Source organism: Streptomyces sp. NPDC019443, assembly GCF_044389785.1.
Classification (GTDB): domain Bacteria; phylum Actinomycetota; class Actinomycetes; order Streptomycetales; family Streptomycetaceae; genus Streptomyces.
In genome coordinates, this window is record NZ_JBIRYJ010000008.1 from 1 (window position 1) to 57,671 (window position 57,671).

At 70.1% G+C, this 57,671-nt stretch carries 47 protein-coding genes, 1 rRNA gene and 1 other RNA gene (1 of these 49 running past the window's edge); 30 read left to right on the forward strand and 19 right to left on the reverse strand.

The annotated features are described in order from the left end of the window. Positions 1–91: ribosomal RNA gene (rrf, locus tag ACH492_RS24130) — 5S ribosomal RNA — on the forward strand; the annotation flags it as partial. Positions 92–188: 97 nt separating this feature from the next. On the opposite strand, the gene ACH492_RS24135 is transcribed toward rrf, so the two are convergent. Genes ACH492_RS24135 through ACH492_RS24155 form a run of 5 tightly spaced genes read right to left on the reverse strand, consistent with a single transcriptional unit; the run spans position 189 to position 5,616 of the window. Then, positions 189–1,499 (reverse strand): DUF58 domain-containing protein, encoded by a 1,311-nt coding sequence (locus tag ACH492_RS24135; protein WP_398989762.1) that lies wholly within the window; start codon positions 1,497–1,499, stop codon positions 189–191. Between the two features lie 11 nt (positions 1,500–1,510). Beyond that, the gene (locus tag ACH492_RS24140; RefSeq protein WP_398989763.1) at positions 1,511–2,494 is read right to left on the reverse strand and encodes an AAA family ATPase; all 984 of its coding nucleotides are present in this window, start codon (positions 2,492–2,494) and stop codon (positions 1,511–1,513) included. Further along, entirely contained in the window at positions 2,491–3,690 is a 1,200-nt protein-coding gene (locus tag ACH492_RS24145; protein ID WP_398989764.1) for a DUF4350 domain-containing protein, read from the reverse strand. The genes ACH492_RS24140 and ACH492_RS24145 overlap by 4 nt, the downstream gene beginning before the upstream one ends. Then, a complete protein-coding gene (locus ACH492_RS24150; protein ID WP_398989765.1) occupies positions 3,687–4,376 on the reverse strand; it encodes a DUF4129 domain-containing protein in 690 nt (229 codons plus the stop codon). Before ACH492_RS24150 ends, ACH492_RS24145 begins: the two co-directional genes overlap by 4 nt. A 4-nt stretch (positions 4,377–4,380) precedes the next feature. Further along, positions 4,381–5,616, reverse strand: a complete 1,236-nt coding sequence (locus tag ACH492_RS24155) for a hypothetical protein (protein ID WP_398989766.1) — start codon at positions 5,614–5,616, stop codon at positions 4,381–4,383. Between the two features lie 182 nt (positions 5,617–5,798). Between ACH492_RS24155 and mtnA the strand changes: the two genes are divergently transcribed. The 7 genes from mtnA (at position 5,799) to ACH492_RS24190 (ending at position 14,300) form a co-directional block, all read left to right on the forward strand. Beyond that, a complete protein-coding gene (gene mtnA / locus ACH492_RS24160) occupies positions 5,799–6,947 on the forward strand; it encodes an S-methyl-5-thioribose-1-phosphate isomerase (RefSeq protein ID WP_398989767.1) in 1,149 nt (382 codons plus the stop codon). 4 nt (positions 6,948–6,951) lie between these two features. Then, a complete protein-coding gene (gene mtrA / locus ACH492_RS24165) occupies positions 6,952–7,641 on the forward strand; it encodes an MtrAB system response regulator MtrA (RefSeq protein ID WP_205375139.1) in 690 nt (229 codons plus the stop codon). 1 nt (position 7,642) lies between these two features. Next, positions 7,643–9,670, forward strand: coding sequence for an MtrAB system histidine kinase MtrB (gene mtrB / locus ACH492_RS24170; protein ID WP_398989768.1), 2,028 nt, complete (start codon positions 7,643–7,645; stop codon positions 9,668–9,670). Next, positions 9,660–11,510 carry an LpqB family beta-propeller domain-containing protein gene (locus tag ACH492_RS24175; RefSeq protein ID WP_398989769.1) on the forward strand — a complete coding sequence of 617 codons (1,851 nt, stop codon included), beginning with the start codon at positions 9,660–9,662 and terminating at the stop codon, positions 11,508–11,510. The genes mtrB and ACH492_RS24175 overlap by 11 nt, the downstream gene beginning before the upstream one ends. A gap of 80 nt (positions 11,511–11,590) precedes the next feature. Continuing rightward, on the forward strand, positions 11,591–12,316 hold the full coding sequence (locus ACH492_RS24180; protein WP_398989770.1) for a ComF family protein: 726 nt from the start codon (positions 11,591–11,593) through the stop codon (positions 12,314–12,316). A 341-nt stretch (positions 12,317–12,657) separates the two neighbouring features. Then, positions 12,658–13,347 carry a ribosome hibernation-promoting factor, HPF/YfiA family gene (gene hpf / locus ACH492_RS24185; RefSeq protein ID WP_307663078.1) on the forward strand — a complete coding sequence of 230 codons (690 nt, stop codon included), beginning with the start codon at positions 12,658–12,660 and terminating at the stop codon, positions 13,345–13,347. 197 nt (positions 13,348–13,544) lie between these two features. Further along, positions 13,545–14,300 carry a response regulator gene (locus ACH492_RS24190; RefSeq protein WP_398989771.1) on the forward strand — a complete coding sequence of 252 codons (756 nt, stop codon included), beginning with the start codon at positions 13,545–13,547 and terminating at the stop codon, positions 14,298–14,300. A gap of 20 nt (positions 14,301–14,320) precedes the next feature. Here ACH492_RS24190 and ACH492_RS24195 read toward each other — a convergent pair whose 3' ends face one another. Both ACH492_RS24195 and ACH492_RS24200 read right to left on the reverse strand, forming a co-directional pair. Next, on the reverse strand, positions 14,321–15,484 hold the full coding sequence (locus tag ACH492_RS24195; protein ID WP_398989772.1) for a winged helix-turn-helix domain-containing protein: 1,164 nt from the start codon (positions 15,482–15,484) through the stop codon (positions 14,321–14,323). Positions 15,485–15,636: 152 nt separating this feature from the next. Beyond that, entirely contained in the window at positions 15,637–16,212 is a 576-nt protein-coding gene (locus ACH492_RS24200; RefSeq protein WP_398989773.1) for a GNAT family N-acetyltransferase, read from the reverse strand. Between the two features lie 240 nt (positions 16,213–16,452). On the opposite strand from ACH492_RS24200, the gene secA reads away from it, so the two are divergent. Continuing rightward, positions 16,453–19,272 (forward strand): preprotein translocase subunit SecA, encoded by a 2,820-nt coding sequence (gene secA / locus ACH492_RS24205; RefSeq protein ID WP_398989774.1) that lies wholly within the window; start codon positions 16,453–16,455, stop codon positions 19,270–19,272. A gap of 101 nt (positions 19,273–19,373) precedes the next feature. Here the strand turns inward: secA and ACH492_RS24210 are convergent, their stop codons facing one another. After that, the gene (locus ACH492_RS24210; RefSeq protein WP_398989775.1) at positions 19,374–19,889 is read right to left on the reverse strand and encodes an SgcJ/EcaC family oxidoreductase; all 516 of its coding nucleotides are present in this window, start codon (positions 19,887–19,889) and stop codon (positions 19,374–19,376) included. A gap of 62 nt (positions 19,890–19,951) precedes the next feature. On the opposite strand from ACH492_RS24210, the gene ACH492_RS24215 reads away from it, so the two are divergent. Beyond that, positions 19,952–20,407 (forward strand): MarR family winged helix-turn-helix transcriptional regulator, encoded by a 456-nt coding sequence (locus tag ACH492_RS24215; protein ID WP_398989776.1) that lies wholly within the window; start codon positions 19,952–19,954, stop codon positions 20,405–20,407. Between the two features lie 80 nt (positions 20,408–20,487). On the opposite strand, the gene ACH492_RS24220 is transcribed toward ACH492_RS24215, so the two are convergent. Then, entirely contained in the window at positions 20,488–20,916 is a 429-nt protein-coding gene (locus ACH492_RS24220) for an Rv3235 family protein (protein WP_398989777.1), read from the reverse strand. 275 nt (positions 20,917–21,191) lie between these two features. Between ACH492_RS24220 and ACH492_RS24225 the strand changes: the two genes are divergently transcribed. Both ACH492_RS24225 and ACH492_RS24230 read left to right on the forward strand, forming a co-directional pair. Continuing rightward, positions 21,192–21,698, forward strand: coding sequence for a DUF6912 family protein (locus ACH492_RS24225; RefSeq protein ID WP_398989778.1), 507 nt, complete (start codon positions 21,192–21,194; stop codon positions 21,696–21,698). A gap of 80 nt (positions 21,699–21,778) precedes the next feature. Further along, positions 21,779–22,444 carry an HAD family hydrolase gene (locus ACH492_RS24230; RefSeq protein WP_398989779.1) on the forward strand — a complete coding sequence of 222 codons (666 nt, stop codon included), beginning with the start codon at positions 21,779–21,781 and terminating at the stop codon, positions 22,442–22,444. Positions 22,445–22,610: 166 nt separating this feature from the next. On the opposite strand, the gene ACH492_RS24235 is transcribed toward ACH492_RS24230, so the two are convergent. After that, positions 22,611–23,177: a DJ-1/PfpI family protein gene (locus tag ACH492_RS24235; RefSeq protein WP_398989780.1), complete on the reverse strand. Its 567-nt coding sequence runs from the start codon at positions 23,175–23,177 to the stop codon at positions 22,611–22,613. Positions 23,178–23,634: 457 nt separating this feature from the next. On the opposite strand from ACH492_RS24235, the gene ACH492_RS24240 reads away from it, so the two are divergent. Further along, positions 23,635–28,587, forward strand: coding sequence for an NAD-glutamate dehydrogenase (locus ACH492_RS24240; protein ID WP_398989781.1), 4,953 nt, complete (start codon positions 23,635–23,637; stop codon positions 28,585–28,587). A gap of 105 nt (positions 28,588–28,692) precedes the next feature. Here ACH492_RS24240 and ACH492_RS24245 read toward each other — a convergent pair whose 3' ends face one another. From ACH492_RS24245 to ACH492_RS24255, 3 genes are all read right to left on the reverse strand, one after another. Next, entirely contained in the window at positions 28,693–29,949 is a 1,257-nt protein-coding gene (locus tag ACH492_RS24245; protein ID WP_398989782.1) for a glycosyltransferase 87 family protein, read from the reverse strand. A 97-nt stretch (positions 29,950–30,046) separates the two neighbouring features. Further along, positions 30,047–30,832, reverse strand: a complete 786-nt coding sequence (locus ACH492_RS24250; protein ID WP_398989783.1) for an ABC transporter ATP-binding protein — start codon at positions 30,830–30,832, stop codon at positions 30,047–30,049. Beyond that, positions 30,825–31,742: an ABC transporter permease gene (locus ACH492_RS24255; RefSeq protein ID WP_398989784.1), complete on the reverse strand. Its 918-nt coding sequence runs from the start codon at positions 31,740–31,742 to the stop codon at positions 30,825–30,827. The genes ACH492_RS24250 and ACH492_RS24255 overlap by 8 nt, the downstream gene beginning before the upstream one ends. Before the next feature lie 126 nt (positions 31,743–31,868). Between ACH492_RS24255 and ACH492_RS24260 the strand changes: the two genes are divergently transcribed. Continuing rightward, entirely contained in the window at positions 31,869–32,474 is a 606-nt protein-coding gene (locus tag ACH492_RS24260; RefSeq protein ID WP_398989785.1) for a TetR/AcrR family transcriptional regulator, read from the forward strand. A 534-nt stretch (positions 32,475–33,008) separates the two neighbouring features. On the opposite strand, the gene ACH492_RS24265 is transcribed toward ACH492_RS24260, so the two are convergent. From ACH492_RS24265 to ACH492_RS24280, 4 genes are all read right to left on the reverse strand, one after another. Then, a complete protein-coding gene (locus ACH492_RS24265) occupies positions 33,009–33,890 on the reverse strand; it encodes a carbohydrate ABC transporter permease (protein WP_398989786.1) in 882 nt (293 codons plus the stop codon). Further along, the gene (locus ACH492_RS24270) at positions 33,887–35,236 is read right to left on the reverse strand and encodes a carbohydrate ABC transporter permease (protein WP_398989787.1); all 1,350 of its coding nucleotides are present in this window, start codon (positions 35,234–35,236) and stop codon (positions 33,887–33,889) included. Before ACH492_RS24270 ends, ACH492_RS24265 begins: the two co-directional genes overlap by 4 nt. 5 nt (positions 35,237–35,241) lie before the next feature. After that, positions 35,242–36,606, reverse strand: coding sequence for an ABC transporter substrate-binding protein (locus tag ACH492_RS24275; protein WP_398989788.1), 1,365 nt, complete (start codon positions 36,604–36,606; stop codon positions 35,242–35,244). Between the two features lie 161 nt (positions 36,607–36,767). Then, positions 36,768–40,184 (reverse strand): FHA domain-containing protein, encoded by a 3,417-nt coding sequence (locus ACH492_RS24280; RefSeq protein WP_398989789.1) that lies wholly within the window; start codon positions 40,182–40,184, stop codon positions 36,768–36,770. Between the two features lie 473 nt (positions 40,185–40,657). On the opposite strand from ACH492_RS24280, the gene ACH492_RS24285 reads away from it, so the two are divergent. From ACH492_RS24285 to ACH492_RS24300, 4 genes are all read left to right on the forward strand, one after another. Next, a complete protein-coding gene (locus tag ACH492_RS24285; protein WP_398989790.1) occupies positions 40,658–42,292 on the forward strand; it encodes a serine/threonine-protein kinase in 1,635 nt (544 codons plus the stop codon). Positions 42,293–42,514: 222 nt separating this feature from the next. Further along, positions 42,515–43,795: a serine/threonine-protein kinase gene (locus tag ACH492_RS24290; RefSeq protein WP_398989791.1), complete on the forward strand. Its 1,281-nt coding sequence runs from the start codon at positions 42,515–42,517 to the stop codon at positions 43,793–43,795. A 38-nt stretch (positions 43,796–43,833) separates the two neighbouring features. Next, positions 43,834–44,940, forward strand: coding sequence for a peptide chain release factor 2 (gene prfB / locus ACH492_RS24295; protein ID WP_307663099.1), 1,107 nt, complete (start codon positions 43,834–43,836; stop codon positions 44,938–44,940). A 268-nt stretch (positions 44,941–45,208) separates the two neighbouring features. Further along, positions 45,209–45,901 carry a PT domain-containing protein gene (locus ACH492_RS24300; protein WP_398989792.1) on the forward strand — a complete coding sequence of 231 codons (693 nt, stop codon included), beginning with the start codon at positions 45,209–45,211 and terminating at the stop codon, positions 45,899–45,901. 86 nt (positions 45,902–45,987) lie between these two features. On the opposite strand, the gene ACH492_RS24305 is transcribed toward ACH492_RS24300, so the two are convergent. Further along, a complete protein-coding gene (locus ACH492_RS24305) occupies positions 45,988–46,182 on the reverse strand; it encodes a hypothetical protein (RefSeq protein WP_307663101.1) in 195 nt (64 codons plus the stop codon). Positions 46,183–46,431: 249 nt separating this feature from the next. On the opposite strand from ACH492_RS24305, the gene ftsE reads away from it, so the two are divergent. The 5 genes from ftsE (at position 46,432) to ssrA (ending at position 50,278) form a co-directional block, all read left to right on the forward strand. Beyond that, complete coding sequence (gene ftsE / locus ACH492_RS24310; protein WP_266475950.1) at positions 46,432–47,121, forward strand: cell division ATP-binding protein FtsE; 690 nt, start codon at positions 46,432–46,434, stop codon at positions 47,119–47,121. 40 nt (positions 47,122–47,161) lie between these two features. Continuing rightward, the gene (gene ftsX / locus ACH492_RS24315; RefSeq protein WP_398989793.1) at positions 47,162–48,079 is read left to right on the forward strand and encodes a permease-like cell division protein FtsX; all 918 of its coding nucleotides are present in this window, start codon (positions 47,162–47,164) and stop codon (positions 48,077–48,079) included. Between the two features lie 67 nt (positions 48,080–48,146). Then, complete coding sequence (locus tag ACH492_RS24320) at positions 48,147–49,298, forward strand: S41 family peptidase (protein WP_398989794.1); 1,152 nt, start codon at positions 48,147–48,149, stop codon at positions 49,296–49,298. Positions 49,299–49,316: 18 nt separating this feature from the next. Continuing rightward, positions 49,317–49,796: an SsrA-binding protein SmpB gene (gene smpB / locus ACH492_RS24325; RefSeq protein ID WP_398989795.1), complete on the forward strand. Its 480-nt coding sequence runs from the start codon at positions 49,317–49,319 to the stop codon at positions 49,794–49,796. A 97-nt stretch (positions 49,797–49,893) separates the two neighbouring features. Continuing rightward, positions 49,894–50,278: a transfer-messenger RNA gene (ssrA, locus tag ACH492_RS24330) on the forward strand. A gap of 27 nt (positions 50,279–50,305) precedes the next feature. Here ssrA and ACH492_RS24335 read toward each other — a convergent pair. After that, positions 50,306–51,556 (reverse strand): MFS transporter, encoded by a 1,251-nt coding sequence (locus ACH492_RS24335; protein ID WP_398989796.1) that lies wholly within the window; start codon positions 51,554–51,556, stop codon positions 50,306–50,308. Positions 51,557–51,641: 85 nt separating this feature from the next. Here ACH492_RS24335 and ACH492_RS24340 point away from each other — a divergent pair, with 85 nt between their 5' ends. The 7 genes from ACH492_RS24340 to ACH492_RS24370 all read left to right on the forward strand — a co-directional run. Further along, positions 51,642–52,655 carry a LysR family transcriptional regulator gene (locus ACH492_RS24340; RefSeq protein WP_398989797.1) on the forward strand — a complete coding sequence of 338 codons (1,014 nt, stop codon included), beginning with the start codon at positions 51,642–51,644 and terminating at the stop codon, positions 52,653–52,655. A gap of 94 nt (positions 52,656–52,749) precedes the next feature. Further along, entirely contained in the window at positions 52,750–54,090 is a 1,341-nt protein-coding gene (locus tag ACH492_RS24345) for a nitrate/nitrite transporter (protein WP_398989798.1), read from the forward strand. A gap of 84 nt (positions 54,091–54,174) precedes the next feature. Further along, positions 54,175–55,317 (forward strand): uroporphyrinogen-III synthase, encoded by a 1,143-nt coding sequence (locus ACH492_RS24350; protein WP_398989799.1) that lies wholly within the window; start codon positions 54,175–54,177, stop codon positions 55,315–55,317. A gap of 51 nt (positions 55,318–55,368) precedes the next feature. Next, on the forward strand, positions 55,369–55,905 hold the full coding sequence (locus tag ACH492_RS24355) for a GNAT family N-acetyltransferase (RefSeq protein ID WP_398989800.1): 537 nt from the start codon (positions 55,369–55,371) through the stop codon (positions 55,903–55,905). A gap of 295 nt (positions 55,906–56,200) precedes the next feature. Next, a complete protein-coding gene (locus ACH492_RS24360) occupies positions 56,201–56,803 on the forward strand; it encodes a CGNR zinc finger domain-containing protein (RefSeq protein WP_398989801.1) in 603 nt (200 codons plus the stop codon). Between the two features lie 131 nt (positions 56,804–56,934). Next, positions 56,935–57,522 carry a sigma-70 family RNA polymerase sigma factor gene (locus ACH492_RS24365; protein ID WP_142217417.1) on the forward strand — a complete coding sequence of 196 codons (588 nt, stop codon included), beginning with the start codon at positions 56,935–56,937 and terminating at the stop codon, positions 57,520–57,522. Further along, positions 57,519–57,671: the 5' end (the start) of an anti-sigma factor family protein gene (locus ACH492_RS24370; protein ID WP_398989802.1), read on the forward strand. The gene runs 678 nt beyond the window's last position; the window shows 153 of its 831 coding nt (coding positions 1–153); the start codon lies at positions 57,519–57,521; its stop codon lies beyond the right edge, outside the window. Before ACH492_RS24365 ends, ACH492_RS24370 begins: the two co-directional genes overlap by 4 nt.

The window sequence follows — 57,671 nt, forward strand, 5'->3', positions numbered from 1 at the left end:
GCCCGGTTACATTCCGAACCCGGAAGCTAAGCCTTTCAGCGCCGATGGTACTGCAGGGGGGACCCTGTGGGAGAGTAGGACGCCGCCGAACAATCATTGTGGGAAAGCCCCGCACCATTTTGGTGCGGGGCTTTTCTGCGTTTAGGGGCCATACAACCGCCTCCCTCAGAGCAGTACCATCGCCTCCCTCAGAGGCGGCCGGCAGCCTTTAGCGCGAGGTAAGCGTCTGCAAGGGCAGGCGCAAGGTTGTCAGGAGTCGCATCGACGACGGTGACACCGTGGCGTTGGAGTTGCTCTGCTGTGCGGCGGCGCTGAGCCTGGGCCTGGGTGCCGGCAGCGGCGTCGTAAACATCCTCGATGGTGCCTCGGGCGGTGGACATCTGCTGGACGTGGGGGTCGGCCACCGATGCCACAAGCACCGTGTGGCCCTTGGTGAGCAGGGGGAGAACGGGGAGCAGTCCCTCTTCGATGGGCGCGGCGTCGAGGCTGGTGAGCAGCACGATCAGGGACCGGCGTGGGGCACTGTTCAGCGCTGCGGCGCTGAGGCCGCGGGCATCGGTTTCGACGAGTTCCGGTTCGAGGGGAGCGAGCGCGTTGACCAGGGCAGGCAGGAGGTCGCCCGCTGATCGGCCTTGAACCTGGGCGCGGATGCGGCGGTCGTAGGCCAGCAGGTCCACACGATCGCCGGCGCGTGAGGCCAGCGCGGTAAGGAGCAGTGCTGCGTCCATGGCCGCGTCGAGGCGCGGGATATCCCCGACTCGGCCGGCTGAGGTGCGGCCGGTGTCGAGTACGACGAGGATGTGGCGGTCGCGTTCAGGGCGCCAGGTCCGTACGGCGACGGTGGTCTGGCGGGCTGTGGCGCGCCAGTCGATGGAGCGGGTGTCGTCGCCGGGGACGTAGTCGCGGAGGCTGTCGAACTCGGTGCCCTGGCCGCGGATGAGGACGCTGGTGCGGCCGTCGAGCTCGCGCAGCCGGGCCAGTCTGGATGGCAGGTGCTTGCGGCTGGTGAAGGGCGGCAGGACGCGGACGGTCCAATGGACCTTGTGGTTGCCCTGGCGGGCGGCGAGGCCCAGAGGTCCGTACGAGCGGACGGTGACGCGGTCGGCCTGGCGGTCGCCGCGGCGTGTGGGGCGCAGGACGGTGGTGACGCGTCGGCGTTCGCCTGCGGGGACGGTGAGTTTGTGTCTGGACGCGGCTTGTCCGGCGCCAGTGAGCCAGCTGCTCGGGGGCCAGGCGTCCCGGAGGTGGGCGCGCAGGCGGCGGTTGGAGGGGTTGGTGACAGTCAGCTGGACTTCGGCGGCGTCACCCAGTCGAACTGATGTGTCACCGCTTCGGGTGAATCGGAGCGTTCGCACTGGCGCCGCGAGAGCGTAGTCGCACAGGATTGCTAGTGACAGAGGCGCATTCACAGCGAGCATCCCGGTCCAGCTCGGAGCCAGGATGCCCACGGGGAGAGAGCCGAGGGCGGCGAGGAGTGCGGTTCTGCCGGTGAGGGCCATGGGTCAGTGCCTCATCGGGGGACGGGGACGTGGCTGAGGATCGCGGTGATGACGGAGTCGGCGGTGACTCCCTCCATCTCCGCTTCGGGCCGGAGCTGGATCCGGTGGCGCAGGGTAGGCAGGGCCAGGGCTTTCACATCGTCGGGGATGACGTAGTCGCGGCCGGTGAGCCAGGCCCAGGCACGGGCGGTGGAGAGCAGGGCTGTGGCGCCTCGGGGAGACACACCGAGGGTGAGTGAGGGGGATTCACGCGTGGCACGGCAGATATCGACGACATAGCCCGCGATCTCGGCGGAGACCGAGGTCTTGGAGACGGCGGCGCGGGCCGCTTCCAGGTCGGCGGGGCCTGCGACGGGGCGCACGCCCGCAGCCTGGAGGTCGCGGGGGTTGAAGCCCTCGGCATGCCGGGTCAGGACGTTGATCTCGTCCTCGCGGGACGGTAGAGGGACCGTCAGTTTGAGGAGGAACCGGTCCAGTTGGGCTTCGGGAAGGGGGTAGGTGCCCTCGTACTCGACCGGGTTCTGGGTCGCGGCGACCAGGAAGGGGTCCGGCAGCGGGCGGGGGGTGCCGTCGACCGTGACCTGACGCTCCTCCATTGCTTCGAGGAGCGAGGACTGGGTCTTGGGCGGAGTGCGGTTGATCTCGTCGGCGAGAAGGAGATTGGTGAAGACAGGACCGGGCTGGAAGGAGAACTCGGCGGTGCGGGCGTCGTAGACGAGAGAGCCGGTGACGTCGCTGGGCATGAGGTCGGGGGTGAACTGGACGCGCTTGGTGTCGAGTTCGAGGGAGGCCGCGAGGGTGCGGACCAGGAGCGTCTTGGCGACGCCCGGTACTCCTTCGAGGAGGACATGGCCGCGGCAGAGCAGGGCCACGACGAGTCCGGTGACAGCGGGATCCTGGCCGACCACGGCCTTGGCGATCTCGGTGCGCAGGGCCTCCAGGGAGGTGCGGGCGCGGTCCGAGTTCTCAGCTGTCTCGGGGGTCGGGGCGCTCATGAAGTGCGTACCTCTCTTTCGAGGGCGTCGAGTTGGTCTGCCAGATGGACGAGAGCGATGTCGTTGGCCGGAGCCGGGCCGAAGAGCAGGGCCTTGAGATCCCGGTCGCCGGTGGCGAGATGGGCCGAGACGGCCGGGAGCAGGGCCGCGGCGGAGTGCGCGTCGGCCGGGGGGACACCGAGGAGCGGGGCAAGGCGGGTGCGGGTGGCGGAGCGCAGGGCCGATGCCGCGCGGTCGCGGGCGTTCACCTTGCGGTAGAGGCGGGCGCGGCCCTCGGTGGACTCGGAGGCGCGGATGGCTACGGGAAGCCGTTCGGTGACGAGGGGGCCCAGCCGGCGGGCGCGCCAGATGGCTGCCAGGACGGCGGCGAGGGTGAGTTGGAGTGTCCCCCAGAGCCAGCCGGAGGGGACGAGATCGAGGAACGTGCTGTCGGTGCCGCCGTCGGTGCTGTCTTCGGCGGCGGAGCTGTCGCTGAGCGAGGGGAGGTACCAGACCAGATGAGTGCGGGAGCCGAGGAGTTGCAGGGCGAGGGAGGCGTTGCCGTGGTTGTCCAGACGATCGTTGTACAGGATGTCGGGGGAGCCGAGCAGGACGGTGTCGCCATTGCCGGGATCGTCGATCCTGAGGAGAGTGGACAGGCCGTCGCTCGGGTAGCAACTGTCGGCGCCGGGCGTGTCGGTGGAGTACCGCTCACCGCCGAGGTCGGCGTTGCCGGCGCTACGGGCTGCGGGGAGGGAGCACTGAGGGGTGCGTGCCGAGACGGGGGCCGGGGTTTCGCTGTCGACGCCCGGGGCCAGCGCGTCGAGCGAGGTGGGGCCGGGAGAGAGGAGGACGGTGCGCCCGCCGGAGTTGGCCGTCGCGGTGCGGAGGGTCTTCTGCTGATGGTCCGACAGAAGGTCGGGTGCGGTGACCAGAAGGGTGGTGTCGGGGCCGGTAGCGGTGGTGGCCTCGTCGAGGGTGGTGACCACGCGGGTGGAAACGCTGCGGTCCTTGAGGAGTTCGGCGACGGCCCGGCTGCCGGAAGGGTCGGCGGAGCGGGGGTCGAGCCGGCCGTGCTGGTCCCCGGAGCGCAGGGCGGCCATGGCGATCCCGGCTGCGACGAGGATGACGAGCGCCAGCAGCAGGCCGCGGGTGCGGGTCCACACCTGGCGGCCGGTGGGGGACATGGAGGTGGAGCTGGGGGTCGCCCCGGTCATTCCGCTGCTCCTTGGGCCGCGCCGCTCAGTTGGGGCTTGGCGCGCTCCAGTTCGAGGTCGAGGTCACGCAGGCGCAGATATGCCTGCTGGTCGGCTGTGCGGCCGCCGTATGTGACGTCGTCGAACTCCCTGGCGGAGGCGCGGAGTCCGTCGGCGTGGCCGGGGAGGGAGCGGCCTGCCTCGGCGGCGGCTTCGTCGGCGGTACGGCCGGGGCGCGGGTCGAGAAGGGTTCGTTCCTCCAGGGAGCGGACGATTGCTCGCATGCGTTCCTGGACGGCTTGGTTCCAGCGTCCTGCGGCGGCGTGGGCCTCTGCGGCGGTGCGGTGTTCGGATGCGCTGCGGGGGCTGTCGTCGAAGAGGGAGTCCAGGGTTTCGGGGGTGCGCCGGGGTGTGCCAAGTCGCCACCAGAGGGCGGCGATCAGGCCGACGACGAGCAGGGCGACTACGAGAAGACCGAGCGGGCCGCCGGGGGCGGCGCCTGACGCGGCGTCGAAGATGCCGCCGATCCAGTCCCAGAAGCGGTTGAGCGCGCGCTGGAGCAGGCTCGGGTCGTTCTCGTGGTACATCGGCTTGGACAGTTCCCGCTCCGCCGCCTCCCGTGCGGGGATGCGGGGAGTGTCCACCGGTACGTCGTCGTTCGCGCGGATCAGCAGCCGCGCCATTGTCACGCCCCCCGTGGTGGACACCGCGTCAGTTCCTGGAGGGGGCGTTGCCGGGGGGCTCGGAGCCGTAACCGGGGACGCCTGCGGCCCGTGCGAGTTCGATGTCGAGGGCCTCGCGGCGGATGCGCTGGTCGATGTAGAGGAGGACGGTCACGCCGGCGGAGATCGGGTAGGTGATGGAGGACGCGATCACCGAGCCGATGCCCGTGATGATCAGGAACGGCCAGCCGAAGTCAGGGGTGGTCCCGGCGAACAGGTCGCCGAACCCGCTGCCGTCCACCGCGAACGCGATCAGACCGAACGGCACAGCGATGATCATCGACACAAGCAGCGTCAGCAGCAGTGTCAGCGCCACGATGCCGAAGGTCCGCCACCAGGCGCCCTGGACCAGTTTGGCGGAGCGGCGCAGGGATGCGATGACGCCCTGGCGCTCCAGCATGAGCGCGGGAGAGGCAAGGGCGAACCGGATCATCAGCCAGAGGATCACGACGCAGGCCCCCAGGCCTGCGAGTACGGAAAGTGCGATTCCCCCACCGGTGCCCAGCAGCAGGCCGGGCAGAATCGCCACGGTCATGATGCCGCCGCTCATGAGTGGCAACAGCACGGTCAGACCCAGCAGTTGGGGGAGCCGGGGCCGCGCCTCGTGCCAGGCCTCGGAGAGCGTCACCGGGCGGCCCAGCACCGAGCGGCTGATCACCACGGTGAGGAGCGCTGTGGTGAAGAGCGTGGCGATCAGGGTGATGATCAGCACCGGGCCCATGGCGAGCAGGCTGGACTGCAGCGAGTCCACCGACTGCCTCAAAGCCTCCGACGGGTCCGCGTCCGGGGAGACCTCGGGCGGGTCGGGGAGCAGGTAGCGGTCGACGAGGATGTTGCCGATCTCGGAGATCACGGAGACGGTGATCGTGATGCCCAGCACCGTTCGCCAGTGAGCGCGCAGGGTCGACACCGCGCCGTCGAGGATCTCGCCGACTCCCAGCGGACGGAGCGGGATGACGCCGGGCTTGGCGGCGGCCGGAGGCTGGCCCCAGCCGCCGCGCGGCTGACCGCCGCCCCAGCCGGGCACTGGCGGTGGCGGTGGCGCAGGGACGCGGTTGGTACCCGGGGCGGTCGGCGCGGACCACTGTCCCGGGGGCGGCTGCTCCTTGGACCACTTCGAGGCGGGGCTGCTCTCGTCGACGGGCGCGGCGGGCCGGGGCACGCCGCCGTCCTGGCCGTCGGAGGGAGCAGATCCGGGCGAGGCCCAGCCCGGAGTGTCGTTCACGGTCGTCCACCTCATGGATTGGTCATGGGGCCGACTCGGCGAGTCGGCACGTTCACGGTGCCCGTCCCCGTAGCGGGATGGCAGCTTGGCTGCCATCGTGCCACGCGTGGCCCGCTGGTGGGCGGGCCCCTGTATCTCCTTCGCACCTTCTTTGTCGGTGCCTCACCGGGCAGACTGGGCGGATGGCTGATCAGTACGTACAAAACCCGGTCGGTGCGGAGCCGCCCATGCTTCCTGCGCTGCGCTGGGACGAGCCACCGGAAGGGCCCGTACTGGTCCTCCTCGACCAGACCCGGCTGCCCGTCGAGGAGGTCGAGCTGGTCTGCACCGATGTGCCAGCCCTGGTGCGGGCGATCCAGACACTCGCCGTGCGTGGGGCGCCGCTGCTGGGCATCGCGGGCGCCTATGGTGTGGCCCTCGCCGCCGTGCGGGGCTACGACGTGGACGAGGCGGTGGGGCTGCTGGAGCAGGCGCGGCCCACCGCCGTGAACTTGGGATACGGCGTGCGGCAGGCGGCGGCCGCGTACCGGGCTGCGGCGGAGAAGGGGGCGGACGCGGAGCAGGCGGGACAGGCGGCGCTGGCCGCGGCCAAGGCGCTGCACCGGGAGGATGCCGCGGCCAGTGCCCGGATGGCTGAGCACGGGCTGGTGCTGCTCGACGAGCTGCTGCCGGGTGGCAGTCACCGGATCCTGACCCACTGCAACACCGGGGCGCTGGTCTCGGGCGGCGAGGGCACCGCGTTTGCAGTGGCGCTCACGGCGCACCGCGCGGGGCGGCTGCGGCGGCTGTGGGTGGACGAGACGAGGCCGCTGCTTCAGGGTTCCCGGCTGACCGCCTATGAGGCGGCGCGCGGCGGAATGCCGTACACATTGCTCACGGACAATGCCGCGGGGTCGCTCTTCGCGGCGGGCGAGGTGGATGCCGTACTGATCGGGGCCGACCGGATCGCCGCCGACGGTTCGGTGGCGAACAAGGTCGGGAGCTACCCGCTCGCGGTGCTGGCGAAGTACCACCACGTACCGTTCATCGTGGTCGCGCCGACGACGACGGTGGATCTGAGCACGCCGGACGGGGCGTCGATAGAGGTGGAGCAACGGCCTGGACAGGAGGTGACGGAGGTCACCGCGCCGCACATAGCGGCGGCCGGAGGGGGAGTGAGCGGCGGGCTGCCGGTGGCGCCGCTGGGAACGCAGGCGTACAACCCGGCGTTCGACGTCACACCCCCGGAACTGGTGACCGCGATAGTCACCGAGCAAGGAGCGTTGTCCCCGGTCACCGGGGGTGGAATAGCGGAGCTGTGTGCCAGGTCACGCCAGGTAACGATTAGCTAATGGGATGATGTCGATTATGAAGGGACGAGTCCTTGTCGTCGATGACGACACCGCACTGGCCGAGATGCTCGGGATTGTGCTGCGTGGTGAAGGTTTCGAGCCGTCGTTTGTAGCGGACGGCGACAAGGCACTTGCCGCTTTCCGTGAGGCCAAGCCGGATCTTGTACTGCTGGATCTCATGCTGCCCGGACGGGACGGCATCGAGGTGTGCAGGCTGATCAGGGCCGAGTCCGGCGTGCCGATCGTGATGCTCACGGCCAAGAGCGACACCGTGGATGTGGTGGTCGGCCTGGAGTCCGGGGCCGATGACTACATCGTCAAGCCGTTCAAGCCGAAAGAGCTGGTCGCCCGGATCCGGGCGCGGCTGAGGAGGTCCGAGGAGCCGGCGCCGGAGCAGCTGGCGATCGGGGATCTGGTCATCGATGTGGCTGGTCACTCCGTGAAGCGGGACGGGCAGTCGATCGCCCTTACCCCGCTCGAGTTCGACCTGCTGGTCGCGCTCGCCCGCAAGCCCTGGCAGGTGTTCACCCGCGAGGTGCTGCTTGAGCAGGTGTGGGGCTACCGCCACGCCGCGGACACGAGGCTGGTCAATGTGCATGTACAGCGGCTGCGTTCCAAGGTCGAGAAGGACCCTGAGCGCCCGGAGATTGTGGTGACCGTCCGTGGTGTCGGTTACAAGGCCGGGCCGAGCTGACATGTCCCGAGGCAGTGTTGCTCCGAAGCCCGGGGAGCCGGGAGTCCGTACGGGGCGGGCTGCCGGACCGGGGCGTGAGCCTTCGCGATTCGGCCGCCTGCTCCATGGCGGACGGCTGCCCCAGGAGAGTGGTCCCGGCGGCCCGATCCTTCGGCTCGCCATGCGCTGGGTGCGCCGTCCGCTGCTGCCGGCCGTCCGGCTGTGGCGGCGCAACATCCAGCTCAGGGTGGTCGCGGGCACACTGCTGATGTCGCTCGGTGTGGTGCTGCTGCTCGGCCTTGTCGTCATTGGGCAGGTGCGTAACGGTCTGCTCGACGCCAAGGGGAAGGCGGCCCAGAGTCAGGCGGCCGGTGGCTTCGCGGTGGCGCGGGAGAGGGCGAACGCGCCGGTCGGGCCCGGCGGGCAGGACGGCGCCTCGACGGACGGCAGGACCGCCCGGAGCTCCTGGCGGTCCGACCTGGTGGAGCAGCTCGCCAGTGGTGGTCAGGGCGCGTTCAACGTGGTGGCGCTGAGTTCCGGCTCCGAGGACGCGGGTTCCAGCCGCGGGCCCCGGACCTCGGGGAGTGTGGACTTCGCGAGCATCCCCGAGGGACTTCGGGAAGCCGTCGACCAGGGGACCGGGACGTACGAGACGTACATCCGGATCAAGTACAACAACGATGAGCACGAGCCGGAGCCCGGGCTGGTCATCGGTACGCGGCTGAACGACATCGAGGGCAATCCCTACGAGCTTTACTACCTCTTCCCGCTGGCGCAGGAGGAGCAGTCGCTCAGCCTGGTCAGGGGGACCCTCGCCACGGCCGGACTGTTCGTGGTGGTCCTGCTGGGAGCCATCGCCTGGCTGGTGGTGCGGCAGATTGTCACGCCCGTACGGATGGCCGCAGGGATCGCCGAGCGGCTCTCCGCGGGTCGCCTCCAGGAGCGGATGAAGGTCACCGGCGAGGACGACATCGCCAGACTGGGAGAGGCATTCAACAAGATGGCGCAGAACCTCCAGCTCAAGATCCAGCAGCTGGAGGAGCTCTCCCGCATGCAGCGGCGGTTCGTCTCGGACGTTTCGCACGAGCTGCGTACGCCGCTGACGACCGTACGGATGGCAGCGGATGTCATTCATGAGGCGCGGCAGGACTTCGACCCGGTGACGGCGCGCTCCGCCGAGCTGCTCGGGGATCAGCTCGACCGCTTCGAGTCGCTGCTCTCCGATCTGCTCGAGATCAGCCGCTTCGACGCGGGAGCGGCGGCCCTGGAGGCCGAGCCGATAGACCTGCGCGAGGTGGTACGGCGGGTGATCGGCGGCGCCGAGCCGCTGGCCGAGCGCAAGGGCAGCCGGATACGGGTGATCGGCGACGGGCAGCCGGTCGTGGCGGAGGCCGACGCCCGGCGTGTGGAGCGTGTCCTGCGGAACCTGGTCGTCAACGCCGTCGAGCACGGCGAGGGCCGGGACGTGGTGGTGCGGATGGCAGTGGCCGGCGGGGCCGTCGCGGTCGCCGTGCGCGACTACGGCGTGGGACTGAAGCCGGGGGAGGCGACCCGGGTGTTCAACCGCTTCTGGCGGGCGGATCCGGCGCGTGCCAGGACCACTGGCGGAACCGGTCTCGGTCTGTCCATCGCGGTCGAGGACGCCCGGCTGCACGGCGGCTGGCTGCAGGCGTGGGGTGAGCCGGGCGGGGGTTCGCAGTTCCGGCTGACCCTGCCGCGTACGGCGGACGAGCCGCTGCGCGGTTCGCCGATACCGCTGGAGCCGGAGGACTCGCGGCAGAACAGGGAGCGTGCCCTGTCCGCGTCCGCAGAGCCGAAGGTGAGCGGGCACCTGCTGGCGTCTGTGCCCGTTCAGCCGGTGACGGACCGGTTGCCCCTGCCCGGGCCGCCGCGTGCTCCGGTGCGGCCTCGTACGGGCCCGACGGGCGTGAATCCCGCGGCGCTGCCGGGCAGCGGTGCCCGGGTGGTGGCGCGTCAGGCGGGGGAGCGGCAGGACGACTCCGCGGCACAGGTTTCTTCGGACCGGGAGGACACGACTCGTGGGCGCTGATTCCCGTCGCAACGGCCGCCGAGGCGCGTTGCGCGTGTCGGCGCTGCTCGGCTGCGGCAGTGTGCTGATGGCCGGGTGCGCCTCGATGCCCGACAGCGGTGACATTCATGCCGTGAAGGCGTCCCAGGGCGCGGACTCGCAAGTGCGGGTGTATGCGGTGCCGCCGCGGAAGGGGGCCACTCCCCACGAGATCGTCACGGGCTTCCTGGAGGCGATGACCAGCGACGATGCCAATTTCGCAACCGCGCGGACGTATCTGATGCCGGAGACGTCCCAGAAGTGGCGGCCGGAGGCGGGCACCACGGTGCTGTCGGCAGCACCCGAGGCGGGACAGGCAAGCCAGGGCGACGCGGAGAATCCGGGTTTCGACTATCCGCTGTTGGGCAAGCAGATCGCCACGGTGGACACTCAGCACGCCTATCAGCCGGTCACGCCCACCGACTACCGCCGGACCATTCATCTGTCGCAGCAGAACGGTCCGGACGGCAAGCAGTGGCGTATCGACAACCTGCCGCCGGGGCTGGTGCTCGGTGCATCCGACTTCCAGCGCAACTACCGCTCGGTGAACAAGTACTACTTCGCCTCCGGGCGGAACATCCTGGTGGCCGACCCGGTCTACATCCGGCAGCGGCTGGATCCGGTGACCCGGATGGATCCCGTCACGCAGTCGGTCAAGACGCTGCTGGACGGGCCGACGAACTGGCTGAAGCCAGTGGTCGAGTCGCCCTTCCCGACCGGTACGACGCTGAAGGAGGGCACCAAGTCGCTCGCGTTCGACGACCGCAACGCGCTGAAGGTGCCGCTCAATGAGAAGGCGTCCAATGTGGACCGCCAGCAGTGCATGAAGATGGCGGCGCAGATCCTGTTCACTCTGAAGGATCTGACGTCCACCAGGGTGGAGCAGGTGGAGCTGCAACGTGCGAACGGCTCGCAGCTGTGTGTGCTCAACAGCGGTCAGGCGGAGGGTTACGCGACGGACCACGTCTCGGGCAGGCCGGTCAACCAGTACTTCGTCGACGACAAGTTCCGGCTGGCGCTGCTGGCGGGCGGAGCGAAGGACATAACCGAGCCGGAGAACGTGCCGGGGCCGTTCGGCAACGGGCAGCTGCCCATGAGCATGGTCGGGGTGGCTCGCGACGAGCACACCGCCGCGGCGGTCTCGAAGGACAACAGCCGTCTGTACGTGTCGTCCATAACCGCGGAGAGCGAACTGGGCGACGCGGTGGTGAAGAGCGTCGGCAAGAGCACCGGCAACCGTCTTTCGGCCCCCAGCTGGGACGGGCGTGGCGATCTGTGGGTCGCGGACCGCGATCCCGACCATCCGGCCCTGTGGCGTCTGGCGGACGGCGCGGGCCCGCCCCAGAACGTCAAGATCATCCCCGGACTGGACGGCGCGCGCATCGAGGCGCTGAAGGTGTCCGCGGACGGTGTGCGGATCGCACTGCTGCTGACGAAGGACAGGAAGACCACGCTGAAGATCGGACGAGTGGAGCGCCCGGGCCCCAAGGGCAGCCCAGTGGTGTCCGTCGCGGAACTGCGGCCTGCCGCACCGCAGATGGAGACGGTGACGGCCGTTTCCTGGGCCGGTCCCAGCCGGCTCGTGGTGGTCGGCAAGGAGTCCGGCGGGGTACAGCAGGTGCGCTATATGCAGACGGACGGCTCGAGTTCGGACGTGAGCGTGCTGCCGGGGCTGAACCGGGTCAAGGCGGTCGCGGCATGGGACGACGAGACTCGCCCCCTTGTGGCGTACTCCGAGGACGACGGCATCGTGCGGCTCCCGGTCGGCGCCAACTGGCAGACGCTGGTGAAGAAGGGCTCGTCGCCGGTCTACCCGGGGTAGCTGCGCCCGGCGCGGCCCCATTTACGGAGAGTTATCCACAGGGGTGGCACGGCACTCCAGCTGTTGGCAGAGTGGTTGCCATGCGGGGCTGGTGGAGGGAAATCTCCGGTCTGGTGCTGCCGGTCGACTGCGGCGGCTGCGGCACTCCGCGTACCCCGCTGTGCGAGGAGTGCGCGTGGGCGCTGTACGGCACGGCAGCACGCCGGGCGATGCCTGTTCCGGAGCCCGCGGGCCTGCCCGTAGTGCACGCCGCCGCACCGTATGCCGATGCGGTACGCGCGGTGTTGCTGGCACACAAGGAGCGGGGCGCGCTGGGGCTGGCCCGGCCCCTGGGCGTCGCGCTCGCCGGGGCGGTGCGAGCCGGCCTGCCGCGGGCCGCCCGGGAAGCGGGGCCGCTGCTGCTCGTACCGGTGCCGTCGGCGCGGAGAGCGGTCAGAGAGCGGGGGCACGACGCGGCGCGGCGGATCGCTCTGGCCGCCGCGGGCGAGCTGCGGCGTACGGGGACGGAGGCGAGGGCGCTCCCGGTGCTGCGGCAGTGGCGGGCAGTGGCCGACCAGTCGGGCCTCACGGCCCGCGGACGGGTGGAGAATCTGGCGGGTGCCCTGGAGGTCGCGGCCGGCGGCGGACGGCTTCTGGAGGGCGGCCGGGCGGTGCTGGTGGACGATCTCATGACGACGGGGGCGTCGCTGGTCGAGGCGGCGCGGGCGCTGAGTGCGGCCGCCGGGCTGCGATTTCCCGGCCCCATGCAGCTGAGCGCAGCGGTTGTCGCGGTCCCACCACTCTCTTTCCGGATGAACCGGAACTGACAGAGTAGTCAGAACGTTGCAGGTAGTGAGAGGAGAAATACCCCTGAACGGAGGTACGCGCTGGTAGCGGGTGCCGACAGCGCTCCGATCGAGCTATGTTCGGTTGTGAGGAATGGCGATCGCCGTACCTCACCGAATGTACTGCCGTGCTTCCGGGCTTTCGGTCAGAGATTCGAGGAAATACCAGCCTCGAAAGTTGGTGGGGTGGGGATCTTGTCGACTGGGGAGGAGGAGGTGAAAGTCGCCAAGTCCGAGGCTCCGGTGATCACCGGAGTCTGGTGCAAGAGGGAGACGCTCCGCAGCCTGCGAGCGGGCGGGGCTATCCGGGAACGGAGTTCTGCGTGGACATCGTCGTCAAGGGCCGCAAGACCGAGGTGCCCGAGCGGTTCCGCAAGCACGTGGCCGAGAAGCTGAAGCTGGACAAGATCCAGAAGCTCGACGGCAAGGTGATCAGCCTGGACGTCGAGGTGTCCAAGGAGCACAACCCGCGGCAGGCCGACCGTTCCGACCGAGTGGAGATCACTCTCCACTCCCGAGGCCCGGTGATCCGGGCGGAGGCGGCGGCCGGCGACCCGTACGCAGCACTCGACCTCGCTACCGGCAAGCTGGAGGCGCGGCTGCGCAAGCAGCATGAGAAGCGCCACAACCGCCGTGGCAACGGCCGCATTTCGGCGTCCGAAGTGGCTGATGTCGTTCCCGGCGTCGCCGAGTTGAACGCCAATGGCCGGCCGCACGCCGAAGAGGCGTCGGAATCCATTCCCACCACCAGGATCGGTTCGCTCGAAATCCAGGGCGAGGGACCGCTGGTGGTCCGCGAGAAGGTTCACACCGCAGCACCGATGACGCTCGACCAGGCGCTCTACGAGATGGAGCTGGTCGGGCACGACTTCTACCTCTTCGTCGACTCCGAGACGAAGCAGCCCAGTGTCGTCTACCGACGGCACGCCTACGACTATGGCGTCATCCACCTGGAGACCGACCCGCTGGCGGGATCCGAGGCGGGCGGCGCCGGAGGTGCACTCGGCGGCTGACGACGGCCGCCACAGCAGGTAGGTGGTGCCCCTGGAGCGCCCCGTGCGCCCCCAGGGGCACCACCGTGCGACCACTGGATCACCGCTCTTTCGTCCGGGCATGAAAGCATGGCCTCTCGCAAGCCAACCGGTGTGCTGTGCACTGACGTTGGTTGACCACACGTGATCTTCAGGCCACGGCCTCAGGGGGAGGAACGATGGCGGACAGCTTCGGGCCGGTTCGCGACGACGACGCGGACCATGCCGGTGCCCCAGTCGTCGCTGCCGACGCGGACCACGGCAGCTCCCGCAAGGAGCCGATCCGGGTCCTGGTTGTGGACGACCATGCCCTGTTCCGGCGCGGGCTGGAGATCGTCCTCGCTCAGGAGGAGGACATCCAGGTCGTCGGCGAGGCGGGTGACGGCGCAGAGGCCGTCGACAAGGCGGCCGATCTGCTGCCCGACATCGTGCTGATGGATGTGCGGATGCCCAAGCGCGGTGGCATCGAGGCATGTACGTCCATCAAGGAGGTGGCCCCCAGCGCGAAGATCATCATGTTGACGATCAGCGACGAGGAGGCCGACCTCTACGACGCGATCAAGGCGGGCGCCACGGGATATCTCCTCAAGGAGATCTCCACCGACGAGGTGGCCACGGCGATCCGCGCGGTGGCGGACGGGCAGTCGCAGATCAGCCCGTCCATGGCGTCCAAGCTGCTCACCGAGTTCAAGTCGATGATCCAGCGCACCGACGAGCGCAGACTTGTGCCCGCGCCCCGGCTCACCGAACGGGAGCTGGAGGTGCTCAAGCTCGTCGCCACGGGGATGAACAACCGCGACATCGCCAAGGAGTTGTTCATTTCCGAGAACACCGTGAAGAACCACGTCCGCAACATCCTGGAGAAGCTGCAGCTGCACTCCAGGATGGAGGCCGTGGTCTACGCGATGCGGGAAAAGATCCTCGAGATCCGGTAGCGGTCACCCGCGGGCAAGGGTCAGGAAACGGCCCGGACGAGGTCCGCGGTGAGTTCGGGGCGGTCGACCCGTTCGATGCGTACGGAATCGCAGCCGACCCACTCCGCCGCCTCGCGCAGCGCCTGCGCCATGGGTGCCACCGACTTCGCGCCGTGCAGGGACACCTGGCGTGCCACCAGCGTCGAGCCCTCGCGGGCCGGGTCGACGCGGCCCAGCAGCTTTCCGCCCGACAGCAGCGGCATCGCGAAGTAGCCGTACACCCGCTTGGGCTTGGGTGTGTATGCCTCGAGGCGGTGCGTGAAGCCGAAGATCCGCTCGGTGCGCGCCCGTTCCCAGATGAGCGAGTCGAACGGCGAGAGCAGGGTCGTACGATGCCGGCCGCGCGGTTCGGAGGCCAGCGCCTGCGGGTCCGCCCAGGCGGGCTTGGACCAGCCGTCGACCGTCACCGGCACCAGCCCGGAGTCCGCGACCACCGCGTCGAACTGCTCTCCCTTGAGGCGGTGGTAGTCCGCGATGTCCGCGCGGGTGCCGACGCCGAGTGCCTCGCCCGCGAGCCGGACGAGGCGGCGTATGCACTCCGTGTCGTCGAACTCGTCGTGCAGCAAATTGTCGGGGATGGCCCGCTCGGCGAGGTCGTACACCCGCTTCCAGCTGCGCCGCTCGGTGCACACCACCTCGCCGTACATCAGCGCGCGCTCGACGGCGACCTTCGAGGCCGACCAGTCCCACCACTCCCCGCCGTTGTTCGCGCCGCCCAACTCCGTCGAGGTGAGCGGGCCTTCGGCGCGCAGCTGCTTGACGACCGTGTCGTACGCGTCGTCCGGGAGGTCGTGGTTCCAGTGCGGGCGGGCGCGGTAGGCGCGGCGGCGGAAGGCGAAGTGCGGCCATTCCTCGACGGGCAGGATGCAGGCCGCGTGCGACCAGTACTCGAAGCTGTGCCCCTCGGTCCAGTACGCGTCCTCCACCGTCCTGCGGCCGACCGCGCCGATCCGGGCGTACGGAATCAGCTCGTGCGAGCGCGCCAGCACCGAGATCGTGTCCAGCTGTACGGCGCCGAGGTGCCGCAGCACGCCCCGCACCCCGGCCCGCCTGTCGGGCGCGCCCAGGAACCCTTGGGCGCGCAGAGCTATGCGGCGGGCTTCGTCGGCGGACAGTTCGGCGGCGGGCCGCGGCACAGGGGTCATGGTCGGCACCCTAGACGGCGGCACTGACAATCGGCCCCGGGCGGACAACCGGCCCCGGCCGCCAGGCCCTGCCAGGCCAGGCATCGGCAGACCAGGCCTCGCCCTGTCATCCCCGTCCCGTCATCTCCCCGTCCCGTCATCTCCGCGTACCGTCATCTCCGGGTCGGGAGATACGGATGGATGCTCGTCAGTCCCAGGTCGGACGGGAGCAGCGCGCCTACCCAGGTATCCCTGAGGGTGTCCTTGTTGAGCAGGGCCGCGCGCAGCGCCCCCTCGACGACGAAGCCGGTCTTCTCGGCGACGGCCCGCGAGCCCGCGTTGCCCACCTCCGCCCGCCACTCGAGGCGCGTCGCGCCCAGCCTGGCGAAGGCCCAGTGCGCCACGCCGCCCACGGTCTCCGCCATGATGCCGCGCCCCCGGTGCTCCTTGGCCGTCCAGAAGCCGATCTCCCAGGTGCCCGACAAAGTGCGCAGGGTCACCGCGACCGACGCCATCAGCGGGCCGCCCGCGCGCGGCAGCACCGCGAAGGTGCACATCGTGCCCGAGTGCCAGCCGTCCGGCACCATCTGCCCGGTGAAGTCGGCCGCGTGCTGCCGCTCGTAAGGCGAGGGAACCGTCGTCCACCGTTGGATGTCGGGATCCTGGCAGGCCTGATACACCGCCTCCGTGTCGTCGGTTGTGAACGTGCGCAGCAGTAGGCGCTCGGTGGTGAGGGTGATCGGCTCCATAGCCGGATTCTTGTCAGGTCCGCGGAGGGAAGCGAGCACTTTTCGTACCTCACCGGCACCTTCCACGCGTCCCGTGCGTTCTATTTGCGGATGACAGCAGGCCTGGCTGACGGCGGACCTCCCGACCTGGTGGGGTCCTCGCTTACGATGGCCGTTGCGGTGGGGCCCACCTGCCGTGCCCGCGCCAGTGTCCATAACACGACCCAGTGCCAGGCCCGATTGGCAAGGAGACCAACCTCAGTGTCCGTCTTCAACAAGCTCATGCGTGCAGGCGAAGGCAAGATCCTGCGCAAACTGCACCGCATCGCGGACCAGGTCAACTCCATCGAAGAGGACTTCGTCAACCTCTCCGACGCCGAGTTGCGGGCGCTCACAGACGAATACAAGGAGCGCTACGCCGACGGCGAAAGTCTGGACGACCTGCTCCCCGAGGCGTTCGCGACCGTCCGCGAGGCCGCCAAGCGCGTCCTCGGACAGCGTCACTACGACGTACAGATGATGGGTGGCGCCGCGCTGCACCTCGGACACGTCGCCGAGATGAAGACCGGTGAGGGCAAGACCCTCGTCGGCACGCTGCCCGCGTACCTCAACGCCCTCTCGGGCAAGGGTGTCCACCTGATCACGGTCAATGATTATCTGGCCGAGCGTGACTCCGAGATGATGGGCCGCGTCCACAAGTTCCTGGGCCTGAGCGTCGGCTGCATCCTCGCCAACATGACTCCGGCGCAGCGTCGCGAACAGTACAGCTGCGACATTACGTACGGCACGAACAACGAGTTCGGCTTCGACTACCTGCGCGACAACATGGCTTGGTCCAAGGACGAGCTCGTCCAGCGCGGCCACAACTACGCCATCGTCGACGAGGTGGACTCGATCCTCGTCGACGAGGCCCGTACGCCGCTGATCATCTCCGGCCCCGCCGACCAGGCCACCAAGTGGTACGGCGACTTCGCCAAGCTGGTCACGCGCCTGGCCAAGGGCGAGGCGGGCAACACGCTCAAGGGCATCGAGGAGACCGGCGACTACGAGGTCGACGAGAAGAAGCGGACCGTCGCCATCCATGAGCCGGGTGTCGCGAAGGTCGAGGACTGGCTGGGCATCGACAACCTCTACGAGTCGGTGAACACCCCGCTCGTCGGGTACCTGAACAACGCGATCAAGGCCAAGGAACTCTTCAAGAAGGACAAGGACTACGTCGTCATCGACGGCGAAGTCATGATCGTCGACGAGCACACCGGCCGCATCCTCGCCGGCCGCCGCTACAACGAGGGCATGCACCAGGCGATCGAGGCGAAGGAAGGGGTGGACATCAAGGACGAGAACCAGACCCTCGCCACGATCACCCTGCAGAACTTCTTCCGCCTCTACGGCAAGCTCTCCGGCATGACCGGTACGGCGATGACCGAGGCCGCCGAGTTCCACCAGATCTACAAGCTGGGCGTCGTGCCGATCCCGACGAACAAGCCGATGGTCCGCAAGGACCAGTCCGACCTGATCTACCGGACCGAGGTCGCCAAGTTCGCGGCCGTCGTCGACGACATCGTCGAGAAGCACGAGAAGGGCCAGCCGATCCTGGTCGGCACCACCTCGGTCGAGAAGTCCGAGTACCTCTCGCAGCAGCTCAACAAGCGAGGCGTCCAGCACGAGGTCCTCAACGCCAAGCAGCACGACCGGGAGGCGACGATCGTCGCCCAGGCCGGCCGCAAGGGCGCGGTCACGGTCGCGACGAACATGGCCGGACGTGGTACGGACATCAAGCTCGGCGGCAACCCCGACGACCTCGCCGAGGCGGAGCTGCGCCAGCGCGGCCTGGACCCGGTCGAGCATGTCGAGGAGTGGGCCGCGGCCCTGCCCGCCGCGCTGGACCGCGCCGAGGACGCCGTCAGGGCCGAGCACGACGAGGTGACCGACCTCGGCGGGCTCTATGTGCTGGGCACCGAGCGGCACGAGTCGCGGCGTATCGACAACCAGCTGCGCGGTCGCTCCGGCCGTCAGGGCGACCCGGGCGAGTCCCGCTTCTACCTCTCCCTGGGTGACGACCTGATGCGGCTGTTCAAGGCGCAGATGGTCGAGCGCGTGATGTCGATGGCCAACGTCCCCGACGACGTGCCGATCGAGAACAAGATGGTCACGCGCGCGATCGCGTCGGCCCAGTCGCAGGTCGAGCAGCAGAACTTCGAGACGCGTAAGAACGTCCTGAAGTACGACGAGGTCCTCAACCGGCAGCGCGAGGTCATCTACGCCGAGCGCCGCCGCGTCCTGGAGGGCGAGGACCTGCACGAGCAGGTGCGCCACTTCATGGACGACACCATCGACGCGTACATCCAGGCGGAGACCGTCGAGGGCTTCGCGGAGGAGTGGGACCTGGACCGGCTGTGGGGCGCGTTCAAGCAGCTCTACCCGGTGAAGGCCACCGTCGAGGAGCTGGAGGAGGCGGCCGGCGACCGGGCCGGGATCACCGCCGAATTCATCGCCGAGTCCATCAAGGACGACATCCACGAGCAGTACGACGAGCGCGAGAAGCAGCTCGGCTCGGACATCATGCGTGAGCTCGAGCGGCGCGTGGTGCTGTCCGTACTGGACCGCAAGTGGCGCGAGCACCTCTACGAGATGGACTACCTCCAGGAGGGCATCGGCCTGCGCGCCATGGCGCAGAAGGACCCGCTGGTGGAGTACCAGCGCGAGGGCTTCGACATGTTCACCGCCATGATGGAGGGCATCAAGGAGGAGTCCGTCGGCTATCTGTTCAACCTGGAGGTCCAGGTCGAGCAGCAGGTCGAGGAGGTCCCGGTGCAGGACGCGGCGGAGCGGACCTCGCTCGCCAAGGAGGACGCGGTTCCGGCGGGCGCGTCCCGTCCGGAGATCCGCGCGAAGGGGCTCGACGCCCCGCAGCGGCCCGACCGGCTGCACTTCTCCGCGCCCACGGTGGACGGGGAGGGCGGTGTCGTCGAGGGCGACTTCGACAGCGACGGGCAGCCTGCGCGGTCGGATTCGGACGGGCTGACGCGGGCGGAGCGGCGCAAGGCGCAGAAGGGCGGCGGGCGCCGCCGCAAGAAGTAGCGCCTGCAGGAAGTAGCGCCTGTACGAGAGTCGTAAGGCCGGGGCCGGACATCCATTGCGGTGTCCGGCCCCGGCCGTTTCTCTTTCCGTTCTCTTTGCGCTCAGGGCCCGACGGTGGCGCGGCCCAGGCCGAGGCGGCGCGCACTCCGGGTCATCGCCTGCGACATCCTCGAGGGCATCGAGTCGGGTGCGGGGACGGTGACGGGGCGCACCCGGCCGTTGTGGATGGCGGTGATCCGCCAGCCGTCGTCGGTGTTCACGACGACGATCGTCTGGCGTGAGCGGCGGCGCTTGGGGAGCTTGGAGCGCCACGGCATGAGCACGGACGCGGTGCCGTACACGATCGCGACGTCGGGCGTGATGTGGCGGATCGCCTCGATCTCGCCGACGAGGGCGGAGCCGGTGAGTACCCCGCGGAACAGCTTGTCGTGGTTGGCCCGGTGCTCGGCGAGCCCCACGGCTCGTGTGCCGTCGTACGAGACGTAGTCCGAGTCCGCGGTGAAGCAGGCGCCGAAGGCGACCGCGTCGCCGTCGGTCCAGGTCTGCATGAAGCGCTGGAAGAGGTCCTCGATGTGACCGTCGACGCGACCGCCGCTCTTGTGCTCGTGGGTACCCATGGCTTTGCCCTCCTGGTGCTATCCTTACGATCGACGAAACTTACGATATCAGAAAGATTCGAATGTCGAAAGAAGCTTTTGTGGAGAGCGTCGCTCAGCAGCTCCGGTTGCTGCAGCAGAGCTTTGACGCGTTCGACGAGGCGGCCGCCGCGCGGCTCGGGGTGAACCGCACCGACCTGCGCTGTCTCGACCTGGTGCTTGGCAAGGGGCCCCTGTCGGCCGGTGGGCTGAGCACCGCGCTGAAGCTCAGTCCGGCAGCGACGACGACGGTCATCGACCGCCTGGAGCGGGCCGGCCTGGTCGCCCGTACGCGCGACGCGGCCAACCGGCGGCGGGTACTGGTCACGGCCACGGAGGCCGCGGGTGCGGCCGAGGCGGAGGTCTATCTGCCGGTGGGTGCCGCGGGGGCTGAGGCGTTGAGGCGCTACGACGAGGAGCAGCTCGCCACGATCCTGGACTTCCTGCAGGTGGCGCGGCAGGTGCAGGAAATCCAGGCGGCGCGGCTGGCCGCGGAGTGAGTGCGGCGCTTGTTGGGGGCGGCGGGATGTGGGCCGCGGCCGTCGGCCGGACTGGGCTGCCTGGCCGCGGCTGTCGGTCGTCAGCCGGCCGCGTGTGTGCTCACGCGTTCGCCGCCCAGCTCGACCGCGGCGCAGCGCCAGCGCTGGTCCGCGCCCTGTTCGAGACGGAAGGCCATCGCGCTGACCCGGTCGCCCGAGCCGATTCTGGCGAAGGCCTCGATCACGCCGGGGCCCGGGTGGTACTCGCCGCAGTGGCGGACGACCGGCGTCACCCGCTCCGCCGGCCGCAGCGGGGCTCCCGGGGCGAGCCGCACCAGCTGTTCGTACGCCTCCCCGATCGTGTGTCCGAGCATCCAGTGCACCGGGCGCTGGCCGCTGAGCACCGCGAGCAGGCGGTCGGCGAACCAGTAGTGCGGCCTGTGCTGCCGCCGTGCGCGTGCCATCGCCGCTGCCGCCATCACGGCGGGGCGGCGCTGGTCGCGCCGCCCTGCGGGCCGGGTCCTGTCCATGCAGATCGCCCCCGTTGAGCCGGGCCCGGCTGATACCGGGCGGTAACTTCAGTGGTGATCTTCTACGGCTCGGGCTGCGCCGTCCGCAACGCGTGCTGTCCGACGAGGAGGCGGCGCCATAGATCACCTATCAGGGTGACGAGAGGCGGCCTGGGGCCGTCGCCGGGCGGGGCGGGGCCTTTGTCCGCTGACGGTGCGCGAGGCCGGGAGCGGCACTCCGAAGGGGGACCTCGCACGTATCCTGAGGGCGTCTCCGACTACGAAAGTGGCCAGCCATGCGCGTCTACGTTCCCCTGACCCTCTCCGGTCTCGCAGAGGCGCACAAGGCGGGCGAACTGGGGCCCGGCCCGCTGACCGCCTATGCCGTCACTCCCGGGCTGCGCGAGTGGTACGTCTCCGACGACATCGAGGAGCTCGAGTACGCCGCGCTGAACCGCGCCGCGGCCGCGTCACTGCGGCTGCTCGCCGGTGACCCTGACGCGGCCCGGCGCCGGGTGGTCGTCGCCATCGACGTACCGGACCAGGACGCAGTCGCCGACCCCGACCGGGTGCTCGTCGCGAGCGCGCTGGGTGAGGTGCGGGTCGGATCCGCGGTGACGCTGGCCAAGGCGGCGGCGGTCCATGTCGATGGCGACGACGCGGTCGGCGACGTGTCCGCGGCGGCGGACGCGCTGGGGGCGGCGGACCAGGGCGACGACGACGCGCAGTTCACGGTGGACGGGGCGGAGGACCACGAGCTGCTCTGGTACGGGGTGCAGGAGATCCCGAACCTCATCAGCTGAGGCAGGCGCCCGGTCCGCCCGAAGGGCCCGGCTTCCGGTCCGGGTCGTGCGTTGTCAGACCCGGCCGGTACCGTTTTCGCATGGGGAAGCACAACACGCATCTGGTCTGGGACTGGAACGGCACACTGCTCGACGACATCAAGGCGGTCATCGGGGCGACGAACGCCGCCTTCGCGGAGATAGGCCTGGAGCCGATCACGCTCGAGCGCTATCGCGAGCTGTACTGCGTGCCGATTCCCCGGTTCTACGAGCGGCTGATGGGCCGGCTGCCGTCGGACGCGGAGTGGGAGGTCATGGACGAGGCCTTCCACCGGCACTACAGCGAGCACCGGATCGGCTGCGGGCTGACCGAGGGCGTCGAGGAGCTTCTCCGGGAGTGGCAGCTGGCGGGGCGCAGCCAGTCGCTGCTCAGCATGTACGGGCACGAGCAGCTGGTCCCGGTCGTACGGGGGTACGGCATCGAGAGTCACTTCATCCGCGTGGACGGGCGGACCGGGCCGTCCGGCGGTGGCAAGGCGCTCCACATGGAGCGCCACCTCCGGGCGCTGGATGGGGCCGTCCAGCCGGGCCGCACGGTGGTGATCGGCGACGCGGTCGACGACGCGGTGGCGGCGGCGCACGTGGGCGCGCTGGCGGTGCTGTACACGGGAGGCTCGCACAGCAGGTCCAGCCTGGAGGCGGTGGGCGTGCCGGTGGTGGACACGCTTGCCGAGGCGGTGGAGGAGGCCTTGCGCCTGGCGGCGTGAGGCCTGCACGCACGAGTCCGTGGGCGGGGCAGCCCCGACCGCCCCGCTTTCAGACGCGCGCCGCGGTCCGCCTCGCCGCTGGATGAGCCCGCCCAGCACCAGGCCAGGCGCCGGCCGGCCCCGACCGCCCCGCCGCCCTCAGACGCGCCGCGGTCCGAGCGCTCCGCTACGCCACCGGTGCCTTCGCTCGTAGCACCTTCAGGAACTCCCGCATCCAGGCCGAGTGGTCCGGCCAGGCACGGGAGGAGACCAGGGTGCCGTCGACCACCGCCTCCACGTCCTGGAAGCTGGCTCCCGCTGCCTGCATGTCGAGTTCCAGGGCTGGGTATGCGGTGACCCGGCGGCCCTCCAGGCTGCCGATCGCCGCCGTCAGCAGCGGGCCGTGGCAGATCTGGGCCACCGGTTTGTCCGCGTCGAAGAAGGACTTCAGAATCTTGCGGAGCTCAGGGTCGTTGCGCAGGTACTCCGGGGCGCGGCCGCCCGGGATCACCAGCGCTGTGTACTGTCCGGGGTCGACCTCCGAGAAGGCGAGGTCCGCGGGCCAGGTGTAGCCCGGCTTCTCGGTGTACGTGTCGAAGCCCGGCTCGAAGTCGTGCACGACGAACTGCAGCTGCTTGCGGGCGGGGGCCGCGATGTCGACCTCGTACCCCTCCTCCCGCAGCCGTTGGTACGGGTAGAGGACTTCGAGGGACTCGGCTGCGTCGCCGGTGACGATCAGGATCTTCGTTGTCATGGCTGCTCCCGGTGTCGGGCTGTCGACGGTTCCCTGCCGTGGGTGCAGGGCGGCTGCCCCTCGCGGTGGTTGCCGTGTCGTCACCGCCAACCTGCACCGCGGCGGGCTGTTTGCCAAGAGTGGGCCTGTGTCGCTGTCCAGAGTGTCAAACTTCCGGCCCCGCTTTTGTACACATACGGCTCATGACGGGTCGGGGGGGCGGGGCGATAGCCTTGACCCGTGATCAGCGCTATATGCCGTGGGGGCAGCGAAGCCCCCGGCCTGCGCCCGGAGCGCCACAGCGCCCGGGCGATCGTTGATCTTCTCGTTCCGGCCCGGCTGCCAAAATTGGCCAATAACGGCTCGGACATCTCTCATCGCGGCATAGCGTCGACTCCGACCGGATACCCCGCGTCGTGGCGTTGCGTCGCTTCTTTCACCTACGTCACGCAACGGCGCGCGACAGGAGCCAGAGGACATGCAGACCAAGCTGGACGAAGCCAAGGCCGAGCTGCTCACACGGGCCGCCCGGGTAGCTGAGAACAGCCCGGTCGGGGGGCACCTTCCGACTGGGGCCGAGCAAGGGAAGCGTCCGGACCAGGACACCCTGCTCTCGTACCTCCAGCGCTACTACCTGCACACCGCTCCCGAGGACCTCGCTGACCGCGACCCGGTCGACATCTTTGGCGCAGCACTTTCCCACTACCGGCTCGCCGAAAACCGCCCGCAGGGGACGGCCAATGTGCGGGTCCACACCCCGACCATCGAGGAGAACGGCTGGACGTGCAGCCACTCCGTGGTCGAGGTCGTCACCGACGACATGCCCTTCCTCGTCGACTCGGTCACCAATGAGCTCTCCCGGCAGGGCCGCGGCATCCATGTAGTGATCCACCCGCAGGTCATCGTCCGCCGGGATGTCACGGGCAAGCTCATCGAGGTGCTGCCCGGCGAGACGAATAGCAAGGCCAAGGCCGAGGGCAGGGCGCTGCCGCACGACGCGCTCGTCGAGTCCTGGATCCACGTCGAGTTCGACCGCGAGACCGACCGGGCCGATCTGAAGCAGATCACCTCCGACCTGCTGCGCGTCCTGTCGGACGTGCGCGAGGCCGTCGAGGACTGGGAGAAGATGCGCGACGCCGCGCTGCGCATCGGCGAAGAGCTGCCGAGCGAGCCGACCGCCGACGATCTGCGCGACCAGGAGCTCGAGGAGGCGCGCGAGCTGCTGCGCTGGCTCGCCGACGACCACTTCACCTTCCTCGGATACCGGGAGTACGAGCTCACCGAGAACGACTCGCTGGCCGCCGTGCCCGGCACCGGCCTCGGCATTCTGCGCTCCGACCCCCACCACAGCGCCGACGAGACCCACCCGGTCAGCCCGTCCTTCAGCCGGCTGCCTGCCGACGCCCGCAAGAAGGCCCGCGAGCACAAGCTGCTCGTACTGACCAAGGCCAACAGCCGCTCGACCGTGCACCGGCCCAGCTACCTCGACTATGTGGGCGTCAAGAAGTTCAACGCCAAGGGCGAGGTCGTCGGCGAGCGCCGATTCCTCGGCCTGTTCTCCTCGGCCGCGTACACCGAGTCCGTCCGCCGTGTCCCGGTCATCCGCCGCAAGGTCGCCGAGGTCCTGGAGGGCGCCGGCTTCTCGCCCCACAGCCACGACGGCCGCGACCTGCTGCAGATCCTGGAGACCTACCCGCGCGACGAGCTCTTCCAGACGCCCGTCGACCAGCTGCGCTCCATCGTCACCAGCGTGCTCTACCTCCAAGAGCGCCGACGGCTGCGGCTCTACCTGCGCCAGGACGAGTACGGCCGCTACTACTCGGCGCTCGTCTACCTGCCTCGCGACCGCTACACCACCGGCGTCCGGCTGCGGATCATCGACATCCTCAAGGAGGAACTGGGCGGCACCAGCGTCGACTTCACCGCCTGGAACACCGAGTCGATCCTTTCCCGGCTGCACTTCGTGGTCCGCGTCCCGGCCGGCACCGAGTTGCCCGACCTCACCGACGCCGACAAGGAGCGCATCGAGGCCCGGCTGGTGGAGGCAGCCCGTTCCTGGGCCGACGGATTCGCCGAGGCGCTGAACGCCGAGGTCGGCGAGGAGCGCGCGGCCGAACTGCTGCGCCGTTACGCCAACGCCTTCCCCGAGGGCTACAAGGCCGACCACTCGCCGCGCGCCGCCGTCGCAGACCTGGTCCACCTCGAGCAACTGACCCAGTCCGGCAAGGAATTCTCGCTCTCCCTGTACGAGCCGGTCGGCGCGGGCCCCGGCGAGCGCCGCTTCAAGATCTACCGCATCGGCGAGCAGGTCTCGCTCTCCGCCGTGCTGCCGGTGCTGCAGCGGCTGGGCTGCGAGGTCGTCGACGAGCGTCCGCACGAGCTGCGCTGCTCGGACCGTACGAGCGCGTGGATCTACGACTTCGGGCTGCGTATGCCGAAGGCCACGGGCAACGGCGACTACCTCGCCGACGACGCCCGCGAGCGTTTCCAGGACGCGTTCGCCGCCGTCTGGACCGGCGACGCGGAGAACGACGGCTTCAACTCGCTCGTGCTGGGCGCCGGTTTGAACTGGCGGGAGGCGATGGTGCTGCGCGCGTACGCCAAGTACCTGCGCCAGGCCGGTTCGACCTTCAGCCAGGACTACATGGAGGACACCCTCCGTACCAACGTCCACACCACCCGGCTGCTGATCTCCCTCTTCGAGGCGAGGATGTCGCCGGACCGTCAGCGCGCGGGCACCGAGCTGACCGACGGTCTGCTCGAGGAGCTCGACGGGGCACTCGACCAGGTCGTGAGCCTGGACGAGGACCGGATCCTGCGCTCCTTCCTCACTGTCATCAAGGCGACGCTGCGCACCAATTTCTTCCAGGAGGCGGGGGGCTTCAGGCAGCACGGCTATGTGTCGATGAAGTTCGACCCGCAGGCCATCCCGGATCTGCCGGCGCCCCGCCCGGCGTACGAGATCTGGGTCTACTCCCCGCGCGTCGAGGGTGTGCACCTGCGCTTCGGCAAGGTCGCGCGCGGCGGGCTGCGCTGGTCCGACCGCCGTGAGGACTTCCGTACGGAAATCCTCGGCCTGGTCAAGGCGCAGATGGTCAAGAACACCGTGATCGTGCCGGTCGGCGCGAAGGGCGGCTTCGTCGCCAAGCAGCTCCCGGACCCGTCGGTGGACCGGGACGCCTGGCTGGCCGAGGGCATCGCCTGCTACAAGATCTTCATCTCCGCGCTGCTCGACATCACCGACAACCTGGTGGCGGGCGAGGTCGTGCCGCCGGCCGATGTCGTACGCCACGACGGGGACGACGCCTACCTCGTCGTCGCCGCCGACAAGGGCACCGCGACGTTCTCCGACATCGCCAACGAGGTCGCGCTCTCGTACAACTTCTGGCTCGGTGACGCCTTCGCCTCGGGCGGCTCCGCCGGATACGACCACAAGGGCATGGGCATCACCGCCCGCGGCGCGTGGGAGTCCGTCGAGCGGCACTTCCGCGGGCTCGGCCACGACACCCAGACCCAGGACTTCACGGTCGTCGGAGTCGGCGACATGTCCGGCGACGTGTTCGGCAACGGCATGCTGCTCAGCGAGCACATCCGGCTGGTCGCGGCCTTCGACCACCGGCACATCTTCATCGACCCGAACCCGGACGCGGCCCTCTCGTACGCCGAGCGCCGCCGGCTCTTCGAGCTGCCCCGCTCCTCCTGGGCCGACTACAACAAGCAGCTGCTGTCGCAGGGCGGCGGCATCCACCCCCGCAGCGCCAAGTCGATCCCGGTCAACGCGCAGATGCGCGAGGCGCTCGGCATCAAGGCGGGCATCGCCAAGATGACGCCCGCCGAGCTGATGAAGGCGATCCTCAAGGCCCCGGTGGACCTGCTGTGGAACGGCGGCATCGGTACGTACGTCAAGGCCTCCACCGAGTCCAACGCGGACGTCGGCGACAAGGCCAACGACGCGATCCGCGTCAACGGCGAGGACCTGGGGGTCAAGGTCGTCGGCGAGGGCGGCAACCTGGGTCTGACCCAGCTGGGCCGGATCGAGTTCGACCGCCACGGCGGCAAGATCAACACCGACGCCATCGACAACAGCGCGGGCGTGGACACCTCCGACCACGAGGTGAACATCAAGATCCTGCTCAACGGCCTGGTGTCGGACGGTGATCTGACCGTCAAGCAGCGCAACAAGGTGCTCGCCGAGATGACCGACGAGGTCGGCAAGCTGGTGCTGCGCAACAACTACGCGCAGAACGTCGCCCTGGCCAACGCCGTCGTCCAGGCGCCGAGTCTGCTCCACGCCCACCAGCGCTTCATTCGGCGGCTGGAGCGGGACGGGGCGCTGGACCGGGCCCTGGAGTTCCTGCCGACCGACCGGCAGATCCGGGAACTGCTCAACGCGGGCAAGGGACTCAGCCAGCCCGAGCTGGCCGTGCTGCTCGCCTACACCAAGATCACGGTGGCGGACGAGCTGATCAAGACGCCCCTGCCGGACGACCCGTATCTGCGCCGGCTGCTGCACGCGTACTTCCCGAGGCCGCTGCGCGAGAGGTTCCCCGAGGCGATCGACGGGCATGCGCTGCGCCGTGAGATCGTCACGACGGTGCTGGTCAACGACACGGTGAACACCGGTGGTTCGACCTTCCTGCACCGGCTGCGGGAGGAGACGGGCGCGTCGGTCGAGGAGATCGTGCGGGCGCAGACCGCGGCCCGGGAGATCTTCGGTCTCAGCGCGGTGTGGGACGCCGTCGAGGCCCTCGACAACAAGGTCGCGGCCGACGTCCAGACCCGTGTCCGGCTGCACTCGCGCCGCCTCGTCGAACGCGGTACGCGATGGCTGCTGGGCAACCGGCCGCAGCCGCTGGAGCTCGCCGAGACCATCGACTTCTTCGCCGAGCGCGTGGAGCAGGTCTGGGGCGAGCTGCCGAAGATGCTGCGCGGCGCCGACCTGGAGTGGTACGAGCGCATCCTGCAGGAGCTCACCGATGCGGGCGTGCCCGAGGAACTCGCGCTGCGGGTTGCCGGGTTCTCTTCCGCCTTCCCGACGCTCGACATCGTCGCGATCGCGGACCGTACGAAGAAGGAGCCGATGGCGGTCGCCGAGGTGTACTACGACCTCGCCGACCGGCTGCAGATCACTCAGCTGATGGACCGGATCATCGAGCTGCCGCGGGCCGACCGCTGGCAGTCGATGGCCCGCGCCTCCATCCGCGAGGACCTGTACGCAGCGCACGCCATGCTCACCGCGGATGTGCTCTCCGTCGGCAACGGCGCCTCGACGCCGGAGGAGCGGTTCAAGGCGTGGGAGCAGAAGAACTCGGCGATCCTGGGCCGGGCGCGCTCGACACTGGAGGAGATCCAGAGCTCGGACACGTTCGACCTGGCGAACCTGTCCGTGGCGATGCGGACGATGCGGCAGCTGCTGCGGATGCACAGCTGACGCGGTGACCGGCGAAGGCTGACCGGGGCCGCCGCCGGTGGCCGGTTTGTCCTCAATCGCCGGACGGGCTTGATTTCAAGCCCGTCCGGCGATTGAGCGTTCTGCTCAGTCGGCCCGGGTGGTGGCCGCCCACAGCCGATGGCAGGAGAGCAGCGCCGCGGCGAGCAGCAGCCCGTTCCGTACGACCATGAGCAGCAGGCCGAGTGGAGAGCCGGCCAGCACGTCGTCGTACAGCAGGGGGTAGGCGAGCGCGCTCAGCGCGGCAGCGGGCAGCATCAGGAGCGCGACCGGGCGCTGGGTGGTGTGCCGGGAGGTGAGGCAGACCGCGGCCAGACCGAGCAGCCAGATCAGATACTGCGGGCTGATGACGCGGCTGGTGACGGTGAAGAGCAGTACGGCTGTGAACGCGGCGTCGAAGGGCGTGGCCTGCGTCCAGCGCATTGCCCTTACCCGCCACAGCAGCAGCCAGCACACCGCGGCGGCGGTCAGCAGCAGGGAGATCCGCGCCACGCTCGGCACATAGGGGCCGACGAACTCGAAGGCCCCGTACTGGTATCTGACCGAGCCCGACCAGCCCGCCTTCTGCGCCAGCTGGAGCGCGGTCCCGCCGAGCGACTCGATCTGCACACCCCGCGCGCCCTGCTGGCGCAGAAAGTCCAGGCTGTGTGTGAAGGCGAGGGACAGCACGGCGAGCAGTGCGGCGGCGGAGGCGGTCGCGGAGAGCCAGGCGGCGCGTGTCGTAGGTCCCCGGGGCGTGCCCAGCACGGTGAGCAGCGGCCACACCTTGATCATCGCGCCGAGCCCGGCGAGCGCACCGCCGATCAGGGGCCGGTTCCGCATGGCAAGCAGCGCGAGCACGGCGACGGCGGTGACCTGGACGTCGTAGCGCGCGTAGGGGAGGTGCAGCAGCAGTGGCAGTCCGCACACCCACAGCCAGGCGCCGCGCACACCGGCCCGGGCGAGGGAGAGAGTGATGACGGCGTCGGCGGCGAGGGTGAGCGCGACGAAGGCCTGGAAGTACGTCAGCCAGGGCAGCGCGCCGGGGGAGAGGAAGACGAGCGCGGCGCCGGGCGGGTACTGCCAGGTGACGTCGTTCAGGGGGAAGGCGCCCTGGGCGAGCTGTTCGTACCAGCGCCGGTAGAGGGTGTGCACCTCACCGGCGACGCCGGTGTCGCCAACGCGGTCGACGACAAGCAGGGCGAACATGCCGACGCGGGTGGCAGCCCAGACGGCGGCGAGGGCGGCGGCTTGCCGGGGGTGGGGGCGGGTGCCGCCGCGGCGTGCGGTGCAGGCGTCTGAGATCCCCGGCGCCGGGGGGAGGCCGAAGGCGTGCGGGGGCGGGCCGATCCGATGGGTCGTCATCGGCCGGTACTTTAGCCCGCTTTAAAGCTATTTCAACAGATTTCCTGGCACTTCCTGTCGCTTCTCGCCGCTCCCTGCCGCGTCTCGCTGCCCCCTGCTACTTCTTGCCGCCGGTGAACTCTTCGTACGCGGCGACGACTTCTTTCGCCGGGCCGTCCATCCGCAGCGTCCCCGCCTCCAGCCAGATGGCGCGGTCGCAGGTCTCGGTGATCGTGCCGTTGCTGTGGCTGACCAGGAAGACGGTGCCCGCCTCCCCGCGCAGCTCGTCGATCCGCTCCTGGCTGCGCCGCCGGAAGCGGGCGTCGCCGGTGGACAGCGCCTCGTCGATCAGCAGGACATCATGGCTCTTGGCGGCGGCGATGGAGAACCGCAGCCGGGCGCCCATGCCGGAGGAGTACGTACGCATCGGCAGCGAGATGAAGTCGCCCTTGTCGTTGATCCCCGAGAAGTCGACGATGTCGTCGTAGCGGGCGTGGATCTGCTCGCGCGTCATGCCCATCGCGAGGCCGCCGAGGATGACATTGCGCTCGCCGGTCAGGTCGGCCATCAGTGCGGCGTTCACGCCGAGCAGGGAGGGCTGGCCCTGGGTGAAGACCTTGCCCTCCGAGGGCGGCAGCAGACCCGCGATCGCCTTGAGCAGAGTCGACTTTCCCGAGCCGTTGGAGCCGATCAGGCCGATGGCCTCGCCCTTGTACGCGGCGAAGCTGACGCCCTTGACGGCGTGCACCTCGCGCCCGCCGGGGGTGGACTTGCGAGAGATGATCCGGCTGAGGGCGGTGGTGGCGCTGCCCCGGCCGGTGCGGGCGCCGTTCACTTTGTACGTGACGTGGACGCCGTCGACGACGACGGTGGGGACGCGTGTGGTGGTGCGGGAGTCAGCCACGGCCGTACTCCTCCTCTGCCTTCCAGAAGTACACGAATCCGCCGGCCCCGAAGAGCACCGCCCAGCACAGGGCGAGAGCCCATACGTGCGGGGGGAGGTGGGCGGCGGTGAAGCTGTCGATGAGGGCGAAGCGCACCAGGTCGATGTAGACGGCGGCCGGGTTGCACTCCAGCGCGAGCATCACGAGGTGGGGCAGCTTGTTGTGGCTGAGCACCTTGTCGATGGACCACATCACGCCGGAGACGTACATCCAGGTGCGCAGGACGAACGGCATCAGCTGGGCGATGTCCGGGGTCCGGCTGGCCAGCTGCGCCATGATCATCGAGAGGCCGGTGTTGAAGCCGGCCTGCAGGAGCAGTGCGGGGATCGCGAGCAGCCAGCTGACGTGCGGGTACTCCCCGACGGCGATCAGGATCCCGACCAGCGCGGCGAGCGAGAAGAGCAGTTGCTGGAGCTGCTGGAGCGCGATGGCGATGGGGAGGCTGGCGCGGGGGAAGTGCAGAGCCCGTACGAGGCCGATGTTGCCGGAGATCGCGCGGGTGCCGGCCATGATCGAACTGGAGGTGAAGGTCCAGATGAAGACGCCGGTCACGAGGAACGGGACGAAGTCGGCAACGCCGTTCTTGGTGTCGAGCAGCACGCCGAAGATGAAGTAGTAGACCGTCGCGTTGAGCAGGGGGGTCATGACCTGCCAGACCTGGCCGAGCCTGGCCTGGCTGTACTGGGCGGTCAGCCGGGCGGTGGCGAAGGCGACGATGAAGTGGCGGCGGGACCAGAGCCGGCGGACGTAGGCGGGGAGGGTGGGGCGGGCGCCGCTGACGGTGAGGCCGTGGCGGACCGCGAGCGCGGTGAGGTCCGTCTCGGGTTTGTGCAGTTCCGGCTGTGGCCGGGCGATGGTCTGGCTGCTCACGGTGCTCGCTTTCCACAGGTCGGGGGCGGCGGCAGCGACGGGACGGACCCGTTTCGTCGCTACGGGGAGAGTAGGACGGAGTTACGTCGCGACGCAACCGTCTCGTCGTCCCGCTATGCTCTGCGCATGACCACGGATCCTGGAACCCCACGTCGTGCGCCGGCGGGAGCCGCAGTGCTCCGGGAAGACGTGACCGAAGCCATTCGCGCCGCCGTCTTCGAGGAGCTGGCGTCGGTGGGCTTCGCGCGGATGTCCATCGAGGGGATCGCTCGGCGGGCGGGCGTCGGCAAGACGGCGGTCTACCGGCGGTGGAAGTCGAAGCTGTCGCTGGTGCTGGACCTGGTCTCGGCGTTCGCGGCGCAGGGGTTGCCGGCGCCGGCGACGGGTTCGCTGTACGGGGACGTACGGGCGCTCCTGGAGGTGGCGTCGCACGCCCTGCGCCACCCGGTGGCCTCGCAGGTCATCCCTGACCTGCTGGTGGAGGCGGCCCGCCACCCGGAAATCTCGGACGCGATCAAGGCGGCGCTGCTGGACAGCCAGCAGGGGGTGGCGGCAGTGGTGGTACGGGACGCGGTGGCGCGCGGCGAACTGCCAGAGTCGACGGACCCGGACCGGGCGCTGGACGTGATTGTGGGGCCGCTGTACTGGCGGCTGGTGGTGGTGCGGGCGGGGTTGCCGAAGGGGTACTTGGACGAGCTGGCGCGGTCGGCGGTGGCGGCGCTTCGGGCGTGACGGGGCGTTTTCCCCTACCCCGCCGCCCCTTTACCCCGCCCCTTCCTGAACGGGGGCGAGACCCCCGGGCCCCCGCCGCGCGCGGCGGGGGCCGGACAGCGGAGGCCTTCGGCCCCGCGGGACGGGGGTGAATACGGCGTGGGGCAGCTTCACGTCGTATTCACTGGCGGCGCCGGGCCCGTGGGCACCCGCCGACAACCCGCGGCGGCTTCGGTCCCGCTGGGTGCGGCAGCTTTGCTCCGCGGGACGGGTCGTCGGCGTCGCGGACCGGGACGGGCCGTCGGCGTCGCGGACAGGGGCAGCGGGTCGTCGGCGTCGCGGTCAGGGGCGGGCCCCTGACCTCCGGCCTCCGGCCGCAGTCCCACCCGCGTGGCGGCGGCCCTGCCAGACGCCGACCGCCCCGGCCACCGACCCGGTGCGCACCAACCCCGCGCCGCCGGGCCTCGGGCCCGGGAGCGCCGCGAACCCCGCCCCGCGCAACCGCGGCCCCCGGTCAGGCTTCGGCCAGGGGTGCCGTCGTCAGTGGTGCCGGGGCTACTTGACCGCTCCCGCCATCACTCCCGTCACGAACTGCCGCTGGAACGCGAAGAACACCGCCAGCGGGATGATCATCGAAACGAACGCTCCCGGCGCCAGCACGTCGATGTTGTTGCCGAACTGCCTCACCTGCCGCTGCAGCGCCACCGTGATCGGTGCGCTCTCCGAGTCCGCGAAGATCAGCGCGACCAGCATGTCGTTCCACACCCACAGGAACTGGAAGATGCCGAGCGACGCGATCGCCGGGCCGCCCAGTGGCATCACCACGCGGGTGAAGAGCCGGATCTCGCCCGCCCCGTCCAGCCGCGCCGCCTCCAGCAGTTCCCTCGGGATCTCCGCGAAGAAGTTCCGCAGCAGGAAGATCGCGAACGGGAGCCCGAACGCCACATGGAAGACGATCACGCCGACCGTCGTCTCGAAGATGCCGATCTGGCCGAACAGCCTGGAAACCGGCACCAGCGCGACCTGGACCGGGACCACCAGGAGGGCGACCACCGCGATGAACCACCAGTCGCGGCCCGGGAAGTCCATCCAGGCGAAGGCGTAACCGGCCAGCGAGCCGATCACCACCACCAGGAGCGTCGCCGGGACGGTGATCAGCACGCTGGACAGCAGTGAGTCGGTGATCGCCTCGTTGTCCAGCAGACGCGAGTAGTTGTCGAAGGTGACCTGCGCGGGCGTCGTGAAAACCTTCCACCAGCCGCTCTCGCCGATGTCCGCCGGCCCCCGCAGCGAGGACAGCAGCAGCCCGATCGTCGGCATCAGCCAGAACAGGCCCACCAGGACCAGGAAGACGCGCATCACGCCGCCGCCCGTGCGCGCCGCGATTCGTGCGGGGAGGGACTGCTTCGCCTTCACCACACCCTCGGTCGTGGTCATCGGCGGGCCTCCCTTCGCATGCGCCGGATGTTGAACAGCATCACCGGGATCACCAGCAGCAACAGCAGGACGGCGATCGCGCTGCCGAGCCCCAGGTGCGAGTCCGTGCCGAACGACGACCGGTACAGCTGGAGCGCAAGCACGTTCGCGTCGTCCTGGGCCGAGCCCGGCGCGATGATGAAGACCAGGTCGAAGATCTTCAGCACATTGATCATCAGGGTGACCAGCACCACCGCGAGTACGGGCGCCAGCAGCGGGACCGTCACCCTGCGGAGGACCTGCCACTCGTTCGCGCCGTCCACCCGCGCCGCTTCCAGCAGTTCACGCGGCACGCTCGCCAGGCCCGCCGCGATCAGCACCATTGCGAAGCCCGCCCACATCCACACGTAACTGCCGATGATCGCCGGAGTGACGAGCGAGGGGCCGAGCCAGTTGACGCCGTTGTACGGCTCCCTGAAGTTGTCGGCGGGCAGCCGCAGTTGAGCCCCCTCCGCGGACGCCGGCAGTGTGAACGTACCGTCCGCGCCTGCCCGCACGGACGCGACGACCTTGCCGTCCCTGACCGCCTCCACCTCGATGCCCTTGAGGCCGAGCTCCCGCGCGTCGATGGCGTTCGGCTTGCCGCCGCCGCCCTTGGTGAAGTCCAGCCACGCCGTCCCGCGGATCTTCCCGTCGTCCGGCTGTGCCGCCTTCGCGGGCTTCGCGTCGGACGGCATCTTCGCCGGCGCGACGCCGACCAGCGGCAGCAGCGCCTCCTTGCCCGCAGTCACCGGCTCCTTCGTGACGAAAGAGCCGCCGCCGCCCGCCTTCAGCGGATGCACCGGCAGCGGATGCGCCTTGGGGAAACCGGCCGACTCGGCGAACGTGTCGTGCACGCCCACCCAGACCGCGTTGGCGACCCCCCGGTCCGGATCCTGCTCGTACACCAGCCGGAAGATGATGCCCGCGGCGAGCATCGAGATCGCCATCGGCATAAAGACGATGAGCTTGAAGGCCGTGCCCCAGCGGACCCGCTCGGTGAGCACGGCGAAGATCAGACCGAGTGCCGTCGAGACGGTCGGCGCAACCACCACCCAGATCGCGTTGTTCTTGACCGCGGTCAGGATGGAGTCCTCGGTGAAGATCTCCTTGTAGTTGTCCAGCCCGGCGAAACCGCTGCCGGCCTGGTCGAAGAAGGACCGGTAGACCGAGTACCCGATCGGGTAGACCACGAGCGCACCCAGCAGCACCAGCGCGGGCAGCAGAAAGCCGGCCGCGACGATTTTACGTGTGCCTGTCACGCTCTTGCGCTTGCCGGCGGGGGGCTGCGGGCTCGCCGAGCCCCCCGCGGTCGCCGCGGCTGTCACCCGCGTCAGCTCTTGTACGCCTTGGCCGCGTCCGACTCCAGCTTCTGCTGGGCCCCCGCGACGTCCTTCGGGTTCTTCAGGAAGTCCTGCAGCGCCTTCCACTCACCCTTGCCGGGCGTGCCACCGAACGACTGCGGCATCTGGTCCGACATGTCGAAGCGGAAGTCGTCGCCCGCCTCTATCAGCGCCTTCGCGATGTCGCGCTGCACATCATTGGGGTACGCGGCGAGGTCCAGGGCCTTGTTCGGGGAGATGAACCCGCCCGACGAGGCCGAGATCTTTGCCGCGTCCGGAGAGGCGAGGAAGGTCAGCAGCGCCTGCGCGCCCTTGGAGTCCTTCAGCGCCACGGCAGCGTCTCCGCCCGTCACTACCGGAGGCTCAGCGCCGACCGCCGGGAACGGGAACACCTTCGCGTCCGTACCGATCTTGGCTTCGGTCTGGGCGATGTTGACGGTCACGAAGTCGCCCTCGAAGACCATCGCGCCCTTGGGCTGGTCGCCCCCGCTGAAGGTCTGGGTGACCGATGCCGGGAACTCCGTCTGCAGCGCGCCGTCCGCGCCGCCCGCGATCAGGGCGGGCTTGCCGAAGAGCTCGCCGAGCGTCGTCAGCGCGGTCTTCACGGAAGGGTCGGTCCACTTGATCTTGTGCTGGGCGAGCTGGTCGTACTTCTCCGGGCCCGCCTGGGAGAGATAGACGTTCTCGAACCAGTCGGTGAGCGTCCAGCCGTCCGCGCCGGCCACCGAGACGGGGGTGACGCCCGAGGCGGAGATCGTCTCGGCCGTCGACAGGAAGTCCTTCCAGGTCTTCGGCTCCTGCGCGCCCGCGTTCTCGAAGGCGGCGCTGTTGTACCAGACCAGGGACTTGTTGGCGGCCTTGTAGTACACGCCGAACTGCGTGCCGTCCACGGCGCCGAGATCCTGCCAGCCCTTGGAGTAGTTCTTCGCCAGCTGCGCCTTGGCCTCCGCGCCAACGGGCTTGGCCCATTTACGCTGTACGGCCTGCTGGATCGCGCCCACCTGGGGGAGCATCGCAACATCGGGCGGACTGCCGCCCGCGATCTTCGTACCGAGGAAGTTGACGATCGGGTCCTGCGCGGGGACGAATGTGACCGTGGCCCCGGTCCGCTTCTCGAACTCCTTGAGGACCTTGGTGAAGTTCTCCTGCTCGGGGCCGCTCCAGACAGCGGCAACTTCTATCTTCTCGCCGTTCAGCTTGGGCAGTTGGACGGTTGCCGAGGACTCCTTGCCCTTGCTCTCGCCCGGTTTCGCCGTGTCGTCCTTGTTGTCGCCGCAGCCGGTGATGGCGAGGGCGCCGATGGCGGTGAACACCACTGCGGCCCTGCCCGTAGTCGTACGAAGAGTTGTGCGCATCACTGCCCCGTCTCTTCCGTGCGCTGTCCCGTGCGCTGTCCCGTGACCGACAGGTGTACGCCCGGTATCCGAGGGCCGCAATACCGCACCAGGCGTCATCAAGGCTTTTGTGATGGCCTTGTGACGTGATGTCAGGTCAAAGGCCGGACTTGTGGCGCCAGTCAGGGGCGGGCCGGAGTCAGCGGCGCAACCGGAGCCGCGTCCACCGATCGTGCAGCTCGCTCCAGGGCACTGGCCAAGAGCGCCAAGTCCGTTGGGCCATTGCCCAGTTCACGTACGGGACGACGGGTCGGCGGATCACCCATCCGCTCCCACTCGAGCGGCACCACAGTGGGACGCAAGGTCGCCGTACGCGGAATGCGTCCGGTGACCCGGCCGCTCTGGAACGGCGTCACCCGGCCGTCCGGATGTCCGAGCCTGCCGCGACCCGGAGCGGGGTCCTCCGGTCCCGGTGAGGCGGGCGGTGCGTCCAGCACGACGCGCAGCCGCGCGCCCTGCGCGAGCTCCGTGTCCGCCGTGCGGTCGGGGCGGGCGGATGTCGCCACCAGATGTACGCCGAGCCGCTCACCGTCGCGGGCAACGGCATCCAGCGCCCGTACGACCGAACCGGCCGCGGGGCGTCCCGGGCTGCCGAGCGCCGGGGCGACCAGTGCGTCGAAGTCGTCCACCAGCACGACGAGCCGGGGCAGCGGGGCCGGGCCCTCCGCCTTCGTACGAGCACCAGGGCGCAAGCGCAGCGTGCCGCTGGAGGGAGAGTCCAGGTCGCCGCGCTGCTCGGCGGCGGTCGGCGGGCGCTGGCCCACCATCCGGTCGGTCAGCTCGCGCTGCGTGTGCCACTCGGCGAAGCCCACGCTGCCGAGCAGCTCGGACCGGCGCTTCAGCTCGGCCCCCAGCGCCTGCGCGAAGGCCCTCATCCTGACCGGGTCGGAGGCCACCAAGTGCTCGGTGACATGCGGGAGTTCCGCACAGGCCGCGAGCCCTTCGCCACGCTCGCCGCCCGCGCCGTCGACCAGCAGCAGACCGAGCCGGTCGGGGCGGCCCGCGGCGGCCAGCGAGGCCGCGACGGAACGCAGCAGCTCGGTACGGCCACTGCCGGCCGGGCCCTCGATCAGCAGATGCGGGCCCTCTTCGATCAGATCGACGGCCAGCGGGCCGTACGGACCCGCGCCGAGCACGGCGGTGCCGTTGCCCGCGGACGCCCAGCGCGCCATCAGCGATGCGGGCGTGGCGCGGGCCAGGCCCAGCTCGTCCAGGAGCCGCGCGGACCGGGGCAGCGCCACGGCCCTGCCCGGGTGAGCGCCCGTGCTCCCGCCCTCGGCGCGCAGGGGTGCCAGCGCGCGGCCGAAGCGCTCCGCCCAGGCCGCCGACACCGCATCCACCGCGCCGACCGTGCCGTGCCCGGCGGGCTGCCCGCCGGCCGTACGCATCAGGCGCAGCGCGGTCGCCACATCGCCGCTCAGCAGGGCGACCGCCCCGCACTCGCGGAAGGCGAGCGAGGCCGCGCACGCCGTCTCGTACGTCGCGGCGACGGGGGACGCGGGCGAGGCGGCCGGGGTCTCGGCCAGACAGATCAGATGGATCCCGGCGGCCGAGCCTGCGTCGGCCAGCCGGGCCGTCGTCTCGCGCAGCACGGCCGAGCCCGGGTCGCCGTCGACGATGACGACGGTGCGGGCCCCTTCGTACCGCGCGGCGGCCTCGGCGAGGGACCTGCGGTCGGCGCTCGGCCAGCCGGGACCGAGCGGGCCGTCGTCCAGCCTGCGGGTGAGCTCCGCGCTGCGGGCGGTGGCCTGGTCCCGGTCGTACGCGAGCAGAAGTCGGCAGTCCTGGCCGTGGGCGGGCCGCAGATGTGGCAGCCAGCCGAGCCAGGCCCACTCGGCCCTGCGCTCCTCCAGGCTCCGGGTCCGGTCCGTGCTGATCAGCACGATTTCCAGGTCCACCGGCGAGTGCAGCGCGGCGAGCTGGGCCACGGCGGACCTGGCGAGACCGGCCAGCCGCGCCCGCGGTCCCGCGAGCCCCAGTGAACCGGCCTCCCGCAGGCCGACGGTCACCGGCACGGCGGGCAGCTCGGCCCGGTCGGCGGTGCCGAGCCGTATGACGAGTGACTCGGGATGCCCGGGCCCGCGCTCCCAGAGCCGTGGTCCGGGTCCGAGCGCGGTGAGCAGGACGGCTGCGGGGTCGGGCCAGCGATCGACGACGGGACCCGCGCTGAAGGGCGGACCGGGCTGAGGCGCGACCTCGGCGACGGGCTCCTCCCGTCCACCGGCCAGCCGCCGCGCCCAGGCACCTATGCCGCGCCTGCGCCCGACACCCTGGGGCAGCCGGGTCCCGTGCGCGGGAGTGCCATGCCCTTTGGGCCCTGCGGAGGGAGCCTCGTCCTGACCGTCGGCGGCCCTGGCATGCACGGCGTCGCCCTGGGGCCCGCCAGCGGGGTGGCTCGGGTACAGCGTCCCGGCGTCGCCCTGGCCGGCGCTGGTGGGTGCGGACGGGGCGTAGGGGTCGTATTGGCTGGGCACGCGGGGGGTGGCGTTGTAGGGGGCGGTGTACGCGTCGGGGCCGGGGCCACCTGGGGCGTACGCGTCGGGGCCGGAGCCGCCCTGCGCACCGGCGGAGCCGGTGCCGTACGGAGCCGGCCCGTCGGGACGGCGAGGGTCTTGTGCGGGGCCGCCAGGGCCTGAACCGGCCGCGCCGGAGGCGTACGGCGCCGACCCGGCAGCGCCGGAGCCGCCCTGTCCGGATCCCGCAGCGCCGGAGCCGCCCTGTCCCGATCCCGCAGCGCCCGAGCCGCCCGGCCCGAAGGCATACGCAGCCGACCCGCCGCCGCCCGATTCCGCCGGCCTGTCAGGGCCTTCGGCGCCAGTACCCCGCGTCACCCGCAGGTGTCCCTCACCGTCCGGAGCCGTGGCCAGGCCCGGCGTCCGGTCGCACGGGACCAGGCGGAGCGTCGACTCGCCCAGGCGCAGCAGCGCGCCTGCGGGCAGGCGGACCGGGCGCGCGCTCACCGGTGTGCCGTCCAGCGTCGTGCCGTTCGTCGAGCCGAGGTCCGCGATCGTGACGCGGCCGTCCTCGGCGACCGTGACCGCGCAGTGCAGCCGCGATACGTCCGGGTCGTCCAGCGGCACGTCCGCGTCGGCGGAGCGGCCGATCCTGATCTGGCCGCCGTGCAGCAGATGGACGCCGCCCGCGTCCGGGCCCGTCACCACATGGAGCTGGGCGGACGCGTCCTCGACGGGCGACTCGTCGTCGCGGGGGACCTGGAGAGAGAGCACCGCGCCGTCCACCAGCGGAGGCTCTCCCAGGGTGCGGCGCTGGGCGTCGAGCCGCTCCTGGCCCGCGTACAGCACGACCGAGCCCGAGACGTCCGGGCCGGAGACGGCCGCCGCCAGGCCGGAAGCCACGGCGGCCAGCGCCGTCCCGGCGGGCGCGGTGATCAGCACGTCACACGCGCGCCCCGCAGAGGCCTGTGCCGCGGAGCCCTGTCTCGCTGAGGACTGTCTCGCTGAGGACTGTCCCGCATAAGCGTGTCCCGCGGCCGCGGACTGCCCGCTGCACGGCGCGAGGACGGTCAGCCGGATCTGCATCGCCGTCAGCAATCCCTTCTGCGCGGGGTACCCGGCAGGGGAGCCGCCCCGTGATCGCCCCCACCCGGCAGGTCGGCACGCAGCGCGAGGCTCCCTCCCTCACGACTCCGTGCTGAGGGCATCCTCGCACCTGCCACTGACAACACGCCCGGGGGCCACCGGTAAGTGATCTTGATTGGTCGGCTCTGGACGTAAAAATGCCTGGTTGGGATCTGATCCGGAACGTGAGTGATGTTCGCGGCACGGCTGTTCGGCAACCATCCGTGCGATGCCCGCGTCTTTCTTTCGAACACCGCTGGGCAGGCGAGGGGACGGACAAACGGACAACCGGACGGGGCAACTGGACGGGCAACTGCCCGAACGACCGGCCGGTGTCCTGTCCGGCGGCACTAAAGTGGGTCGGACACCCGGACAGGGCACAGCGTCCCGGGACCACGCAAGGACCACGATCAGATCAGCAGGGAGCACATGACGTGCGGCCGGTAGGCAGCAAGTACCTGCTCGAGGAGCCCCTCGGGCGCGGCGCCACGGGCACCGTCTGGCGAGCCAGCCAGCGGGAGACCGCGGGCGCCGAGGCGGCCGTGGCGGGCCAGCCCGGCGAGACCGTCGCGATCAAGGTCCTCAAGGAGGAGCTGGCGAACGACGCGGACGTGGTGATGCGCTTCCTGCGCGAGCGCTCCGTCCTGCTCCGCCTGACCCACCCGAACATCGTGCGTACCCGAGACCTCGTCGTCGAGGGCGATCTCCTCGCGCTCGTCATGGACCTGGTCGACGGCCCCGACCTGCACCGTTATCTCCGTGACAACGGCCCCCTCACGCCGGTCGCCGCGTCCCTCCTCACCGCCCAGATCGCGGACGCGCTCGCCGCCAGCCACGCCGACGGCGTGGTCCACCGCGACCTCAAGCCCGCGAACGTCCTGCTCAAGAACGACGCCGACGGCCAGATGCACCCGATGCTGACCGACTTCGGCATCGCGCGCCTCGCGGACTCCCCGGGCCTGACCCGTACGCACGAATTCGTCGGCACGCCCGCGTACGTCGCGCCCGAGTCCGCCGAGGGCCGCCCGCAGACCTCCGCCGTCGACATCTACGGCGCGGGCATCCTGCTGTACGAACTGGTCACCGGCAGGCCCCCGTTCGCCGGCGGCACCGCGCTCGAAGTGCTCCACCGCCACCTGAGCGAGGAGCCGCGCCGCCCCACCACCGTTCCCGAGCCGCTGTGGACGGTCATAGAGCGCTGCCTGCGCAAGGAGCCCGCCGAGCGGCCCAGCGCCGAGAACCTCGCCCGCGGGCTGCGCACCGTCGCGGCCGGTATCGGCGTGCACTCCTCCTCCGCTCAGGTCGAGGCCGCGCTGGGGGTCGCCGCGCTGCTGGCGCCCGACCCGTCGCCGGCCACGGTTCCCGGCCTCCCGGGCGCGGCCGACCCGACACAGGTGCTGCAGAGCAATGCCGGTGCGTACAACCCCCCTGCGTACGACCCCAATGGCGCGACCAGCGTCATGCAGCAGACGGGCACCCCGCCGAACGGCGCCGACCCGACCGCGGCCATGCCCCCCGTGCCTCCGGGCCCGCCGCGTCCCGAGGATCCGCACCCCTGGCAGTCCCAGCTCCAGGCGGCACGCGACCGCAACGAACAGACGCAGGTCCAGTACCTCGACCCGAGCCAGGACCCGCTGCGCCGTCGCCCGCAGCGCCAGCAGCAGCCGCCGCAGCGCCCGCAACAGCAGCAGTACGCACCGCAGGCGCAGCCCCAGCGCCCGCAGCCCCAGCGGTACGCCCCGCCACCGCCGCAGCAACAGCAGTACGCGCCTCCGCAGCCGCCGCCCCAGCAGCCGGTGCCGCGCCGGCCGAGGCAGCGCAGCGCCAACCCGATGCGGATCCCGGGCCTCGGCTGCCTCAAGGGCTGCCTGTTCACCGTGGTCCTGTTCTTCGTCGCGGGCTGGCTGATCTGGGAGCTCACCCCGCTCCAGGGCTGGATCGCGCAGGGCACGAGCTACTGGGAGGCGATCGGCAACGGCATCTCGAAGGTGACGGACTGGATCTCGGACCTCGGTGCTTCGGACCCGGGCTCATCGGACCCCGGCACCGGCTCGGCCCCCGGGCAGTAGCCACTGAGTAGCTTTGTCGACTTCTACGGGGTGATTTCCCCCGCAGAAGTGAAGGTTGGCGCCATCCGGGGCACACAGCCCCCGGATGCCCGCGTACGTTACTCAGGTGCGCCTCGCGTGTCCCCGTCGGTCACGGTGCCTGGCCTGCTTTTCGGGCCGGGGGTCCGGGGGTTGTCCCCCGGGTGGACACAGCGGGCAACGCCAGCCGCTGAGGGAGCAGTCTTGGCACGGAATATCGGCAGCCGGTACACGGCCCACCAGATCCTGGGGCGGGGCAGCGCCGGCACGGTGTGGCTCGGCGAGGGGCCGGAAGGCCCCGTCGCCATCAAGCTGTTGCGTGAGGACCTGGCATCCGACCAGGAGCTGGTCGGACGCTTCGTGCAGGAGCGCACGGCCCTGCTCGGACTTGAGCACCCGAGGGTCGTCGGAGTCCGTGACCTCGTCGTCGACGGCAACGACCTGGCGCTCGTCATGGATCTCGTCCGCGGCACCGATCTGCGCACCCGCCTCGACCGGGAGCGCCGCCTCGCCCCCGAGGCGGCGGTCGCGATCATCGCGGACGTCGCCGACGGCCTCGCCGCCGCCCACGCCGCCGGGGTAGTCCACCGCGACGTCAAGCCCGAGAACATCCTTCTCGACATGGAGGGCCCGCTCGGCCCCGCCGGATCCCACCCGGCGCTGCTCACCGATTTCGGCGTCGCCAAGCTGATCGACACCCCGCGCCGCACCAAGGCGCTGCGCCCCACCGGCACGAACCCGCCGAACCCGCCGAACCCGTCGGGCATCATCGGCACCCCCGACTACATCGCCCCGGAGATCGTCGAGGGCCTGCCGCCCCGGGCCGCCGTCGACATCTACGCTCTCGCCACCGTCCTGTACGAGCTCCTCGCCGGCTTCACGCCCTTCGGCGGCGGCCACCCCGGCGCGGTCCTGCGCCGCCATGTCACCGAGACGGTGGTCCCCCTCCCGGGCATCCCCGACGAGCTGTGGCAGCTCATCGTCCAGTGCCTCGCGAAGGCCCCTGCCTCCCGTCTGCGCGCCTCCGAGCTGGCCACCCGCCTGCACGACCTCCTCCCGCTCCTCGCCGGTATGCCGCCGCTCGACGTCGACGAGCCGGATGCCGAGCCGCCCTCGGAGCCCTACGAGGACGTGGTGCAGGCCACCCCCGGCGAGCCCCGCCGCCGCGGCGCCGTCCCCCTCGTCCCCGGCGCGGCCCCCGCGGACTCCAACCGCGACACCCACACCTCGATGCGCGTCCCGGCCCCGGACGAGCTCGCGGGCGGCGCCCGCGGCACGGCACGCGCCCCTCGCACCCCCGGCCAGCGCCGCCCGGGATCGGCCCGCCACAAGTCGGACGCGGTCCGCAAGCGCCGCATCACCCTGGGTGTCGCGGCGCTCGCGGTGGCGGCTGCGGTGGGCGTCGGCGGCTGGCTGGCCACGAGCGACGACGGCTCGGACGCACCCCCGCAGGACTCGAAGCAGTCGGCACCCGCGGAACCCTAGGGGGTCGGGCTGTCGCGCCCAGCCGTTACGCTGGACGCGTGGCAGTCGTCGATGTATCCGAAGAGCTGAAGTCCCTCTCCTCGACCATGGGGTCGATCGAGGCCGTCCTGGACCTCGAGAAGATGAGGGCAGATATTGCCGTGCTCGAGGAGCAGGCCGCGGCCCCGTCCCTCTGGGACGACCCGGAGGCGGCGCAGAAGATCACCAGCAAGCTTTCGCACCTCCAGGCCGAGCTCCGCAAGACCGAGGCGCTCCGTAACCGGATCGACGACCTGAGCGTGCTCTTCGAGCTCGCCGAGACCGAGGACGATGCGGACACCCTCGCCGAGGCGGAGTCCGAGCTCACCGATGTCCGCAAGGCGCTGGACGAGATGGAAGTACGCACGCTCCTGTCCGGCGAGTACGACGAGCGCGAGGCGCTGGTCAACATCCGCGCCGAGGCCGGCGGCGTCGACGCCTCCGACTTCGCCGAGCGCCTGCAGCGTATGTATCTGCGCTGGGCCGAGCGCCACGGCCACTCCACCGAGGTCTACGAAACGTCGTACGCCGAAGAGGCCGGCATCAAGTCGACCACCTTCGTGGTGAAGGCGCCGTACGCCTACGGCACGCTCTCCGTCGAGCAGGGCACCCACCGCCTGGTGCGTATCTCGCCGTTCGACAACCAGGGCCGCCGCCAGACGTCCTTCGCGGGTGTCGAGGTGCTTCCCGTCGTCGAGAAGACGGACCACATCGAGATCGACGAGGCCGAGCTGCGCGTCGATGTCTACCGCGCGTCAGGACCCGGCGGTCAGGGCGTCAACACCACGGACTCGGCGGTGCGTCTGACGCACATCCCGACCGGCATCGTCGTCTCGTGTCAGAACGAGCGCTCGCAGATCCAGAACAAGGCGAGCGCGATGAACGTCCTGCAGGCGAAGCTGCTTGAGCGCCGCCGTCAGGAGGAGCAGGCCAAGATGGACGCCCTCAAGGGCGACGGCGGCAACTCCTGGGGAAACCAGATGCGTTCGTACGTCCTTCACCCGTACCAGATGGTCAAGGACCTGCGTACGGAGTTCGAAGTGGGCAACCCCCAGGCGGTACTTGACGGTGAGATCGACGGCTTCCTGGAGGCCGGAATTCGCTGGCGCAAGCAGCAGGAGAAGTAAAACGACGCTTTTGTCGACAAGGGAACTGCCGCCCCCGGGGCGGCAGTTCCCTTTTTATGTCACAGTTGCATCCGCGCAGGTCAGGCAAGCTCCCGCATACCGGACATCGCACGCGCAACGACCTTGACGCTAGTGCGAAAACTGGGAAAGCTGACGCGCGGCATGCGTATCTCTGGGGCGCGTGTGAATGGGGGAAGAGCAATCGCCCCCGACGAAGTCGCCCCGGGCGCTGCTCCATTGACGATTAGCTACTGGGGGTAGCAGCCAGATGACCAAGAAGACGCGGATCCGTGTGGCGCGAATAGCCGCCGGCGCGGTGATCGCTGCCGGTGCGTCGCTGACCGCCGCCGGCGCCGCCTCGGCCGTCGGTGTCGGCATCGACGTGGGTCCCCTCAAGGTGTCGGCCAACGCCGACGAGAGTGGCATCGACGCCGGTATCGGTATCGACGCCGACCCGACTGAGATCCCGACGGACATTCCGACAGACGTCCCCACCGACATCCCGACGGACGTACCGACGGATGTCCCCACGGATGTTCCTACCGATGTTCCGACGGACGTCCCCACGGACAAGCCCACGGGCAAGCCGACCGACAAGCCCACGGGCAAGCCGACGGACAAGCCCACGGGCAAGCCGACCGACGACCCGTCCGAGGACCCGACGAACCCGGGTAACGGAAACGGCAACGGAAACGGCAACGGAAACGGCAACGGAAACGGCAACGACGGCGACGCCGGTACCTGCACCGTCGACCTCGACGGTGCCGAGTGCGCCGACAACACCGACACCGACAGCGCCGGCTCCAAGCCGGTCGAGCAGGGCAAGGCCAAGGAGGAGCTGGCGGAGACCGGCGCCGCCGAGACCACCTTCCTGCTCATCGGTGCCGCGACGATGATCGCCGGTGGCATCGGCTTCCGTATGCTGCCGCGTCTCGTGAGTGGCGGTCGCACCGTCGCCTAAGCGACGAGCGACACAGCGTGTAGCAGTACGCGGAAGGGCCCGGGGTGCTACGGCACCCCGGGCCCTTCCGTATGCGTAAAGCTGTCCTACGCGGTCTGGTGCGCGGCCAGCAGTGCCAGGGCCGCGATCAACACCACCAGGAGGGTCAGCAGCGCCACCGGGCTCAGGCCGCCGAAGGGGCCCTGCTGCTGCAGTCGCTCGCGGTTCGCACGGCAGACCGGACAGCGACCCTCTGTGACCGGGGCCGCGCAGTTGGCGCACACCAATCGGTCGTAGGTCATGCGCTCTCCTCCTCCCGCGCGCCGGAACCGCAGGCGCGGACCGTAAGCACAGTTCTCTCCCGACAACGCTCAGGGAAACGCCACTGTTCCCCTACCACTGTGCCAGCTCGCGCGTGTTTCGGCGCGCCCCGCCGGATTACACCCCTTCCATGACGGGACAAAATGCGCAACTCATGGCGTCGACTGCGCGCGCCAGTCCGCTTCGCGTAAGGTCACGCACACCTACTCCCGGCCGACCGTGGTGCACCCGTGATCCGATTCGACAACGTCTCCAAGACCTACCCCAAGCAGAGCCGCCCCGCCCTGCGCGATGTCTCACTCGACATCGCCAAGGGAGAGTTCGTCTTCCTCGTCGGCTCGTCCGGTTCCGGCAAGTCGACCTTCCTGCGGCTGGTCCTGCGCGAGGAGCGCGCCAGTCAGGGCCTGGTGCATGTCCTCGGCAAGGACCTGGCCCGGCTGTCCAACTGGAAGGTGCCGCACATGCGCCGCCAGCTGGGCACGGTCTTCCAGGACTTCCGGCTGCTGCCCAACAAGACCGTCGCGGAGAACGTGGCGTTCGCACAAGAGGTCATCGGCAAGCCACGCGGTGAGATCCGCAAGGCCGTGCCCCAGGTCCTCGACCTCGTCGGCCTCGGCGGCAAGGAGGACCGGATGCCCGGTGAGCTCTCCGGCGGTGAGCAGCAGCGCGTCGCTATCGCGCGGGCCTTCGTCAACCGCCCCATGCTGCTGATCGCGGACGAGCCGACCGGCAACCTCGACCCGCAGACCTCCGTGGGCATCATGAAGCTGCTGGACCGGATCAACAGGACCGGTACCACGGTGATCATGGCGACTCACGACCAGAACATCGTCGACCAGATGCGCAAGCGCGTCATCGAGCTCGAAAAGGGCCGTCTCGTACGCGACCAGGCACGCGGCGTTTACGGCTACCAGCACTGAGCCCGTAGAGCGACACGACTGAAAGGCTGAAAGACTCGCCATGCGCGCCCAGTTCGTACTGTCGGAGATCGGCGTCGGTCTCCGCCGCAATCTCACGATGACCTTCGCCGTCATCGTCTCCGTAGCCCTTTCACTCGCCCTCTTCGGCGGTGCGCTGCTGATGCGCGAGCAGGTCAGCACGATGAAGGACTTCTGGTACGACAAGGTCAACGTCTCGATCTTCCTCTGCAACAAGAACGACGCGGCGACGTCTCCCAAGTGCGCCAAGGGCGCCGTAACCGCCCAGCAGAAGCAGCAGATCGAAACCGATCTCAAGAAGATGGACGTGGTCGACACCGTCCACCGCGAGACGGCAGAAGAGGCGTACAAGCACTACCGGGAGCAGTACGGCGACACTCCCATCGCGTCCACCATCACGCCGGACCAGATGCAGGAGTCGTTCCGGGTCAAACTGGACGACCCCGAGAAGTACAAGGTCGTCGCGACCGCCTTCGCGGGCCGGGACGGTGTGCAGTCCGTCCAGGACCAGCGCAACATCCTGGAGAACCTGTTCTCCCTGATGAACGGCATGAATGTCGCCGCGCTCTTCGTGATGGCGCTGATGCTGGTGATTGCGCTGATGCTGATCGTCAACACCGTGCGTGTTTCGGCGTTCAGCCGCAGGCGTGAGACCGGCATCATGCGGCTCGTGGGAGCCTCCAGCTTCTACATCCAGATGCCGTTCATCATGGAGGCCGCCTTCGCCGGTCTGCTGGGCGGCGTGGTCGCCTCCGCCATGCTGCTCGTGGGCCGGTATTTCCTGATCGACCACGGTCTGGCGCTGTCCGAGAAGATGCAACTGGTCAACTTCATCGGCTGGGACGCGGTGGTCACCAAGCTCCCGCTGGTGATCGCGATCGGGCTGCTGATGCCCGCCATGGCTGCTTTCATCGCATTGCGCAAGTACCTCAAGGTGTGACAAGCACCCCTGGCGCCGTGCGGTCAACCGCCGTACGGCGCCTTTCGCTTGTCCTAGAGTGTTCGCCATGCCGGGCCCGGAGTTCAGCCCTCGGCCCCGCCGCATCCGCCGCGGGGCGGCCCTGACATTGGTCTTCGCAAGCGTTCTCGCCACCGCGGCCGCCACCAACGCGCTGCCGCGCGACAAGAACGCTCCGCCCCTCTCCGCCCGCTCTGCCGCCGCGACCGTCGACCGCGACGACGTCGCCCGTGCCGCTGCCGAGGCGATGGCCGACGGCAAGTCCGGTACGGAAGCGGCCGAGGACATCGTCAGCCGCAGCGGGGACCGCTGGGGCGCGGTGTACGACAAGAGCGAGTACGAGGAGTTCGAGCAGGCCCTCGACGGTGAGTACACCGGTGTGGGCCTGTGGGCGCGCCGGGCCGGGGACGGGCGGGTGGAGGTCACCAGGGTCCAGCACGGCGGCCCCGCCGCCAAGGCGGGCATCAAGGCCGGCGACCGGCTCCGTACGATCGACGGGCTCACGGTCGACAAGCGCCCCGTCACCGAGGTCGTGGCGCTGCTGCGCGGCGGCGACCGTACGAGGGTCACGCTGGGCCTGGAGCGCGACGGCCGGGCATGGACCGAGAAGCTGCTGCGCACCACGCTGACCACCGAGGCGGTCACCGTCCGGCAGCTGGCGGGCGGCGCCGTCATGATCAAGGTCGCCTCCTTCACCAAGGGCGCGGGCACGCAGGTGCGGGACGCGGTCCGGGGCACCCCTGCGGGCATCGGCGTTCTGCTCGATCTGCGCGGCAACGCGGGCGGCCTGGTCACCGAGGCCGTCACCGCCGCCTCCGCCTTCCTGGACGGCGGTCTGGTCGCCACGTACGACATACGGGGCGAGCAGCGCGCGCTGTACGCCCCGCCCGGCGGGGACACCGTCAGACCCGTCGTCGCCCTGGTCGACGGCGGCACGATGAGCGCCGCCGAGCTGGTCACCGGGGCGCTGCAGGACCGTGGCCGGGCGATCACCGTCGGATCGCGCACCTTCGGCAAGGGCTCGGTCCAGATGCCCAGCCGGCTGCCCGACGGCTCGGTCGCCGAGCTGACCGTCGGCCACTACCGCACCCCGGCCGGGCACAGCGTGGATGGCCGGGGCATCACCCCGGACCTCGCAGCGAGCGAGGGGGCCGAGGAACGGGCCCAGACAGTATTGAGTGGCCTCGGGGGCGGGTCTTAGTGCGAAAATGACCGCACTATGGCTAAGGAAAAAGGGCGCAAGCTGATCGCGCAGAACAAGAAGGCGCGGCACGACTACCACATCCTCGACACCTACGAGTGCGGTCTCGTGCTGACAGGTACCGAGGTGAAGTCGCTGCGTCAGGGGCGGGCCTCGCTGGTGGACGGCTTCGTCCAGATCGACGATCACGAAGCGTGGCTGCACAACGTGCACGTGCCGGAGTACACCCAGGGGACGTGGACCAACCACAGCGCGCGGCGCAAGCGAAAGCTGCTGATGCACCGCGCAGAGATCGACAAGCTCGAGTCGAAGTCGCAGGAGACGGGGCACACGATCGTGCCGCTGGTGCTGTACTTCAAGGACGGCCGGGCGAAGGTCGAGATCGCGCTGGCGAAGGGCAAGAAGGAGTACGACAAGCGGCAGACGCTGCGGGAGAAGCAGGACCGGCGCGAGACGGACCGCGCGATCTCGGCGGTGAAGCGACGGCAGCGGGCCTGACGCCTGGCCGAGCGGAATATGGTGGCACCGTCGTGCGTTGGTCACGTACGATGGCATCTGCACCTCACAGCGGGTGCATGCATTGAAAACTCAACATGGGGATGATCGGTTTCGACAGCGGATGTCGAAGCAGGGGAAGCGAGCCGAGGAAGCGGCAATGATCTCGTTAACCATATGTCGCAACCAATAATCGCCAATTCCAAGAGCGATTCCCGCGCCTTCGCGCTCGCTGCCTAATTAGCAGCTAGCGAAGGCCTTCGGGTGTCAGCCCGGGGCTGTTCCCGACCCGGATCCTGGCATCAGCTAGGGAACTAAACCTCTAAGCCCGGTCACGGGGCGTAGAGGGAAATCAAACAGTGACTGAGCCCGTCGGAGACTTGTTCGCGTGATCTCCGGGGCTGAGAAAATCGCAGCGAACTGCGCTCGGAGAAGCCCTGATTCTGCACCGTTGGACGCGGGTTCGATTCCCGCCATCTCCACTCATCCCATGTGAGGCGAAGGCCCGGCTGTCACGACAGCCGGGCCTTTGTCGTGCCTGCCACCGCGAGGGCCACGGTCAGGGCCAGTGCCGCCGCCGCTGCCGGGACGGCGTAGCCGTGCGCCGCGCCCAGGTGCTCCACCGTCCAGCCGGCGGTTGCCGAGCCCGCCGCGATGCCGCCGAGAATGGCGGTGACGGCGAGCGTCATGCCCTCGTTCAGGCTGTTCTGCGGGGTCAGCCGCTGGACCAGGGTCATTCCGGTCACCATCGTCGGCGCGGTCGCCGCGCCCGCCAGCAGCAGGGCGACGGCGAGGAGGGCCGCCGAGCCCGTGCGGGCGGCGAGCAGTGGCAGGGTCATCAGGGCGGTCATGGCAGCGAGAGTGCCGGCCAGTCGGCCGGGCAGACTGCGGGCGGGGCGCATCGCCCCGTACAGCAGGCCCGCCACGCACGACCCGGCGGCCTGCAGTGCGAGCAGCAGCCCCGCCCCCGGGCTGTCCAGATACGCGAGCGTGGTGACCTCCAGCGCGCCGAAGACCGCGCCGGTGGCGAGGAAGACGGCGAGCAGCGGCGCCATCCCGGCCGTACGCAGCGGGGAGCGGGTCCCGGCAGGGCGGGGCGTGACCGGCGGTTCTGTGGAGCGCTGGGCCGCGAAGATCAGTACGCCGGTCAGCATCAGGACCGCGCCCGTGAGCGTGCCGGCCTCCGGGAAGAGCACGGCGCACAGGAACGCCGCGAGCACCGGTCCGAGCATGAAGCACAGCTCGTCGGCGGCCTGCTCGAAGGAGTTCGCGGTGTGCAGCGTGGCCGGGTCCCCGCGGTGGATGTGGGCCCAGCGGGCGCGGGACATGCCGCCGGTGTTGGGGGTGGTGGCGGTTGCGGCGTACGCGGCGAAGAGCGTCCAGTCGGGCGCGTCGTAATGCACGCAGAGCAGGAGGGCCAGCGAGCCGAGCGCGGCGAGCGCGGTGGCGGGCACGGCGATACGGGCCTGCCCGTGCCGGTCCACGAGCCGCGCGGTCCACGGCGCGACCAGCGCGGTGACGGCGAGCCCGGTCGCGGTGACGGCTCCGGCGAGGGCGTACGAACCGCGCGATCCGGCGATCATGATGACGGCGCTGACGCTGAACATGCCCATGGGGAGGCGGGCGAGGAGGTTGCCTGCGGTGAAGGCGGGGGCGCCGGGGGGTGCGAAGAGTTGCCGGTAGGAGGCGAGGGGGCCGGGCCTGCGGGGTTTTGGGACAGCCCCGCCGCAGGCGTCGGCGGGAGAGCTGGCTGAATGCGGCATGGACCCAACCCTCGCCGCGAGGCCCTCACGCGGTCCAACACCTGCTCCGACGCCATTGACGCACTCGCGTTGTAGATTCAACGGCGTGCCCCGAGACATGGACCCCCGCCTGCTCCGAGCCTTCGTCGCCGTCGCAGGCGAGCTGCACTTCACCCGTGCCGCCGCCCGCCTGTATGTCGCCCAGCAGGCCCTCAGCCGTGACATCCGGCGGCTGGAGCGCGAGATGGGCGCCGAGTTGTTCGTACGGACCACCCGGCAGGTGACCCTCACGGCCGAGGGCGAGCGGCTGCTGCCGTACGCCCGGCGGGTGCTGGCGGCCCAGGACGATCTGCTGGCGGCCGCCGCGGGGGCCTCGCGGCCGCTGCTCGTCGATCTCAACAGCGAGGGCATGGCCTCCGGCCGAGTCCTCGCGCGGGCGCGGGAGCTCGCCCCCGAGTGCGAGCTGATGGCCCGCTTCGAGAGCGGGCTGACCGGTGCCGCCGCCGAGATCGTCGCCGGGCGGCTCGATGTCTCCTTCGGGCGCTTCGCCGGGCTCGAACCGGCCGTACGGATGCTCCTGTCCCATCAGCCCGTACGGTACGAGCCGATGGCCGTCCTGCTGCCGCACGACCACCCGCTCGCCGGGCTGGCGCGTATCCCGCTGGACGCGCTCGCGGGCGAGAGCGTGTACGCGGGGGCGGGCAATCCGCGGACCCTGGAGTGGACGGATCTGGCGCGCCGGCTCTTCGCCGGGCGGGGGATTCGCATCGCGCCGCCCGCGCCCGTGGCCATCGGTGCCGAGGAGTTCCGGCGTGTGATGGCGAAGACCCGCAACCCGGTCCTGGCGGTCGTCGATTTTCCGGCCATGCCGGACAGCGTGCTGCGCCCGGTCGTCGATCCCGTACCGCTGTCGCCCCTCTCGCTGGTGTGGCGCAAGGGGCTCCGGCACCCGGGCATTGACGCGCTGCGGGCGGCCGCCGCACGACTGGCCGCGGAGGAGGGGTGGCTGGACCGTGATCCCGCCCACTGGCTGCCTGAAGACGACATATCGCTCATGAGTGACGCCCAGCCGATCATGAGTGACGCCCGGCGGCTCACAGACGCGCAGGCCGCCGGGTGAGAGCAAGGTTTCGCGCCGGTCACCTCGGGTCACCGGGGGCGAAACGCGCCGGTCCTAGCGTCCCTCCCACACCCGACACCCGTGGAGGCTTGTGATGGCTGGCCGATGGATCGAACATTGGGACCCCGAGGACGAGGCTTTCTGGGAGGCGGGAGGGGAGCGGGTTGCGCGACGCAATCTGATCTTCTCCATCCTCTCCGAGCACATCGGGTTCTCGATCTGGACCTTGTGGTCCGTCCTGGTCCTGTTCATGGGACCGGAGTACGGGATCGACCCGGCCGGCAAGTTCTTCCTGGTCGCCATGGCGACGCTGGTCGGCGCCTTCATCCGGGTCCCGTACACCTTCGCCGTCGCCCGCTTCGGCGGGCGTAACTGGACCATCATTGCGGCGTCGATGCTGCTCCTGCCGACGGCCGCCGCCTTCCTGGTGATGGAGCCCGGGACCTCGTACACCACCTTCATGCTGGTCGCGATGCTCACCGGCGTGGGCGGCGGGAACTTCGCCTCATCGATGACCAACATCAACTCCTTCTTCCCGCTGCGGAAGAAGGGCTGGGCGCTCGGACTGAACGCGGGCGGCGGCAACATCGGGGTGCCCGTCGTGCAGCTGGCCGGACTCGCGGTCATCGGCGCGGCCGGCGGACCGCGTGTGCTGCTCGGGATCTACCTCCCCTTCATCGCCGTCTCCGCGGTCTGCGCCGCGCTCTTCATGGACAACCTCGCTCCGGTCAAGAACGACACCGGGGCGTCGAAGGAAGCCGTGCGCGATCCGCACACCTGGATCATGTCCTTCCTCTACATCGGCACCTTCGGGTCGTTCATCGGCTACAGCTTCGCCTTCGGTCTGGTCCTCCAGACGCAGTTCGGGCGTACGCCGCTGCAGGCCGCGTCCATCACCTTCATCGGGCCGCTGCTCGGCTCGCTGATCCGGCCGGTCGGCGGACGGCTTGCCGACCGCTTCGGCGGCGCGCGCATCACCCTGTGGAACTTCCTCGGGATGGGGGCGGCAACGGGGGTCGTCGTGCTCGCCTCGGTCCAGGAGTCGCTGGCACTCTTCACCACCGCGTTCATCGCGCTCTTCGTGCTGACCGGGGTCGGCAACGGCTCCACGTACAAGATGATCCCGGGCATTTTCCAGGCGAAGGCGGTTGCAAAGGGCATGACCGGCGAGGCGGCGGCCGCGTACGGGCGGCGGCTGTCCGGCGCGTCCATGGGGCTGATCGGCGCGGTGGGCGCCCTCGGCGGGCTCGGCATCAACCTCGCCTTCCGCCAGTCCTTCCTGACCGCGGGCACCGGCACGTCGGCGTTCGTCGCCTTCCTCGCCTTCTACGCGGCCTGTTTCACGGTCACTTGGGCGGTATACCTTCGCCGGCCCGCCACCGAGGCGGCACCGGTTGCGGAGGCGAAGCCGCAGCTCAGCTACGCAGAGGTGTAACACCGGCGAAATCCAGGCGAACCGAGTCTGTCACGCCCCGTTGGCAGGCTCGGCCACCCATCCGCATACGTGGGGACGACAGCCATGCACAACCCGAAGCCGCCCGGGCCGCTCGCCGGATTCACCGTCGGCGTCACCGCGGCACGGCGCGCCGACGAGCTCGGCGCGCTGCTCTGCCGACGCGGCGCCGCCGTCGTCCACGCCCCCGCCCTGCGTATCGTCCCGCTCGCAGACGACGCCGAACTGCTCGCCGCCACCAAGGAGCTGATCGACCACGGGCCCGACGTGGTGGTCGCCACCACCGCGATCGGCTTCCGCGGCTGGGTGGAGGCCGCGGACGGCTGGGGGTACGGCGAGGAGTTGCTGGCCCGGCTGCGCGGTGTGGAGCTGCTGGCCCGCGGGCCGAAGGTGAAGGGCGCGATCCGCGCCGCCGGGCTGACCGAGGAGTGGTCCCCGCCGTCCGAATCCATGGCCGAGGTGCTCGACCGGCTGCTCACCCAGGGCGTCGCGGGCCGCCGGATCGCGCTCCAGCTGCACGGCGAGCCGCTGCCCGGTTTCGTCGAGTCGCTACGGGCCGGGGGCGCCGATGTCGTCGTCGTACCCGTCTACCGGTGGATGCCGCCGCAGGACCTCGCACCGCTCGACCGCATGCTTGACGCGACTGTCGCGCGCGCCCTGGACGCCCTCACCTTCACCAGCGCCCCGGCCGCCGCCTCGCTGCTCTCCCGCGCCGAGACCCGCGGACTCCTCCCCGAGCTGCTGCACGCTCTCGACCACGATGTGCTGGCCGCCTGCGTGGGGCCTGTCACGGCGCTGCCACTGCAGGCCCACGGCATCGCCACGGTGCAGCCGGAGCGCTTCCGGCTCGGCCCGCTGGTGCAGCTGATCGGCCTGGAGCTGCCGTCCCGGGCCCGTACGCTGCCGATTGCGGGCCGCCGCGTCGAGATCCGCGGCCACGCGGTCCTGGTCGACGACGACTTGCGGCCCGTGCCGCCCGCCGGAATGGCCCTGCTGCGCGCGCTGTCCCGGCGCCCCGGCTGGGTCGTCTCCCGCTCCGACCTGCTGCGTACGCTGCCGGGCGCGGGCCGCGACGAGCACGCCGTCGAGACGGCGATGGCCCGGCTGCGCACGGCACTTGGCGCGCCCAAACTGATCCAGACGGTCGTCAAACGTGGCTACCGGCTCGCGCTGGACCCGGCCGCCGACACCAAGTACGCGGACGTGTGACGTACGAAAACGGTCGCGCAAGCGCCTGTCCGGGCGTCTACGGTACGCAGGATGAGCACTGATCCCGTACGCCTGGAGCCCGACGGGCCGGACGCCGCCGCCCGCCTCGCCGAGGAAGTCGCCCGGGCTCTGGTCCGTAATCGCGACCACATGCGTCCCTGGGAGCCCAACCGCCCCGAGGCGTACTACACCCCCGAAGGGCAGGCCGCCCGGCTCGCCCCTCATCCGGCCACCAGGCGCTGGCACTTCACCGAAGGCACGCGAGTCATCGGCGGGATCACCCTCTCCGGCATCGCGCTGGGACCGTTTCGCAGCGGGAATCTCGGCTACTGGATCGACGCCGAGTACACCGGCCGCGGGCTCGCCACGCGCGCGGTCGAGGAGGTCTGCCGGGCCGCCCGCGAGGACTTGGGCCTGCACCGCGTCCAGGCGGGCACCCTCATCGCCAACGCCGCCTCCCAGCGCGTCCTCGCCAAGTGCTCCTTCGAGCTGATCGGCACGGCACCGCGCTATCTGCACATCGACGGCGCCTGGCGTGACCACCGCCTTTTCCAGCGGATCCTGCACGACGACCCGCCGACTCCCTGAAGAGCGGCGGAAGCTCACCCCTCCGGCTGCTTGACCCGTCGCTGCAGAAGCAGCCGGCGAACGCGCCCGGCGCCGCATACGCGAAGGATCGCCACGGTTCGCGGTGGCGAGGAGGTCAATACACGTACTCCTTCACGGCGAACGGGAAGTGCAGCCTCACCGTGGTGGCCGGCGCGTCGAACAAAGCCGACGTGCTGGGCGGCCGGACCGGGCCAGGAGGAGGGGTTCCGGCCGCACGCCCGGACGGGCACTCTGGTGGGGATACCCGGAAGTGACCCGAGGTGGTGACAGGCGCATGGCGGCAGGCGCGACGGGTGCGGCCGCGTACGACTGGAGGTTCGACTCCGGGCGGATCTGCCTTGACCTGGTGGCGACGGCGGAGGCGGCCACCGGCGGGCGTGAGCCGCTGGACGGGCCCGGGCGGCTCGGCCGGTGGCTGGTCGGCGCCGGTCTGGTGCCCGCGGGCACGCAGCTGGCGGCCGTCGAGGGCCAGTGGGTGGGGCGCTTCGTCGAACTGCGGGACTGCGTGGGCCAGTTGGTGCGGGCTCAGATCGAAGGCCGCGGCGCCGAGTCGGCGCTGGAGCGGGTCAACGCCCTCGCCGCGGGAGCGCCGCCCGGCATCCGGGCCGTACGCGACGCGCAGGGCTCGCTCGTACGGGCACTGAGCGCGGCGCCCGAGTGCGGGGCGCTGCTCGCCGCTGTCGCCCGCGACGCCGTGGAGCTGTTGACCGACCCGCCGGCCAGGGCGAGGCTGCGGCAGTGCGAGGGTGACAACTGCCGCCGCGTCTATCTGGACACCTCCCGCGGACGGCGGCGGCGCTGGTGCTCCAGTGAGGTGTGCGGGAACCGCGAGCGGGTCGCCAGACACCGGCGCAGGGCTGCCGTGGCGAGGGCCTGAGACCGGCTCGGACCCTTCCTCAAAAGATCTTGAAACTTTTTCGGCGGGACGTTGAGTGATGCGTCTGCGGCCCCCGTAGTGATGGGGGAGAAGCAGTCAGCCAAAATCAGGGTCTCGACCGGGAGGTTCAGGTGCGCAAGGATGCCGCCGTGGCCGATGACCGTCCGCAAAGGGCCCGCCATCGCAGCGAGAAGCCACGCAACGACTCCTCAGCACCTGACGAGGAGCTCATGCGCGCGCTGTATCGCGAACATGCGGGACCTTTGCTCGCCTATGTACTCCGCCTCGTCGCCGGCGACCGCCAGCGAGCCGAGGACGTGGTGCAGGAGACGCTCATCCGTGCCTGGAAGAACGCCGGTCAGCTCAACCGGGCCACCGGCTCTGTCCGACCCTGGCTGGTGACGGTCGCACGCCGCATCGTCATCGACGGTCACCGCAGCCGGCAGGCCCGGCCGCAGGAGGTCGATCCGTCGCCGCTGGAGGTCATGCCCGCGGAGGACGAGATCGACAAGGCGTTGTGGCTGATGACGCTCTCAGATGCGCTCGATGATTTGACGCCCGCCCACAGGGAAGTTCTTGTCGAGACGTATTTCAAGGGGCGTACGGTCAATGAGGCGGCCGAGACGCTCGGCATACCCAGTGGGACGGTGCGCTCCCGGGTGTTCTACGCACTCCGTTCCATGAAGCTCGCTCTGGAGGAGAGGGGGGTCACGGCATGACCATGTATGAGCAGGAATCCGTACACGATGCTGTCGGCGCGTATGTGCTCGGCATTCTGGACGACGCAGACGCCTCCGCCTTCGAGGCGCATCTGGCGGGCTGCGACATCTGCGCCGCCCACCTCGAGGAGTTCTCCGGAATGGAGCCG

What these genes read in the sequence shown, in the direction of transcription:
- ACH492_RS24135 (WP_398989762.1), bottom strand. Translation starts at nt 1,499, where the DNA reads ATGGCCCTCACCGGCAGAACCGCACTCCTCGCCGCCCTCGGCTCTCTC.
- ACH492_RS24140 (WP_398989763.1), bottom strand. Translation starts at nt 2,494, where the DNA reads ATGAGCGCCCCGACCCCCGAGACAGCTGAGAACTCGGACCGCGCCCGC.
- ACH492_RS24145 (WP_398989764.1), bottom strand. Translation starts at nt 3,690, where the DNA reads ATGACCGGGGCGACCCCCAGCTCCACCTCCATGTCCCCCACCGGCCGC.
- mtnA (WP_398989767.1), top strand. Translation starts at nt 5,799, where the DNA reads ATGGCTGATCAGTACGTACAAAACCCGGTCGGTGCGGAGCCGCCCATG.
- mtrA (WP_205375139.1), top strand. Translation starts at nt 6,952, where the DNA reads ATGATGTCGATTATGAAGGGACGAGTCCTTGTCGTCGATGACGACACC.
- mtrB (WP_398989768.1), top strand. Translation starts at nt 7,643, where the DNA reads ATGTCCCGAGGCAGTGTTGCTCCGAAGCCCGGGGAGCCGGGAGTCCGT.
- ACH492_RS24180 (WP_398989770.1), top strand. Translation starts at nt 11,591, where the DNA reads ATGCGGGGCTGGTGGAGGGAAATCTCCGGTCTGGTGCTGCCGGTCGAC.
- ACH492_RS24190 (WP_398989771.1), top strand. Translation starts at nt 13,545, where the DNA reads ATGGCGGACAGCTTCGGGCCGGTTCGCGACGACGACGCGGACCATGCC.
- ACH492_RS24195 (WP_398989772.1), bottom strand. Translation starts at nt 15,484, where the DNA reads ATGACCCCTGTGCCGCGGCCCGCCGCCGAACTGTCCGCCGACGAAGCC.
- ACH492_RS24200 (WP_398989773.1), bottom strand. Translation starts at nt 16,212, where the DNA reads ATGGAGCCGATCACCCTCACCACCGAGCGCCTACTGCTGCGCACGTTC.
- ACH492_RS24210 (WP_398989775.1), bottom strand. Translation starts at nt 19,889, where the DNA reads ATGGGTACCCACGAGCACAAGAGCGGCGGTCGCGTCGACGGTCACATC.
- ACH492_RS24215 (WP_398989776.1), top strand. Translation starts at nt 19,952, where the DNA reads ATGTCGAAAGAAGCTTTTGTGGAGAGCGTCGCTCAGCAGCTCCGGTTG.
- ACH492_RS24220 (WP_398989777.1), bottom strand. Translation starts at nt 20,916, where the DNA reads ATGGACAGGACCCGGCCCGCAGGGCGGCGCGACCAGCGCCGCCCCGCC.
- ACH492_RS24225 (WP_398989778.1), top strand. Translation starts at nt 21,192, where the DNA reads ATGCGCGTCTACGTTCCCCTGACCCTCTCCGGTCTCGCAGAGGCGCAC.
- ACH492_RS24230 (WP_398989779.1), top strand. Translation starts at nt 21,779, where the DNA reads ATGGGGAAGCACAACACGCATCTGGTCTGGGACTGGAACGGCACACTG.
- ACH492_RS24235 (WP_398989780.1), bottom strand. Translation starts at nt 23,177, where the DNA reads ATGACAACGAAGATCCTGATCGTCACCGGCGACGCAGCCGAGTCCCTC.
- ACH492_RS24240 (WP_398989781.1), top strand. Translation starts at nt 23,635, where the DNA reads ATGCAGACCAAGCTGGACGAAGCCAAGGCCGAGCTGCTCACACGGGCC.
- ACH492_RS24245 (WP_398989782.1), bottom strand. Translation starts at nt 29,949, where the DNA reads ATGACGACCCATCGGATCGGCCCGCCCCCGCACGCCTTCGGCCTCCCC.
- ACH492_RS24260 (WP_398989785.1), top strand. Translation starts at nt 31,869, where the DNA reads ATGACCACGGATCCTGGAACCCCACGTCGTGCGCCGGCGGGAGCCGCA.
- ACH492_RS24265 (WP_398989786.1), bottom strand. Translation starts at nt 33,890, where the DNA reads ATGACCACGACCGAGGGTGTGGTGAAGGCGAAGCAGTCCCTCCCCGCA.
- ACH492_RS24275 (WP_398989788.1), bottom strand. Translation starts at nt 36,606, where the DNA reads ATGCGCACAACTCTTCGTACGACTACGGGCAGGGCCGCAGTGGTGTTC.
- ACH492_RS24280 (WP_398989789.1), bottom strand. Translation starts at nt 40,184, where the DNA reads ATGCAGATCCGGCTGACCGTCCTCGCGCCGTGCAGCGGGCAGTCCGCG.
- ACH492_RS24300 (WP_398989792.1), top strand. Translation starts at nt 45,209, where the DNA reads ATGACCAAGAAGACGCGGATCCGTGTGGCGCGAATAGCCGCCGGCGCG.
- ACH492_RS24305 (WP_307663101.1), bottom strand. Translation starts at nt 46,182, where the DNA reads ATGACCTACGACCGATTGGTGTGCGCCAACTGCGCGGCCCCGGTCACA.
- ftsX (WP_398989793.1), top strand. Translation starts at nt 47,162, where the DNA reads ATGCGCGCCCAGTTCGTACTGTCGGAGATCGGCGTCGGTCTCCGCCGC.
- ACH492_RS24320 (WP_398989794.1), top strand. Translation starts at nt 48,147, where the DNA reads ATGCCGGGCCCGGAGTTCAGCCCTCGGCCCCGCCGCATCCGCCGCGGG.
- smpB (WP_398989795.1), top strand. Translation starts at nt 49,317, where the DNA reads ATGGCTAAGGAAAAAGGGCGCAAGCTGATCGCGCAGAACAAGAAGGCG.
- ACH492_RS24335 (WP_398989796.1), bottom strand. Translation starts at nt 51,556, where the DNA reads ATGCCGCATTCAGCCAGCTCTCCCGCCGACGCCTGCGGCGGGGCTGTC.
- ACH492_RS24345 (WP_398989798.1), top strand. Translation starts at nt 52,750, where the DNA reads ATGGCTGGCCGATGGATCGAACATTGGGACCCCGAGGACGAGGCTTTC.
- ACH492_RS24350 (WP_398989799.1), top strand. Translation starts at nt 54,175, where the DNA reads ATGCACAACCCGAAGCCGCCCGGGCCGCTCGCCGGATTCACCGTCGGC.
- ACH492_RS24355 (WP_398989800.1), top strand. Translation starts at nt 55,369, where the DNA reads ATGAGCACTGATCCCGTACGCCTGGAGCCCGACGGGCCGGACGCCGCC.
- ACH492_RS24360 (WP_398989801.1), top strand. Translation starts at nt 56,201, where the DNA reads ATGGCGGCAGGCGCGACGGGTGCGGCCGCGTACGACTGGAGGTTCGAC.